Here is a 57671-nt window from a genome sequence, read left to right as displayed (position 1 = left end):
CATGTTCACACCGCTATTCGTGATCGCGCGCACCTCCGGCTGGGCCGCGCACATCATCGAACAAAGGATAGACAACAAAATCATCCGCCCTTCCGCGCACTACGTCGGCCCGGAAGACCTCGCCTTCGTGCCGCTCGCCAAACGCAAGTAAGCCGCCCGCAACCATACCGATTACAGGATGCCCATGTCAGCTCATATCTCCAACGTCCGTCCCAAACACGACAAAGTACTGGTCGATATCGTCGATTACGTCACCAAGTACCGGATCTCTTCCCGTCTCGCCTACGACACCGCACGCAATTGCCTGATCGACACGCTAGGTTGCGGCCTGGAAGCACTCGAATATCCAGCCTGCAAGAAACTGATGGGTCCCATCATTCCCGGCACCATCGTGCCGAATGGCGCTAAGGTGCCGGGTACGCAATTCCAGCTCGATCCGGTGCAGGCTGCATTCAACATCGGCATGATGATCCGCTGGCTGGATTTCAATGACACCTGGCTGGCAGCGGAATGGGGACATCCATCCGACAATCTCGGCGGCATTCTCGCCACTGCCGACTGGCTCTCACGTGAAGCTGTCGCCGCAGGCAAGAAGCCACTGACGATGAAGGCTGTGCTGAGCGGCATGATCAAGGCCCATGAAATCCAGGGCTGCATCGCACTGGAAAATTCCTTCAACAAGGTTGGCCTCGATCACGTGGTACTGGTCAAGGTTGCTTCCACCGCCGTGGTGGCCGAGATGCTGGGTCTGAGCCGGGATGAAATCCTGAATGCAGTGTCGCTGGCATGGGTCGATGGTCAATCGCTGCGCACTTACCGCCACGCACCGAATACCGGTTCGCGTAAATCCTGGGCTGCGGGTGATGCGACTTCACGCGCGGTACGCCTGGCCCTGATCGCGAAAACTGGTGAGATGGGTTACCCATCGGTATTGACGGCCAAAACCTGGGGCTTCTATGACGTATTGTTCAATGGCCAGCCCTTCAAGTTCCAGCGCAAGTACGCATCCTATGTGATGGAAAACGTGTTGTTTAAAATCTCGTTCCCGGCTGAATTCCATTCACAGACCGCCGTGGAAGCAGCGATGACCCTGCACACGGAACTGGGCAGGCTGGGCAAGAAAGTTGAAGACATCAAAAAAATCACGATACGTACGCACGAAGCCTGCATACGCATCATCGATAAAAGGGGGCCGCTGGATAATCCGGCAGATCGCGATCACTGCATCCAGTACATGGTCGCCGTCCCATTGATCTTCGGCCGTCTCACCGCCGCCGATTACGAAGACGACGTCGCCGCCGACAAGCGCATCGATGCCTTGCGCGACAAAATAGTCTGCGTCGAAGACACGTCCTTCACCGAGGATTACCACGATCCCAAGAAGCGTTCGATTGCGAACGCGCTGACGGTCGAATTCAAGGATGGCAAGAAGCTCAAGGAAATCGTGGTCGAGTACCCGGTCGGCCATGCGCGTCGGCGCAAGGAAGGCATACCGCTGCTGGAAGCCAAGTTCAAAATCAACCTGGCGCGCCAGTTCCCGGCCAAGCAACAGCAACGCATACTCGACGTGTCACTCGACCAAAAGAAACTGGAAGCCATGCCTGTCCATGAGTACGTGGATCTGTATGTAATTTAAGGGATGCAGCAAACTGTGTCGGCATAGCGACCGACACAGACATACAAGATAAAAACACAGACATAGCTTTACCTGGCCGGAGGAGACGTATGAGTTTCGATGCCGCAGCATATGACGCGTTTTACCGTTCATCTATTGATGACCCACATACATTCTGGGCCGAGCAAGCCCAACGCATAGACTGGCAAACGCCATTCAGCAAGACGCTGGATTACGATAAGCCACCGTTCGCCAAATGGTTTGTCGGTGGCACCACCAATCTCTGCTACAACGCGGTGGATCGCCATCTGGCCACGCGCGCAGAGCAACCCGCGCTGGTCGCTATCTCGACCGAAACCGATAGCGAGGTCACCTACACCTATGCGCAGTTGCACGCAGAGGTGAATCGCAGCGCGGCCATGATGCAGGCACTCGGCGTCAAGCAAGGTGACCGCGTCCTGATCTACATGCCTATGGTGGCGGAGGCCGCATTCGCGATGCTGGCCTGTGCCCGCATAGGTGCAATCCACTCGGTCGTGTTCGGCGGCTTTGCGTCGACCAGCCTGGCCACACGCATAGACGATGCGACACCCACGCTCATCATCTCGGCCGATGCCGGTTCCCGTGGCTGCAACATCACGCCCTACAAGATCCTGTTGGATGAAGCGATCGCACTGGCCGAGCACAAACCGGCTCATGTGCTGATGCTGGATCGCGGCCTGGCTGCTATGAAAACCGTAGAAGGACGCGACATCGATTACGCCAGCCTGCGCAAACAGCATATGGATGCGGCGGTGCCGGTGACCTGGCTGGAATCGAATTCACCGTCTTACATCCTCTACACCTCGGGCACGACCGGCAAGCCGAAAGGCGTGCTGCGCGATGTCGGCGGCTATGCAGTCGCACTCGCGACTTCGATGGATTTGATTTTTTGCGGCAAACCCGGCGAGACCTTTTTCTGCACCTCGGACATCGGCTGGGTGGTTGGTCACTCTTACATCATCTACGGCCCTTTGCTGGCAGGCATGACCACCATACTCTACGAAGGCTTGCCGATACGACCGGATGCCTCGGTCTGGTGGAGCATCGTCGAGAAATACAAAGTCACGCGCATGTCGTCGGCACCAACTGCAATCCGCGTCTTGAAGAAGCAACCGCTGGAGCTACTGCAGAAACATGACCTGTCTACACTCAAGGCTCTTTATCTGGCAGGTGAGCCACTGGATCAAACCACGTCCGACTGGATTTCAGGCGTACTCGGCGTGCCGGTCATCGATAACTACTGGCAAACCGAAACCGGCTGGCCCATTATCTCGGTGGCCAAAGGCGTGGGCGACAAGCCGACCCGCTCCGGCAGCCCTGGCCAGCCCATGTATGGCTACAAGGTCAAAGTCATCAATGAAGATAGCGGCGAAGAGTGCAAGGCCAATGAAAAGGGCGTGGTCATCATCGAAGGCCCGTTACCGCCGGGTTGCCTGCAAACCCTGTATGGCGACGACCAGCGCTTTGTCAGTACCTATTGGCGCAACTTCAAACGCGAGGCTTACTCGACGTTCGACTGGGGCATACGCGATGCGGATGGCTATTACTTCATCCTCGGCCGTACCGATGACGTCATCAACGTCGCCGGACACAGGTTGGGTACGCGCGAGATAGAAGAAAGCATCTCCAGCCATGCCAATGTGTCGGAAGTCGCGGTAGTCGGCGTCGAGAATCCGATCAAGGGCCAATGCGCGGTCGCCTTCGTGATCCTGAAGAATGCGGCGAGCGCAGCCAATCCGGAAGATGCACGCAAGCTGGAATGCGAAATCATGAAGGTGGTGGACAAACGGCTGGGGCCTATCGGTCGGCCCTCACATGTCTACTTCGTCAGCGCCCTGCCCAAAACCCGCTCCGGCAAACTCTTGCGCCGTTCGATACAGGCGATATGCGAAGGACGTGATCCCGGCGATTTGTCAGTGATCGAAGATCCGGGTGCCTTGCAACAGATACGCGGCGCGCTGGTCACGGCTTAAAAAGAAAACGCTGGCATACCTTCGCAGATATGCCAGCGTATCTATGCACCAGATCTGACTGATCAGAAACGCGGCGTGTACTTCAAAGTCAGCAAAGCGCTACGCGGCGTACCGTAGTAGTTATTCGCGGAACCGCTATTGTATGAAGGCACGTAGTAGGTCTTGTCGAACAGATTATTAATATTGAGCGCCAGTGATACTTCAGGCGTGACCTGATAGCCGATACGTGTATTCCAGACTGTAAAACCTGGTACATCGAAGCTGCGATCATAGCTAAGTGCATGGCTCTGCGTATTCACACCACCACCTACACTGAACTTGCTCAGATCGCCCGGCAATTTATAGTCAGCCCACAGTCTGAGCATATGCTTAGGCGTCCAGGTACTAAATACTTTGCCCTCGTTCTCCGGATCTACCAGATATTTGGTGGTGTTAAAGGTGTAACCAGCAAAGAGTTGCAAACCACGCAGTACTTCGCCACTGACTTCGGCTTCGAAACCCTGGCTACGTACTTTACCGGCAGCGCGTGAGCAATCATTGCCGTTACACAAACCCAAACCATTCGGGTCAGGCACTGCGCGATTTTTGTGGTCGTAACGGAATACCGCAAACGATGTATTCACACGTCCATCCGCCAATTCGCCTTTGACGCCAAATTCATAGTTGGTGCCGGTGATAGGCTTGATCGTGCCGCCGCCCAGTACAGGTGCTGATTGCACCTCAAACACATCCGAGTAGCTGGCATACGTCGACCATTGATTATTCAACGCGTAGACCAAACCACCATATGGTGTAAAGCGACCGGAAGCGCTGTTAGTGCTTTCATAGCGTGGCGACGTGCCACGTGCCGGTTCTGAATACATTTGCTCAAACCAGCTGACACGTCCACCGAGGATACCGGTCAGTCTATCCGTCACCTGTGCACGCCAGGTACCGTAGACACCTTTTTGTTTTACATCGTAACTGCTGACGGTATTGGTCGAACCTGGCAGCGCCAATATGCTGGCGAAGTCTTGCCATGGGCGATTGTTATCGATCGCAAAGATATTGCCGCCGGTCGTCCATTTCCGGGCAACAGCATCATCGGTATGGTATTTGGAATAGTTGGCGCCGAAGATGACTTCATGCTTCATGGCCATCGCTTCGAAGCGTCCGCGCACATAGGCATCCAGGCCGAATTGTTCGCCTTCCAGATTCATCGCGAAGTCACCGTAACGCACGGTATTGCCACCCGGCTGTATGCCGTTACCCAAAGCAGATATGCGCTGATGCACGGAAGTATTTTTCTCCCGCATGGTGGCCGCCGACGCTTTGAACGTCCAGTTGTCGTTAAAGCGATGATCGAGATCCGCGTACACACTGGTCTGGTCGTTGTAGGCACGATTCCAGCCAGATCCTGTGTAGGTTGAGCGCGGCAAGCCTATGTCGCTATTGTCCGCATAACGTGGCAAGCCGATAAAGGAAGGACGGGAACGTGTTTCCTTGTTGCTGACACCGATACCGACTGTCGTGTTCTGGCTGATATCGAAGTCCAGCGCAGCGTACAGGGTGCGCGTATTGGCCCATACATAGTCGATATATGAATCGCTGCGATCTTCATCCAGTACTACACGGCCACGCAATGTACCTTCCGCATTCAGCGGCCCACCGGCATCCAGTTGCAAGCCGTAGCGGTCCCAGGAACCAGCCTTGGCAGTCACTGTGACGGTCTTGTTCGCCTGACCGCGTTTGCGGACAAAGTTAATCGCGCCGCCAGGACTGCCCGTACCTTGTGTCAGGCCAGCGGCACCGCGCAGTACTTCGACCCGGTCATAAAAAACCAGTGATTCGCTGCTCCAGTTACCAATGGAGTAAGTATTACGCGGCATAGGGACGCCGTCGTATTGGTAGCTATCGATCTGGAAGCCGCGCGACATGATGACCGTGCCCGGACCCACGCCCTGGGTTGCGACCAGGCCGGTACTATTGCCCACTGCATCGGCCAATGTCGTCAGCGCCTGATCATCCATGCGCTGCCGTGTCAGGACGCTGACGGATTGCGGAATGTCTTTCAGTTTTTGATCGCCACGGTTGAGTGACACGACACTGGATGAGTATGACTGGCTGCCTTCCGTGGTCGCCGTCGCCGCTGCGGTCACATGCACGACTGGCAAGTTGGCTTCACCGACAGGCACGCTGGGACGACGGATGACGGCGCTGGGACCGTCTATCACCGCGATCAGATCGGTGCCGTACAACAGCAAAGGCAAGGCTTCCTGCACGTTATAGCTACCTTGCAAACCCTTGGTCTTCAGACCGTTGGTCAATTCAGTCGGGAACGACAGCAAGATGCCGGCTTCGCGGCCGAAGCGATTGAGTGCGGTTTCCAGAGCACCGGCAGGAATGTCGTAAGTCTTGCGCGCAGCAAAACTGGCAGGTGTACCTGGCGCAGCATCTGCGGCCTGCACCAGGCTCGGTACAGTAACGATGGTAACGAGGCTGGCGGCGAGGAAAAGGTGGCCGATGGCACTGGCGAGTGGCGCCAGTTTGCCTGGACTGAGCGTGCGCGCTTTCAGGTGCGCTTCAGGTCCGGTACAGAGTAGATGCTGCATTTTCGATTCCTGTGTTGGTTTAGAGATGTGACTTGCTTATCTCGTATGTCCAACCAAAATCGAAAACAGACCACTACGATAGAAAAAATTTTCAGAAGCACATGAGCCGGATAAATCTCAGTGGCTTTAGCCCATCTTTTCGGGTCGTATCGTGACCCAGTAACGCGTCAGATAATGCACCTCTACCGGCAAGGTGGAGCGCAGCGCCGTGAGCACCAGATCGGTATCGTTTAAAGGATAGGTGCCCGAAACACGCAAACCTGCAATCGCCGGATCGCAGCTCAGGCGTCCGCGACGGTAACGCGACAGCTCAGCCAGGAAATCCTGCAAACGCATACCGCTGGCGACTATCATGCCTTCGGTCCAGGCACCGTCATCGCCCTTCAGGTTGACAGGCTCGGAGATGCCATCATGCGTAAACTGCACACGCTGGCCTGCCTGTATGACACGCACCAGCCCGGCACCATCCTTCGGGCGTATTTCTACCGCACCTTCAAATACATCCAGCCTGCTGAACTCGCTTTGCTGACGTACGGCGAAACGCGTACCGACCGGACGCAGCTCACCTTGTGCAGTCTGCACTATGAATGGTCGGGCGATGACTTCCTTGTCTTTCGCAGTGGTCACCATGATTTCGCCACTGAGTACTAAGACGCGACGTTCCGTTTCGCTGTAACGAATATTGACCGCGCTATCGGTATTCAACGTCAGCTCAGTACCATCAGCCAGCACAATGGTGCGACGCTCGCCCAAAGCGGTGCGCTCATCGGCCGCCCAGGCGCGCCACGGCAAATGTTCTTCCGCCATATACGCAGCCGCACCGACAAAGAAGAATGCAGCCAGGGTTTTGACTGCTTCGCGGCGTTTGTTGGAACGTGGTGCAGTCAGCGTAGCGTGTGCCAGCGCCGTAGTCAGCGGTGACGCTACACCGCGCAATTTGTTATTCACGCTTTCTATGCGCTGCCACGCGCGCGCATGATCAGGATGCTGCGCCAGCCATTCCTGTAATGCTTCACGCGAGACATCTCCGGATTGCAGCGCGACCAGCCATTCGACGGCGCGTCGGGCTACTTGGGGCGGCACGTCGATAGTCATGCCTGGCGCAGGCTTGCTCATGCCTGCTCCAACGCGAAGTAGCACTGCACGCCAGCGCGTATCAGATAGCGTTTAACGGTGGTGATGGATATCTTCAGTTCCGCGGCGATCTCGGCATGACTCATATCATCCAGTTGCGCATACAGGAAAGCGCGTTTGACTGGAGTGGGCAAGCCATCGAGCATGCGATCGATTTCGACCAGGGTTTCCAGCAGGATGGCGCGCTCTTCCGGCGATGGCGCTAACGCTACCGGCATTTGTTCCAGCGCGTGCAGGTAGGCGCGCTCCAGCTCTTCACGTCGCCAGTGACTAAAGAGCACACGTTGCGCGACGGTGGTCAGGAATGCACGCGGTTCACGCGCTGCGATCAACTCTTCCCGCGCCAGCAAACGCACGAAAGTGTCATGCGCGAGGTCGGCGGCCTTGCTGGCATCGCCGAGTTTTTTGCGCAACCAGCCCTGCAGCCAACCGTGATGGTCGCTATATAAGATGCTGATTTCCTGATGCAGCGCGTTCTCGTTGGAAGACATGAGCGACCTTATTTTGCCGGACTCAGGGTGCCAGCCAGTTCAACTTCGACATGTTGGGCTTGCTGCGCTTTTTCACTCATGGCCCGCAAGTCTTCCGCATCGCGCACGAAGTGCATCGCGCGCGGCTGATTGACCAGCACGCATTGTTTGCCGGTGCGCTTGCAGTGATCCTGTATACGCCAGTAAGCGTTGTGGCTGACGCAACCGGTCTGGCAAATCACCAGGTCCGCTGCGACCAGACTTGCTTCCAGCGCAATTTCATCTTCCGTATCGGTGCCGTCGTGATGCAGAAAGTAGCCGCCTGCGCGCTCTACTTCCATCTGCGCCACTGAAGTACTTGAGTCATCCTTGCCTATGCACAGCACAGACTTCTGGCGCAAATCAGCTGGAATGACCGGGTGCGATGCATGTGCTTCCGGCCTTGCTGACTTGCCCAGCCACTGCCAGCCCAGACGCTCGCGCATCAAGCTTTGTATGTGTTCGGTCAGTGATTCCACCCGGCGCACCAGGCTGATGCGGGTAGGCAGACCCGGTATGGTGGCCTCCAGTGTCGCCATATCTTCACGCGCAAAAGCCAGCTCGGTATCGCGGGCGATCACTTCAGCACGCAAGCGCATGATTTCCGCATCCTTGCGCGCCATCTCTGTGCGCAGGGCTTCGATCTGATCGACCTGACGCGCCACCAGTTCGCTGCAACGGCTCTGGACACGACCATACTCGTTGAGCAACACGCTGTGCTCGCGCGCAATATTGTCAAAATTACTGCTGTGGGACTTACTCATTGCTTACCTCCAACCTGCTTAGTTATCGGCTTCGCAAATAGTGTTAGATCCGCATGCCGAACGGTATTCCGGGGTAATTATAAATGATAATTATTCTCATTGGAGGGGAAATTACAATTTTTCCGACTGATTAAAAGCGCCACCCTTTTGCATCCCGGTACGAGCAAACCCGCGACCAGCAAGCCTTGGCACTGCCTCACCCTGACGGCAGGCAATAAAAAAGCCGGAAGGGCTATCTGCTCTTCCGGCCTGCTGACTGCATTGCCTTAACTGCTTAGAAGGTACCGCGCAGGGTCATCATGACTTCACGTGGATTGCCGTATAAGGAACCGAAGTTTCTGCGATCTATCGCCGAGTAGTAATGCTTGTCGAACAGATTGTTGACGTTCAATGCCAGCGTCCAGCGTGGATCGATGCGATATGCAGCACGCGCACTCCATACCGTATAGCCACCCTGCACCACCGTTTTGTCACGACCTTGCGTATCGCTTTGCGTGGTCATGCCGAGCCCGGTGCTGATGGCATCACTGACACGATAGTCGGCCCAGGCACGGAACAGATGTTTCGGCACTTGCGGATTGAAAATCAAACCTTCGTTCTCCGCATCCTGCAGATACTTGGTCGTGTTGTAGGTATAACCAGCGGTCAGGTTCAGGCGCGAAGTAATCTTGCCGCCGACTTCTGCTTCGACACCCTGGCTGCGTACCTTGCCGGAAGCACGTGAGCAGTAATCACCATCACACAGCAGGCCGGAGTCTATGTCCTGCACTGCGCGATTTTTATGGATGTAGCGGAACAAGGCCAGCGAGGTATTTACACGCTGATCGAACAACTCACCTTTGATACCAAGCTCGTAGTTGCTACCGATAATAGGATCCAGCGTCTGTTGTGCAGCGTTACGTTGCGATTGCGGTACGAACACTTCGGTATAGCTACCGTAAGCAGTCCATTGTGGCGTGATCGCATAGGTCAGGCCCATGTAGGGCGTGAATTCACCCGAGCTTTTACTAAGCGTGGTGCCTGCGCCCCAGCGGCTCACCGAGTCGTACTTATTTTCATACCAGCTGACGCGACCGCCTATGATCAGGCTCAACGGATCTGTCAGTGACAGACGGGTGGTGCCGTAGAGTCCTTTGCTGGTGACGTCATACGCACCGGTCGACAGGTTCGACAGCGCAGCCAGGCTGGCCATGGTCGGCTTCGGTGTATATGGATTCGGGTTGAATACATTGATAGCACCAAGACCGGTGGCAATCGCATATTTGTCATCCGAGATGTAGTTCGAATAGTTGGCACCCATGATGACTTCATGGCGACGTCCCCAGGCCTGGAACTTGCCACTCAGCGCCGCATCCAGCCCCACATGTTCGCCACGGAAATCAGTAGCCACACCTATCCGGTTGGTACCTGTGCCGGTCGCACGGGAAACCGCACCCTCACCGTAGCTATACAAGGAGTCATTGCGCTCATTCATATAGACCGCGCCCACTTTCAGTCGCCAGTCGTCATTGAATCTGTGTGTCAGGTCTGCGAACACACGGGTCTGCTGATTGTTCAGTTCATTCCAGTCCGAACCGAGGAAGGTACCGCGCCGTAGGTTCAGCGAGCCGCCATCGGCATAACGAGGCAAACCGGCAAACGACGGCGTGGCTTTGGTTTTTTCGTAGCTGATGCCCAAACCCAGAGTGGTTTGCGAAGTCAGGTCGATATCGATCGCACCATACAGTGTCGTGTTCTTGCTGCCGACGAAATCGATAAAGGAATCCTGCGTATCGTAATCCAGCACTGCGCGACCACGGATGGTGCCGCTTTCATTTAGCGGGCCACCGACATCGAGTTGCGCGCCGTAGTGATTGTATGAACCTGCCTTCACGGTAGCACTGATGGTTTTTTCAGCCTGGCCGCGTTTGCGTATCAGGTTCACAGCCCCGCCCATGCTATCCGCGCCCTGCCACAGACCAGCCGCACCACGCAGTACTTCAGCACGTTCGTACAAAGCCATGTTTTCCGTCAGGCTGCTGGCTTGTGAATAGTATTGACGTGACAAAGGCACGCCATCGTATTGCAAGGAAGTGATAGGAAAGCCGCGGGCGAAGAAGTATTTGCCTGCCATCGGGCTGGCCGTGGTGACGACACCGGTTACGTTTTCCAGCACGTCATAAATGGAAGTCATGTTTTGATCATCCATGCGCTGACGCGTGACGACACTGACGGATTGCGGAATGTCCTTCAGCTTCTGATCGGTTTTGCCTATCGATACTGTACGCGCGGTGTAGGAAGTCGCATCTTCCGCCACTGCCGCTGAGACCGTTACCGCTGGCAGCGTCGATTCCATTTGCGCAGTACGCAATACGTAGATATTGCGGCTACGTTCGACCGCCTCCAGGCCTGAGCCTGCCAGCAAGCGGGCAAAACCTTCTGATACAGATACGCTGCCACTCAAGCCCGGCGAACGACGACCTTCGACCACGGCGGAATCGATCTGGATGGTGACACCGGCCTTGCCAGCAAAATCTGCCAGGGTTTCGCCGAGCGCCCCGGCTGGTATCGCGTAAGCCTTGCGTGCAGCAGCCGTGGCACTCTCCTGTGCATGTGCAGGTTCGGAGACCAGTGCTGCGCCCAGCGCCAGGCTCATGGCGAGCAAGGCGCAATAGATATTCCTGGCCATGGGTGTAACTGGCGGCAGTTGCCTCTGCGCAGCGCGCGAGGAATGGTGGGTGTGGTGCATCATTATTCGTCCTTTGATCGAGGTCTATGTCATTCGCTACGAGTCAATGACACGCGAAATCAACAAAGGGGACATATAAAACAAAAGTATTTAAAAAAAGATGCCGGCATAGAGCCGGCGAAGGAAATATCGACGTTCGAAATCGACAAGAGGAAAAATTCTTTACTTAAAATATCGGATCAAGCCTTTGCTGCCGGTGCAGGTGCGACTATCGTCACCCAATAGCGCGTACGGAACAGTACTTCCACCGGCAAGGCATCAGGCAGCGCATTCAGAATATTGTCAGTGTTGTCGAGCTGGAAGGAGCCGGTAATGCGCAAGTCAGCCACTGCCGGATCACAACGCAGCAAGCCGGGCCGGTAGCGATTCAACTCCGCAGCAAAATCTTCCAGACGCATCTTGCTCGCAAACAGCACGCCATTGGTCCAGTCCACCACATGCGGATCAATCGCCTCGACCATGTCAAAACCGCTGACACTAAAGCGCGTTTGCTGTCCGGCATTGAGTACGATCAGTTTGCCGTTTGCCGCCTGCGGTCTGATCTCGACCGCATGCTCGAGTACGCTGACTCGGGTGGTAGTCGCGCCTTCATCCTTACGCACGACGAAGCGTGTACCCAACGCGCGTATGTGCCCTTGCGTTGTTTGCACGATGAAAGGACGATAACCAGCATGGTCGGCATCACTGCCTGTGCTCACTTCAATTTCACCGGCATGCAGACGCAACAGGCGCTGCGTGCCATCGTAAGCAATATCTATACTGGTATTGGTACCCAGATGGACGCGCGTACCATCGGCCAGACTGATCTCGCGATGTTCGCCTTTCGCGGTCCGGTAATCTGCATTCATCGCTGCCCACGGCGTATAGCGATACGATGCATAACCAACCGGCGCGGCCAGCATGAAGAGCAGCAGCGTCTTGACGACGCGACGACGGTCCACCCGTACCTTGCGACCCAGTGCAGGCAAACCGACTGCGCCAGGCACGATGCCGAATTTCTGATTGATGCGTTGTGCCCGCTGCCACGCACGTTCGTGCTCCGGATCTGCCGCACGCCAGCGTTTGCAGGCAGCAACATCTTCATCGGTCTGGCCGTCATACAAGGCTGCCAGCCATTGCGCCGCTTCACGTGCGATCGCCCGGTCTATCGGACGGCGGTCATCAGTATTGAAGGTAGTCGCCGTCATTACAGGTCCAGCATGATGCATTCTTCGAACGCTTGCGCCATGTAGCGCTTGACCGTGCGCACGCTGACATCAAGGCGCACACTTATTTCCGCATAGCTAAGTTCTTCAAACTGCGCGAGCAGGAACGCCGTGCGCGCCTTGTGCGGCAAGGCGTCCAGCATGGCGTCGATTTCGTGCAGGGTTTCGAGGATGATGAGGCGGTCTTCAGGTGCCGGTGCGTACATGTCCGGTACCAGCGCCAATGCTTCCAGATAAGCACGTTCCAGCGACAGGCGACGATAGTGATTCAATATGACGCGCCCGGCGACCGTGGTCAGGTAGGCGCGCGGTTCGCGCAAATCCAGGTCGCTGCGTTTGTCTTGCGCGGTGAGTATGCGCAGGAAAGTGTCTTGTGCGATGTCGGCCGCATTGTGTGCGCAACCCAACTTTTTGCGCAGCCAACCGAACAGCCAACCATGGTGGTTGCTGTATAGCGTGTGGACTTGCTGCTGCAGGAGGGTGTCAGTGGCAGACATTGCGAGTAAGACATCAATGCAAATGAGAATTATTCTCATAATAGCCGAGAAGCCGCTACAATTGCAATGCGCGGATTTATACAAATGCGTGTGCGTTGCATAAATGAAACCGCAGCACATGCAGAAAAGCTGGACGTGGAGCCCTGTCCAGCTTTTCAACCCCACATACAGATCATCAGAACCATGTATTCTTGTTCCGGATGCGCTCCTTATCAGTTGATAACGACGTACCGAATCTCACTATTCAATACCTATCCGCTTCATGCCGACAGCCCCAACAGAAAACAAACCGCGCTCGCGTCTGGCCAAGGCACTCTACGGTTTAACCGGCGGCATCGCGTTGGCGCTGGGCATCATCGGCATCTTCCTGCCAGGCTTACCGACCACACCTTTCGTCCTGCTGGCCGCAGCCTGCTTTGCCAAAGCCTCGCCGCGTGTGCATCAGTGGATGCTGCAGCACCAGCTGATAGGCCCCATGCTGCGCAACTGGGAAGAACATCGCAGCCTGACAGTGCGTACCAAGTGCGTGGCGATAGGCTCGATGTCCCTCATGATTGCCGTGTCGATCTGGAGTTTTTCCGGACGCCCGTGGATACAGCTGAGTTTGCTGGTACTGGCTGCGATAGGTGCGGCGACGGTGTTACGTATACCAACCCGTCCACAAGCAAACAGTCCGCAAAAATAAAAAACGCATGATGGAACAAATTCATCATGCGTTTTTCTTATAAGCAGTCGATAAACAACTGCCGGATACAGAGATTTATTTTTGCATGTCGCGTATGCGCTCTATCAACAGATCGCCATACTTGGATGTAGAGACGGTACCGCCAAGATCAGCGGTACGACCGCTTGCGGTGCTCAGTACCGAATCAATCGCATCACGCAGGAAAGTCGCTTTCTCTTTCTGGCCTTTGTGCTCCAGCATCAACGCTGCCGCCAGCAAGAGTGCGGTCGGATTAGCCATGCCTTTACCGGCGATATCCGGTGCCGAGCCGTGCACTGCTTCAAAGATAGCTGCGCGTTCACCGATATTCGCACCCGGTGCCATACCCAAACCGCCGACCAGACCTGCGATCTGATCCGACAGGATATCGCCGAACAAATTGGTGGAAACGATGACATCGAACTGCCATGGATTCAGTACCAGTTGCATCGCGCAGGCATCAACAATGCGATCGTTGAATTCGATCTGGTCTGCGTAGTTGAGGCCAACCTGTTTCGCCGTTTCCAGGAACAGGCCGGTCAATGCTTTCAGTACGTTCGCCTTGTGCACGATGGTGACTTTACGGCGGTTGTTGCGCACCGCGTAGTCAAATGCGAACTTGGAAATACGACGGCTACCGGCACGGGTATTGATACCGGTCGCCATGGCCACTGCATGTGCGTCATCGCCGATAGGTACATAGTGCTCGTGACCGACGTACAGGCCTTCGAGGTTTTCACGTATCAATACCAGGTCGATTTTTTCGTAACGGCCGCCCGGCACGATGGTGCGGGCAGGACGTACGTTGGCGTAAAGCTGGAAGGTTTCACGCAGGCGCACGTTGACGGAGCGGAAGCCGCCGCCGACTGGTGTGCTCAACGGGCCTTTCAGGGCGAGGCCGGTGCGGCTGATGCTGTCCAGCGTAGCCTGCGGCAACAAATCGCCATGTTTTTCCAGCGCGTTCACGCCAGCTTGTTGGGTTTCCCATGCAAACGGATTGCCGAGCGTATCAAATACGCGCACAACCACATCAACGATTTCAGGGCCGATGCCATCACCGGGAATAAGTGTGACCGGAATTTGCTGCTGCGTGCTGCTGTTAGGCATGTTGTTGTCCTATCCATGATCAAGATAACTAGAGCGCGTAAGCTTTGTGTAAAAGCCGCGATCCACATTTTAACTCAAATGTCTTATGTCATATATAAGAGTTGGAATTTTTTGTGAAGACATGCGTTTTTGGCATGACTCTTTTGAAAGATTGCAGATCAGCAAACCAAACCCAGATCAAGACGACAGATTTCTGGCTAGGCTATAGTGGTGTCGCGCTGCGCCTCTTGCAGGCACGCAGATGTCGTACGGAACATGATCAATCACGCAACTATTTAGGGGTATTTACAGATGGAAATCAAAGTCACCAAAGGTGCAGGCAAACTGCAACACATCGTCGCAGCCGGTCCACACACACTCATCGCTGATGCGCCATCCGCATTTGGCGGCGATGATGCAGGCTTTGTGCCGCACGATTTGCTGGCAGCCGCACTCGGTGCCTGCACTGCAGTGACATTGAATATGTACGCTGGCCGCAAGGAAATCCCGCTGGAAAAAGTCGACGTAACCGTGGTCGCTGGTGAGCAGGATGGTGCTTATGTATTCAACCGCACCCTGCACTATCATGGCAACCTGAGCGCTGAACAAAAAGACAGCCTGAACAAGATCGCTGACAAGTGCCCGGTACACAAAGCGTTGTCGGGTGAAATCAAGATCATCACGCAAGCCAACTAAAGCCAATTCAAGTCAGGACCGTATATGGATACCGACCAAAGCGTACTGGAAACCGTCGTCATCCCGCGTACGCGCGATCTCGGCGATAACTTTGAAGTAAGGCGCGCCCTGCCTACTTCGCAGAAGCGCATGGTCGGTCCTTTCGTTTTCCTCGACCAGATGGGGCCGCACGTATTCACCGCCGGTCACGGCCTGGACGTGCGTCCGCATCCACACATCGGTCTCGCTACCGTGACCTATCTCTTTGATGGCGAGATCGAACACCGCGACAGCGTCGGCTCTATCCAAACCATACAACCCGGTGCAGTGAACTGGATGACCGCAGGCAGCGGCATCGTGCACTCGGAACGTACCGGCAAAGCCTTGCGCGCCAGTGGTTCATCCATCGAAGGATTGCAATGCTGGGTCGCACTGCCAAAGAAGTATGAAGAAACCGATCCCGGCTTCGTGCACGTAGCGGCCAACGATTTACCGATACTTGAAGGCGACGGTGCATCGGCCAAGATTATTGCTGGCAGCTTTTTCGGCAAAAGCTCGCCCGTCCCTACGCTATCGGATTTGTTTTATGTTGATGTCGCACTGGCACCCAAGGCGCGACTGGACGTACCGGCCGAGTATCCGGAACAAGCTATTTATGTAGTCGAAGGTCAGCTCGACCTCGGCCGTGATGGTGTCTACGGTCCCGGCCAGTTGCTGGTACTGCGCGCCAATACCGCCGTTACCTTGCGCAATGGCAGCAACGGCACTACCCGCCTGATGCTGCTCGGCGGTGAACCCATGGATGGTTCGCGTTACCTGGTGTGGAATTTTGTTTCGAGCTCGATAGAACGACTGGAGCAAGCGAAGGAGGACTGGCGCTTACAACGCTTCGCTGCGGTACCAGGCGAAACCGAATTCATCCCGCTACCGGACTTGCCGGGCAAACCTATCGGTTATCCGTAAACATCCGGCGCAGTAATCTTCAGGCGCTCTTACCGTCGTAGTGCTGTACCTTCAATACGGTCAGGTCTACACCTTCCAGGCAACGTGCATTGACTGCCGCCATCTCATTGCCGTCCTTATCTCTGGCCATGCCATATGTCTGGCAACCACAGGTCGGGCAGAAATGATGGTCTATCCGGTGTTTATTGAATTTGTAGACGGTGGACTTGCCATCACCGCTGGTGATCTTCATTTGTGCGCGTGGCACGAACCACAGCAGGAAACCTTTGCGACTGCAATGTGAGCAATTGCAATCCACCACTTGTTGCAGCTCGCCTTCTGCTTCAAATTTGAGCAAGCCGCAATGACACGATCCTTGATAGAGCATGCTGATCTCCGTAGTTATCTGGCCAGCCTACTGTACTTTATCCAATTGCTCGTACACCGCATGCGCGATGTTAGCCAGTTCGCCTTTGTCGATACCGGCGGATAAAGCATAACCGAATTTGCCATCTATCCAATAGAACACATTCACCGCACCTTCCTGCGCGAAACGGAAACCGGTGTCCTTGTTCTGTGCCTGGTCGGTCGACACATATAGCGTCAGGCGCTGCCCCAGGCCATCCTGATACATGAACTGCGCCACCGGGCCGCTTTCACCTGGCAACAAACGGCCACCGATTAATTCATAGCCGAGCTTGCCCAGCTTGGGTGGGCGCATGGGACTGCCGGTACGTTTCGACAGCCAGGCGACCAACTGGTCTTCCTGCTCGGCACTGACTTCAACCGGACGACGCGCATCCGGACTGTAGACACTATGCGCAACCGCAGCCTGACGCGCCAGCGTCGATACCTTGAGCGGCGCTACTCCGCCGTTAAACTGCGCCAGGGTGGGATTCGTTTGTGTCGCGCCGTGCAAGACCCAGCCACCCGCACCACCGGCGAGTGCAATCACCAGCGCTGCTGCATAGCGCCCATAGCGTTCGCTCCAGCTGCGCAAACCGGATTTCAGTCGCGGCGGTACCGGCTCATCCAATACTGGCCGGAACAAGGCACGCAACTCTTCATTCTGTGCGCGATACGCCTGCACCCGTGCCTGCTCTTCCGGCCGCTCTGCCAGATAAAGCACGACCTCGCGTTGCCGCGCTTCACTCAGGAAGCCGTCAACGTAGGCATGCAGATCTGCTTCCGTCACCGTGTGCTGGCTCATTTGACTACCTTTAATAGCGACACGACAGCTCGCCCTTCCATTTGTGCACGCAACTTCTGGCGTGCACGTGACAATCGTGACATCACGGTACCCAGCGGTAAGCCCAGGGTGGCCGCGACTTCTTCATAACTCATTTCTTCCAATGCAACCAGCAGCAGGATCTCGCGCTGCTCCGGTGGCAAACTGCGCAAAGCCGTATCCAGGTCACGCATTTCCAGGCCGTCACTCACCGCGTGATGCGACACCGGCACAGGCGTGTCGTCATCCAGCTCTTCGGTCGGCAGCGATGGCTTGCGCACCTGATCGACATGCAGGTTGTGCATGATGCCGAACAGCCACGCGCGCATATCGCTGCCGCGTTGCCATGTAGATAGTTTCTTCCAGCCACGTTCCATTGTGTCCTGTACCAGGTCGTCCGCCCCCGTGCGATCACCCAGCAGCGCACGGGCATAACGACGAAGTCGGGGGATAAAGGCGATCAGCCGGTCACGTTCATCTTGCATGGCAACTTACCGTAGCTCAGGTCTTAGTCCTTAACGACGTGCCAGATATCCTTGAAGTTATCGCCGGTACGATCACCGGCTTTCTTGTCGGATGCAAACAGATAGAGTGGCTTGCCTTTGTAAGCCAGCTGCGGACTGCCGTCATCACGTGTCACCACGGAATACGGTGCGCTGACTTTGACGTCTTTGGCGGAAACTGGTGGCCATGCAGTAGCGCAAGGGCCGTTACAAGCGCTCTTGCCGCTATCGGCAACATCCTTGTCAAAGGTGTAGACCGTCATGCCACTGGTGGTGACCAGGATGCCGTCCGCTTTCTTGACCGGAACACTTTGCGCATAGGCGCTACCTGACAATACGACTGCAGCAACGGCGGACAATACGATATGTGAGAGTTTCATTTTTGTTCCTTTTCGATGGATAGTGGCAAGTCGATCAAGGCAAGCCATACGCTCGCCCATCGGCTTGTATCGTTTACGTCTAGGCACACAACAATGCGCTGACATTGAGGTAAACGATGGTGCTGCCGCTTTATTCCATCGTATGGAAAATATTTATCCGCTCTGGCACATTGTTGCCGCTACCTTACACCTTCTGCCGGGCGGCGGATATATTCAGTGCGGGCGCTCAACCAGGTATTGCGCGACTTCCCATGCTTGCATGGCGGCATCAGGATTGCCGGTCAAATGGGCGGCATCAATGGCGCCATCCAGCAGCATATTGATCTGGGTAGCCAGTTTGTGGGCCTGCGCACCGTGTGTTTCCCGTAACAATGACTCTATATAGTCAATGATGAGGTTTTTGTGCAGCGCCGAGATTTGATGGATGGGATTTTTGCGCTCATGGAATTCGGCAGCGGCATTGATGAACATGCAGCCGTTGAAGTCCTTGCGCTTGAACCATTGGTCATGCCAGGTGAACAGCGCGAGTATCTTCTGCGCCTGCCCCTCCTGCTGGTCGACATAGCTCATCAGCGAAGTGCGAAAAAATACATCGCGCTGCGTCAGCACTTCCATGATCAGATCCTGCTTCGATGGAAAGTACTTATATAGCGTCATCTTCGCTATCCCTGCCTCGGCGATGATGCGATCTATGCCTACGCCTGTATAGCCGCCTTGCGCAAACAGTTTCATCGCCGTCTGCACCAGGACTTCCCGTTTATCCACCATTGCTTTTTTCCCACAAATCAAAAAAGAAGTATTGCAGTCACGTATCGGTATCGATACTATACAGATCTGTCTGTCTTTTCAAGTAACAGGAATTTATCTGACGCACATCAGATACCGACAGACCCGGATCAACCCAAACTTACTACGGACAAGCTATGAATTCATTTTTCTCCAAAATGCGCGGTGGTACCGCCTTGCCACCACGTGCGCCCATGCGTCATATTGCACTTTCGTGGCTCGGCGGCTTTCTTGCCATCGCTGCTGTCGCCATCGCCACCGACATCAGCCACGTACCGCTGGTGCTGGGCTCTTTCGGCGCGAGCTGTGTATTGATCTTTGGCTTCCCTGAAAGCCCGTTCTCGCAACCGCGCAATGCGATCGGCGGTCACTTCCTGTCATCCCTGATCGGCTTGTTGTTCCTGACCCTGTTCGGCGCACACTGGTGGAGCATGGCACTGGCAGCCGGTACTGCAATCGCTGTCATGCAGCTTACCCGCACCGTACATCCACCGGCTGGCTCCAACCCTGTGATTGTGATGCTGGCAGCACCAGCCCGGAGCTTCTTGCTGACACCTACCCTGATCGGTAGCATCATCGTGGTACTGGTCGCCCTGGTGTTCAACAATATCCCGAAAGAACGCTCGTATCCGAAATACTGGATGTAAGTTCTGTCCTTAAAGCACCTGCATCCCCTCCGCAAACACCTGAAAACAAGCATGGTTCATCTGGTGTTTGCAGCTGTTTCACTTGCCGGATAATTGTTCACTTATGGCCTTGAATAAGTGACCACATATTCGCTGCATCAGGCGCAACATCAAGCACAGCGCCACTTTCACTCCATTTCGCAATTTCTACGTAGTATCCACAAAATTCTTACGTGGTATCCACAATTCACATTTTTTTGCGCCACGCGAATACGTGATATCCACAACATGAATATCTCATATTATTGCTTTCAGCCCTAGCAAACGATGCGCGCTTCTTCGATAGTAGCGTCGTTGAATTAAATAAACACGAGCCGCGCACGAGTTTGGATGAGCTACAAACTTTTCCGACAGATCGATGCGGTTGCAAATGATCGAAATGAATCATCCGTTGTTTATTACAACGAGGGTACGTCCTGATCCTGAATTATGACGTGCATTTTCTACTTGAGAGTTGAGAGAAGGCAAAAATGAATCAAGCAACTACTATCGGTGCTGAAGGCACTGTTACTCGCTCAGCATCGTACCGTTGGATCCAATTGATCCTGGGTATCGTTGCCATGGCAATGATTGCGAACTTGCAATACGGCTGGACACTGTTCGTCGATCCTATCGCAGCAAAACACGGCTGGAGCCGCGCTGCAATTCAAGTCGCATTTACCATCTTCGTTCTGACCGAAACATGGTTGGTACCTATCGAAGGCTGGTTCGTAGATAAATTCGGTCCACGTCCAGTTGTTCTGGTCGGCGGTGTATTGTGCGGTGTGGGCTGGTTCATCAACTCGTTCGCTGACTCCCTCGCAACTCTGTACTTTGCAGCTGTTATCAGCGGTATCGGCGCTGGCGCTGTATACGGTACTTGCGTTGGTAACGCATTGAAATGGTTCCCGGACCGTCGCGGCCTGGCAGCTGGCTTGACCGCTGCTGGTTTCGGCGCTGGTTCTGCTGTAACCATCATCCCTATCTCGGCAATGATCGCTACCCGCGGCTACCAAGATGCGTTCCTGTACTTCGGTATCGGCCAAGGCATCATCGTGGTTCTGGTTGCTCTGTGCCTGTCGCGTGCTCCTGAGCACAAAAAAGGCGATGCAGTCGCAAACGTTCAACAAACCAAACGTGATTACAAACCAAGCGAAGTTCTGCGTGAACCAGTTTTCTGGATCATGTACGCAATGTTCGTGATGGTTGCAGCTGGTGGCCTGATGGCAACTGCGCAACTGGGTTCGATCGCTCGTGACTTCAAAGTGTTCGACGTACAAGTCAGCATGATGGGTCTGACACTGCCAGCACTGACATTCGCTCTGGCTATCGACCGCGTACTGAACGGCTTGACCCGTCCATTCTTCGGCTGGGTATCGGATCAAATCGGTCGTGAACCAACCATGTTCATCGCATTTGCTATCGAAGCAGTTGGTATCCTGGCTCTGTTCCACTACGGCCACAACCCATTCGCATTCGTTATCCTGACCGGTATCGTGTTCTTTGCATGGGGCGAAATCTACTCGCTGTTCCCATCGACTTGCGCAGATACATTCGGCAGCAAATACGCAGCATCGAACGCTGGCCTGCTGTACACAGCTAAAGGTACAGCTTCCCTGCTGGTTCCACTGTCGGCAGTATTGGCTTCGGCAACCGGCGGCTGGTACGCAGTGTTCGTCGTAGCTAGTGCACTGAACGCTGTTGCAGCTCTGATGGCATGGTTCGTATTGAAACCAATGCGTGCTAAACACATGAGCAAACCAGCAGAATAATAGTCACACGGTAACTAGGTGTAACTCTTAAGACCGGCCTACGCGCCGGTCTTTTTTTCGTCTGCAGTTTCCTGATTCTGTGCCTACCGACCGACGCTATCCCGCATCACAGCGCGCTTATGTGAGTTAGCGCTCTCACTTTGTGCATAACTTCGGGTAGCATAAGCAACAACACCCGAAGCTCCGTACACAAGGCCTCCTATATGAACTATCCCGAAATCCAGCAAAAGACTTTCCTGGCCTTATTGATTGCCTTCTCGGTAGCCTTCATCGGTATCCTGTTGCCCTTCTATGGCGCAGTATTCTGGGCCGCGGTACTGGCCATCCTGTTTTCGCCGTTCTACCGCAAACTGCTGATCAAAATGAACCAGCGCAGCAATATGGCAGCACTCGCCACACTGGGTATCTGCCTGGTGGTTGTGATCCTGCCGCTGGTGCTGATTTCGATTTCACTGGTACATGAAGCGACCAACCTGTACAGCAACATCCGCTCCGGCCAACTGAACTTCAGTGTCTACTTTGAAAAAGTGGTTGCCGCACTGCCGACCTGGGTCGTCAACCAGATGGATAAATTCGGCCTCACCAATGTCGCCACCTTGCAGGCCAAGCTGTCGCAAGCAGCGGTACAAGGTAGTGAATTCATCACCAAGCAGGCCATCAGCATCGGGCAAAACACCTTCAACTTCCTGATCAGCTTCACCATCATGTTGTACATGCTGTTCTTCCTGCTGCGTGACGGTGACAAGATCGCTGCCCGCATCCGCGCAGCAGCACCACTGAATCCGGATCACAAACGCACCCTCTTCAACAACCTGACCACCGCCATCCGCGCCACTGTCAAAGGCAATATCATCGTTGCTGCTGTGCAAGGCGCGCTCGGCGGCATCGCCTTCTGGTTCCTCGGTGTCCAGGGCGCTTTGCTGTGGGGAGTGCTGATGGCCTTTCTGTCGTTGCTGCCTGCGGTCGGTGCGGCGCTGATCTGGGTTCCGGTTGCGATCTACTTCCTGCTGACAGGTGCAATCTGGCAAGGCGTCAGTCTGATCGCCTTTGGCGTATTGGTGATTGGCCTGGTCGACAACATCCTGCGCCCCATCCTGGTCGGCAAGGACACTGCGCTGCCGGACTTTATCGTTTTGATCTCCACCGTCGGCGGCATGGCGCTGCTGGGCCTGAACGGCTTTGTGATCGGCCCGGTCATCGCCGCCCTGTTCATGACGCTGTGGGATATCTTCTCTTCCGGCAAGCAAAAACAGGAAGCAGAGAAATTACACAGACCTGATTAAGCTGAACTCATCCATAGAAAAGCCGACCATTTGAGTCGGCTTTTTTCATGGACTTGTCTCCTTGTCATTAACGCCTTGCGGCGCAATTTCTGCGACAATTCGCGCTATGAATTCGACATTAGCCCCAGCCGCAGAGCAATTCCACATCGCTTTTTATAAATTTGCCAGACTGGCAGATGCCGATGCGGTCGTCACGGTATGCCGTGAACTGACACGCGACCTGTTAGGCAGCATCCTGATCGCCGATGAAGGCATTAACGGTGTGCTGGCAGGTACAGCTGCCGCACTGGATAGCTTCGAGCACGCGCTCAAAACCGACCCGCGCCTGGATGACGCATTCAGCAATATCGTTTTCAAACGCAGTGCCTGCAAAACGGTACCGTTTGCCCGCATGAAAGTGCACCGTAAATCCGAGATCGTGTTCCTCGGTGTCGACAACGTCGATGCGATCGGTCGCACCGGGATCGATGTCAGCCCGCAAGAATGGCGCGAACTGATCGCGCAGGACGACGTGGTCGTGATCGATAACCGCAACAGCTTTGAATACAAACTCGGCAAGTTCAAGAATGCGGTCGACCCCGGCGTCGATAACTTCCGCGACTTCCCCAAATACATAGAAGAGCATGTGCCGGAATGGCAGGCCAGCGGCAAGCGCGTGGCAATGTACTGCACCGGCGGCATACGCTGCGAAAAAACCAGCGCGTGGATGCTGGACATGGGCGTGCCGGTCTATCAACTGGAAGGCGGCATCCTCAACTACTTCCTCGAGATGCCGGATGCGGAGAAGGACTGGGAAGGCGAATGCTTCGTCTTCGATAACCGCATTGCTCTCGATACCAAGATGCAGGAAACCGACACCACGCTGGAAGACGTATACGGCGGAGAGCCTGATTGGGAATGGCGCTTGCAACGCGCCAAACGCCTGGATGCAGACAGCGAGTGAAAGCGGCTCCAGCCCAGCAGCCACCCAGCAAGGATGGCGTCGGTCCCAGCAGCGTTGCGCTCCCGGCCGGAACCTGGCCGACCATCATGGACTTCCTGTGCGCACACTTCCCGGCGATTCCACATAGCGAATGGCTGGCGCGCATGCAGCGCGGTGATGTCATCGCTGCCGACGGACAGGAACTGACACCTGCCAGCCCATATCAGCCACACAGCAAAATTTATTACTACCGCAGCCTGCCGGCAGAGCCACGCATCCCCTTCGATGAGGTGGTGCTGTATCAGGATGAGTATCTGATCGCGGTCGACAAACCGCACTTCCTGCCGGTCACGCCCGCCGGACGCTATTTGCAGGAAACCTTGCTGGTACGCCTGAAGCGTTCCCTCGGCATAGACACGCTGGCTCCCATGCATCGCATCGACAGGGAGACTGCCGGGCTGGTGCTATTCACAATACAGCCACACACACGTAATCTGTATCAAACCCTGTTCCGTGAGCGCAGTGTCAGCAAGGAGTACCAGGCCATTGCGCCGCTGCGCAGCGATCTCGTGCTGCCAACTACCTATCGCAGTCGCCTGGTTGAAAGCGATGCCTTCATGAAGATGTGCGAAGTCGCCGGCGAGCCGAATGCCGAAACGGATATCTCCCTGCTGGAAACCCAGGGCGAGCACGGTCGTTACCTGCTGCAACCCGTCAGCGGCCAGAAGCACCAGCTGCGCGCCCACATGGCGGCACTCGGCATCCCCATCGTGAATGACCGCATCTACCCACATCTATATCCGGATGAAGGGGCGGCACAAGACTACAGCCAGCCACTGCAATTGCTGGCCAAATCGGTACGCTTCACCGACCCCATCTCAGGCAAACAACATCAGTTCGATAGCCAGCTGCAGCTGAGGTTTTAAACCCACAACCCCGCGCCAGGCCTTATGCTGCCTTGTTGCCAGCTGTTATCATGCGTCATCTTTTTCATGTCCGACGCCAAGCTCCGTCATCTGTACGCATATGTCTTCCTCCCTGTGCCGCCTGTGGCTACTTCTCTTACTCCTCTGTAGTTCCTACGTACTGGCTGAACCGATAGCGCTGGATCAGGAACGCATCGATATCTCGTCGCGGATAGAAAGTCTGATCGATCCCGACGGAAAACTGACGCTAACAGATGTCATGCAGCCGGACATGGCGCAGAAGTTTGAAACCAGACCCGAGGTATTACAAAAAATAGGCCGCAACAACACCGCCTGGCTGAAAGCAACACTGCAACCGGATTCGGCACAACCACAAGAGTGGTGGCTGGAGTTACAAATGCCTGCCGCCACCGAACAAATGGCTTACTACTATCCGAAAGATGTAGAGTTCTATACGGATGGTGAGCGAGTCGTGCCTCTGCGCGCGACCGACTATCGCAATCCGCTCTACAAGATCGTCATCAACGATGGCCAGCCACGTACGTTCTATATGAAAGTACACACCGGCCAGATCATGGCCAAGGACCTGGTGCTGTGGGAACCTTCGGCTTATGCGCGCGCGACCGCCAAGGAAGAATTCATCTGGGGTATACGCACCGGGATTTGCATCCTGCTGATCCTGACCGCACTCTGGTTCGAGCGTGCGATCCGTGACGGTGTCTATCTTTACTTCGCGCTCTACGTCATCTGCGTCGTCATCATGAATCTGCCCGCCACCAGCTCGGTGCGCGCCGCCTTCGGTGCCGACTATATGCAGCAGCTGAATTACATGCGCTTCTTCGGCCTGGTGGCGGGGATGGTGACTTCGGTCGAATTCCTGTTCCGCTTTGTCGGCATGCGTGAACTGCGTCCGCGCCTGAGCAAGATCTACCTGTGGACGCTACGCGGCTATGCCTTGCTGATAGTCGGCGTTGCAGTGACCAGTCGCTTCGAAACTGCGATCAACCTGCTCTCCTTCGCCATCACCTTCCTGACCGGGCCACTGGCGCTGCTGATCCTGGTCAAACATGTCTTGCGCAGCAATATAGAAGTACGCCTGCCCTTCTTCATTGCCTGCAGTACTTTTGTGGTGGCTATCATGTTGCAGTTCCTGGCAATACGCGGCTATGTGCGCAATGACTTCCTGAATTACTCCACTGCGACATCCTCGGTACTGGTTTTCCTGACGGTGTTCTATGCGATCACCAAACGCTATCAGCGCATGCGGGAAGCAAATGAAAATGCGCAAAGCCGCATCATCGAAATGGTGCGCAGCTCGGAACGCGAACTGGAGAAACAGGTGGCCGAACGCACCCAGGCTTTATTGGTAGCGATGGAAGAAGTAGAAAAGGCGTTGGCACAGGAACGTGCCGCGCATGAAGAACAGCAGCAATTCATCGCAATGGTGTCACATGAACTACGCACCCCACTCGCCGTGATCGATGCCGCTGCACAAAACATGACACGTGAAGGTGAACAGGGATCTGCCAAGGCACCGCTGCGTCTGGAAAAAATCCATCGTGCGACAGAAAGACTGTCCTCACTCTTCACGCATTACCTCAGCAGTGAACGATTGAAAATGTTTGGTCAGGGCGTACAAGCGACCGATACGACTTTGCACCTGTTACTCGAAGATGCGGTCAATATGGCCAAGCCATTTACCGACAACCATAAACTGTTGATCGATTCGGAACGCGTCAAAAAACCAGTCCGCGCGGACGCCGACATCCTGCGCCTGGTCATCAGCACCTTGCTGAACAATGCGGTCAAATACACACCGAGTGGTAGTACCGTGGTGCTGCGTGCAGAACCGGTAGCCTCAGGCTGGCATATTGACGTCACCGACAATGGCCCTGGCATCGCCGCCGATGAGCGCGAGAAAATCTTTAATCGCTATTACCGTGGCCGTGTCACCGGCAGCAAAACTGGCACCGGCCTCGGCCTGACGCTGGCGCGTCACCTGATCGAACGACATGGCGGCACGCTGGAACTACTGGATAGCGCCAACGGTGGCAGTACCTTCCGTATCTTCCTGCCTGCGGATGACAAGAGCGGAGGCACATACAAAAATGCCGCTACTGCTCCTGCTTAAGGAGGGTAGCGGCATCATGTCGTCATCGCGGGAATCAGGCGGGTTGTTTTCTTTCTTCCAAACCCAGCGCACCGCGCCCGGCGTGGCGCAAACTCAGTTGTTCTTTCTCATTCGCTTCACGCAAATGTTTGAACCAGCCCGGATGCGCCTGCTCGGATGACCAGACGTCCAGATGCAGTTGCGACAGGAAGACTGGATCAGCCAGCAAGCCATTCTTTTGCCCGTCCGGCAAAGTGGTCGGGCCATTCTTCACTGCGTCCTGTATCTGATCCTTGCGCCTGCGCTGCGCTTCCAGCGAACGATGCGCATGCATATAGCTGCTGGCGCACATCACTCCATTGAAGCGTGGATCGACCACTGCATCGACAAAGTTCATGCTGCGCGGTGCGGCTTTGACATAGGCAACCATATCCTGCAATTCCACTGGTGGCTGCGCTTCTTCCGGTATCAGGAACAGCTTCTTGCGACGGAAACGCAAACCGTTGGAAACCTTGCTGGAATAAATCGACACCGGAATCGCCACTGCCAGCGAACCGACTATAGGCAGCAACCAAGGCAGGAAGGTCGGATTCAGCCAGAAGATAATGCCGCCCCAGGTCAGGCCCAGCAGCGTATGAAAGCCATGCTTGCGTATCGCTTCACCGGGACTGGTCTCGGCATCTTCACGCGGCGGCGATTTCCAGCGCAGCGCCCAACCCATGAAGGCAGCGATCACAAAGTGCGTGTGAAACAGCATGCGCACCGGTGCCAGCAACATCGAGAAAAACATTTCGATCAACATGCTGCCGACCAAGCGCAGCCGCCCACCAAACTGCTGTGCACCCTGCATACAGATCAACAGCACACTCAGGATCTTGGGCAGGAATAGCAAAGTCGCTGTGGCACTGAACAAGGCCAACGCTTTTTCCGGATGCCATTGCGGCCAGTTCGGGAATAACTGCCACGGCTCGGTGAAGTAGATAGGCTCTGTCAGCGTGTGTTGCATCAGCAAACCGGTCGACAGTATCAGGAACAGGAACCACAACGGTGCAGAAAGATAAGCCATCACACCAGTGACGAATACCGCGCGATGTACGGAATGCATGCCCTTGGACAGAAACAGGCGGAAGTTCATCAGATTGCCCTGGCACCAGCGACGATCGCGCTTCAACTCATCCAGCAAGTTAGGCGGCATCTCTTCATAACTGCCATCCAGATCGTAGGCGATCCAGACTTTCCAGCCAGCACGGCGCATCAGTGCAGCTTCGATGAAATCATGTGACAGGATTTCACCTGCAAACGGACCTTTGCCCGGCAATAGCGACAAGGCGCAATGCTCAATGAAAGGCTGCATGCGGATGATGGCGTTGTGTCCCCAGTAATGCGATTCACCCAACTGCCAATAATGCAGGCCAGCGGTAAACAAGGGGCCGTACACGCGCGTCGAAAATTGCTGGATGCGCGCATATAAAGTATCGCGACCCGCCGCGCGTGGCGCAGTCTGGATAATGCCGGCATCCGGATTCGCTTCCATCGATTGCACCAGCTTGGTCAGGCAATCGCCACTCATCACACTATCGGCATCCAGCACCACCATATAGCGGTAGTTCTTGCCCCAGCGGCGGCAGAAGTCATCGATATTGCCGCTCTTGCGGCGTACCCGGCGCTGGCGACGACGATAGAAGATACGACCAAAGCCATTAATCGTCTTGCATAGCATGGCCCAGGCGGCGACTTCATCGGCGCAGGTGTCGCTATTGCTGCTATCGCTCAATACATAGAAATCGAATCTGTCCAGCTGTCCGGTTTTTTCTACCGACTCATAGGTCGCGCGCAAGCCGGCAAACACCCGCGCCACATCTTCATTACAGATAGGCATCACGATCGCGGTACGCGCAGCCGCGTCTATCGGTCCGTCCGTCACCGCCGTCCGGGAAATCAAGTGGGGATCCTTGCCACGAGCCAGCAGAATGAAACCGGTCATCGCAGTCCAGAAGCCAGCCGAAACCCAACAGAACAGCAGGGCAAACAAAGCCAGCATCGCTATTTCCAATGGCTGCTTGCCCTGATACGGCAAGACGCTACTCATGTAATAAGTAGCCAGCCCGGTCTGACCCAGCATCAGCAGGAGCAAAACCAGACGACGGGTGCCGCCTTTTGCACCATCGTTGGCAGGTGTCACCGTATCAGTGGCGGGCGGTGATTTTTTCGGTTGTCGCTTGAAGATACTCTGCACCCAGCGCGTCAGCGGATTCAAGGCGCCCCAGGGTTCCGGCACCATCGAAGCGCGGTTGATAGGCGGTGCAATGCTTAAAGGTACACCGGCCTCATCACTGAGCGCTGCGGCTGGTATTGTCTTACCTGACGCCTTATCCGCTGTCTTCGGTGCCAGCGCCAGCCAGGTACGTGCTAGCACCGAACCCAGCGCCGGGTTATCAGGATTTGCATGTTCACCTGCCAGCGCATTATGCAAATCACCCATCGCTACGCGCGTGGAAAATGTCGCACTCTGTTCCAGCTGCTCTTCCAGTGCACGCCGTTCCTGCTCCGGCAAGGCCAGGTGATCGAGGTAATGCCGACACTGGGTCGGAATACGGGGCGCGTCCATTAATCCGCCGGCAAGATATAACTCCACGTTTCCGACAGAGTTGTGTTGTTGGTGTGCAGGAAGCCGCGCAGTTCTATCGGTTTCTTGTCGTCTATACGCTTGACCCTGAGCGCAGCGCGCCAGCCGCCGGTCGCTTCATTGCGGTAGGTATGTGCTTCCAGGATTTCGCCATTGCTATCCGACGAGGCGCGGAATTCTATCTTGGCGTTAGCCTGCAGCTTCTTGAAGATAGGTCCTTCGAAATCAACGAACAGCGCAGTGCTGTCATCCGGTTTGCGCAAGTGGCCATGGCCACGTCGTGTCTGGCTTACCCAGGACAAAGGGGGACGCTGTTGCGAGCTCTTGTTCCAGTACAGGCGGTAATCCAGATTGATGGCAGTGCCCGGCTTAGGAATAACATCGGGTACCCAGTAAGCGACGATGTTGTCGTTGAACTCATCCGGAGTCGGTATCTGTACCAGCTCCACGCGACCCGCGCCCCACTTGCCGCTTGGTTCTACCCACGCACTCGGCCGTGCTTCGTAGCGCGACTCCAGGTCTTCATAACTGCTTTGCTTTTCATCACGCTGCATCAGACCAAAACCGGTCGGATTGCTCAAACTATACGAAGTCACCAGCAAGCGTTTCGGATTCACCAGCGGACGCCAGATCCATTCACCGGTACCCGACTGTATCGACAAACCATCCGAGTCATGCACCTCCGGACGGTAATCTTCGGTGGTCGAACGCTGGTTCTCGCCAAAGAAATACATGCTGGTCAACGGTGCAATGCCGAGCTTGGTCACATTCTCACGCAGGTAGAGCTGCGACTTCACATCTGTCACCGTTTGTTCGCCCGGTTTGATCGTGAAACGATATGCACCGGTTACACGGCGCGAGTCGAGCAAGGCGTAGATAGTCAACTGCTTGCTGTTTGCAGTCGGACGCTCTATCCAGAACTCCACGAACTTTGGAAATTCCTCACCGGAGTTCAGAGCGGTATCGACCGCCAGCCCGCGTGCGGACAAGCCATAGATCTGGCCTTTACCAACCGCACGCAAATAACTTGCGCCCAGGAAGACTGCTACTTCATCTTTATATTTTGGAGTGTTGATCGCGTAATGCACGCGGAAACCGGCATAGCCCAGATGTTTGAGGTCATGTGGTGTCAACTTGTTGGCACCGTAGTTGAAGCCTTTGGGATCGAATGGAATCGCACGCGCACGTTTACCGACGATTTCGTTGATGCGCACCGGGCTTTCGAATTGGCGACCCTGATGGAAGAAGGTCAGCTCGAACGGTAATTTGTCTGCATGCCAGTATGCACGCTCAGGTTTGAAGCGGATATCGCGGTATTGGTCGTAATTCAGATTCTCCAGGGCTTTCGAAATATTTTTCTGTGGTGCCTTGTAGGAGCTAGTCGATAACTGCTTGGCTTTCTTCGCGACGTCGTTGAATTCAAACGCAAACGCAGGAATACAGGGAATAAGTGCAAGAACCAGCAACGCGATGCGCTGACCGGCCCGCACGGGTGTAAATAAACTACAGAACATGATTTCCAATCTAAACAAACTGTCCGCTCCATGCTGGCTATCAGACCTCCGTCGCTACTGCAGATATGCAGGTTTGCACGGAGCAAAGATGTGTATCCCGATTAATTGCATCAAGTCGCCGTAGCATTTCGTTGCAATTAGTTGCTATACACATCCAATTTGAAAAGTGCTTACACTCCACGCGATGCGCTTCACGGAGCTAAGCAAGATTGACCTTTCGTCGCCGATGGGATGGACAAAAGACGATAACTGCTGCGAAATCACCCGGATTGTGCCCGGGCATCCCTGGTTGTTGCAGCGCCTTTTGAATCGCAACCCAGCAGTCATACCAGAACTCAGGCCGCAAATATCCGGTAACACACACAGGTATTTGCGGAATGAGTCCCAGTCTGACCTTGTCAAAACTGGAATGGTTCCGCGTCTAAATGTTTTTTTGCAGCATCATGCCTGCCACACGCCGTAGCCCGCTTCACGCAGCGCGATGCCCAGCTCTACCTCCATCTCGCATGCAGCCTCATACGGCATAGGGTTGTACACCGCATATAGCTCCGGTAACAGACGTAAACCGAACTTCTCGACGTATCGATTGCTCTGTATACCTGCCTTGTGTTTATCGAAGCGCAGGTCCGGGTCCAGCCCGGTCATGCCAACGTAGACACAGGGCTTACCCGGGATGTAATCCGGATTCGCCTTTTTAAAACGAGCTTCGTAGAGCACATCGGTCGATAATTCGACGACGTAGACATGGTGATGATGGCGGCGCGGCATGGAAATATGGCGGACTATGAACGGCAGATAGTTCAGCATAGCAGGCCGCGCGCATCACATCGCATCTGTCTTTACCCGGCAGCAATTCTTATGCCATCACGGGGGCGGCAACATCACAGCCCAACTATCGGTACAATCCGGGAAACTGCAGCAGAGAAATTAAAAAACTCGAATTGCCGATCACCGCAGAAAGCGACGCCAACAATGAAAACAACGCACCTGCAAGATGCCTGGTCATTGACCAAAGAAGCGGTACAAGCCTGGTTACAGGATTTTGCACCGAGTATGGGCGCCGCACTGGCGTATTACACGATCTTTTCCCTTGCACCAATGCTGATCATCGTGATCGCGATTGCAGGCTTCTTCTTCGGCCAAAACACGGCACAAGGAGAAATCATCTCGCAACTGCGCGGCCTGGTCGGCGATACCGGTGCAGCGGCCGTAGAAGGTATCTTGCGCTCCGTCAGCCAGCCGGGCCAGGGCATCATCGCCGCCACTCTGGGTACCTTGACGCTGATGATAGGTGCGACCGCGGTGTTCGGCGAATTGCAGAGCGCACTAAACCGTATCTGGAAAGTTTCAGCTGACAACAACAGCGGTGGCATCTGGAAATTCGTTTTCACCCGTCTGTTGTCTTTCGGCATGGTGATGGGTCTGGGCTTTATGCTGCTGGTATCAATGATACTCAGCGCGGCGCTGGCCGCGCTCGGCAAATGGTGGGGCAGCATGCTGGGCGACTGGACCATCGTGTTGCATCTATTGAACCTGGCCGTATCCTTCGGCGTCATCACCACGCTATTTGCGATGATTTATAAATTCATGCCACGTGCGACTATCGCCTGGCGCGATGTCTGGTTCGGCGCAGTCATTACTGCCTTGCTGTTCAGTGTCGGCAAAACCCTGATCGGTCTCTACCTCGGCAAAACCAATATGGCCTCCGGCTTTGGCGCTGCCGGTTCGCTGGTAGTCCTGCTCGCATGGATTTATTATTCGGCGCAAATTTTTTTGCTCGGTGCCGAATTCACCTGGGTACTGTCGCAAAGACATGAAGCCCGGCTGGCCGCAGCCAATGAAACAGATGCCGCATCCGGCGCACTCGTATCAGATTAAACCCGTTGTACCGAATTGACAGGTCGCACTATGCTGCGACCTGTAGCTCCATGCACACTGGCAAGCAACCATGAATCCTCCCTCCGCTCCGACCAATTACGCGCGCCATGCGCATATAGATGCCTTGCGCGGCATAGCCGTGTTCGGCATCCTGCTGGTCAATGTCTTTTCATTTATCTGGGGTTTCAACTCCCTGCGTTATGGCGTGCTGCCAGTTGATGCCAGCCTGTTCGATATCCTGTCGGTCGCTTTCGTCGCCTTCTTCGCCGAACAAAAGTTTTATCCGATATTCGCTTTCCTGTTCGGTGCCAGCTTTGTCCTCATCGCACGCTCGGCCAAGGAAAAGCTGGGGCGCTGGAGCGATGCCGAGCAGCTATACCGCCGCCGGATGAAGTGGTTGCTGGCTTGCGGCGTCGTGCATGGCGTACTGATCTGGTTCGGCGACATCCTAACCGTGTATGCGATCGCCGGATTCTGGGTACTGTCCGGTCTGGCGAATGCGAAACTGCGCCGGGTGCGCAAGCATCTGTACGTCTGGCTCGGTATATTTGCTGCCCTTCTGCTGCTGAATGTCTTCTTCGGCACGCAACTTTTCAGCAGTGATGATCTGATCGCGCAAAGTAAAAATGAGGCCTATGCAGTGGAGGCCGCGCGCACCACCTATACCTACGGCGGCTACCTCAGCATCGCAGTGCAGCGTGTACGTGATTACATCTCGGTAACCACCCAATCCGTTTTCATCCTGCCGCATATCGCCGTGCTGTTCCTGCTCGGCCTGATATCGGTGAGACGCGGCTGGCTGACGCAACCGTGGCGTCACACTATTTTCTGGCGGCGCGTGCGCCTGGCCGGATTTGCAATAGGCATACCATTCAACCTGATCTGGGCCACGCTGATCCTGGCAGAGGCGATCGATCCTTTGCATCCGTCACCCTACTCTTATATTGCATATGCATGGCTGCCGGTCGGCGGCAGCTGCCTGGCTGCGGCTTATGTCGCATGTCTGATGCTGGCTGGTTCCGGCACCCAGCGTTGGCTGGCCGACTGGATGGCACCGGTAGGTCGCATGGCGCTCAGCAATTACCTGATGCAATCGCTGCTGTGTTCGGTATTGATACAGGGATTTGGTTTCGGTCTGGGAGCCAGCTGGTCGCCGGCCGGATGGATGCTGATCGCCTTCGCCATCATGTTGCTGCAATTGCTATTAAGTCGCTGGTGGCTCAGTACGCATACGCAAGGTCCGCTGGAAGCACTGTCACGACGCTATATCAATCGCAAGCAGACCGCGGCTTAAGCCACGTCGTTCAGATGGCAGGCAGAAAAGTGCTGCGGCGCGATCTCTTTCAGCGCGGGTTGTTCGACGCTGCAACGCGGCATCGCATGCGGGCAACGCGGATGGAAGTGACAACCTGAAGGCGGATGTAGCGGCGACGGGATCTCGCCTTTAACTGCAACAAAATCGATTTTCTTTACTTCCAGTTTGGGTGCGGAAGCCAGCAAGGCGCTGGTATACGGATGGTTTGCTTGTGCAAACAATTCAGCAGTCAGTGACGATTCCACGATGCGACCAAGGTACATGATGACGACACGATCCGAGATATGTCGCACTACGCCCAGGTCGTGGCTGATGAAGAGATAAGTCAGCTTCAGCTCATTCCGCAATTCTATAAACAGGTTCAGCACTTGCGCCTGTATCGATACATCCAGCGCCGCCACTGCTTCATCACATACCAGTAACTCCGGCTTCACCGCGAGTGCACGTGCGATACCTATACGCGCACGCTGCCCGCCAGAGAATTGATGCGGAAAGCGACGCACCAGTGCCGGGTCCAGCCCAACCTTTTGCAACAGGTTGGCGACATAGTCCTTCTGTTCTGCCCGCGTCACCATGCCATGCGCCAGCGGTGCTTCACCCACGATGTCCTGTATGCGCATGCGCGGATTCAGTGATGCATACGGATCCTGGAAAATCATTTGCATGGCCAATTGCTTGCGACGCAACTCACCGCCGGACAGCTGTGCCATGTCCTCACCTTGCCACCAGCGAGTACCGGAAGACAGGCTATGCAAACCGACTGTCATACGTCCCAGCGTGGATTTGCCGCAACCTGACTCACCAACCAGTCCGACTACTTCACCGGACTGTATGCTCAGGTTCGTATGATCTACGGCATGCACAACTTCTGCTGCGCGTTGCGCACCGAATACTTTAGCTATACGCGCCGCCGTATCCGGCGGTTTGACGAAACGCTTGCTGACATCACGCAGCTCCAGCAAAGCTTTATCCATGCGTCACCTCCACTGCCTGCGACACCGGATGGAAGCAACGCAAAGTATGCGTGCCATGTGTGGATAAAGGCGGCGTTTGCGCACACTGTTCAGTCGCACGATCACAGCGCGTGCGGAAGGCGCAACCGGACGGCAGGTTGAGCAGGGATGGCGTCATGCCCGGGATCTGGCGCAGAGCTTGACCAGCTACATTGCGCGATGGCGACGAGGCAATCAAGCCATGCGTATATGGATGGCGCGTTTGTTCCAGTACTTGTTGCACAGTCCCGCTTTCGACCACCTTGCCTGCGTACATCACGCACAAGGCATCGGCCAGTCCGGCGATCACCGACAAGTCATGGGTGATCCAGATCAGTGCGGTGCCGGATTCACGACACAGCTTTTGCATCTCGTACAGGATCTGTCCCTGTATCGTGACGTCCAGTGCGGTGGTCGGCTCATCGCAGATAATCAGGTCAGGCTTATTCAGCAGCGCGATGGCAATCGCCACCCGTTGCCGCATGCCGCCGGAGAATTGATGCGGATACGCCAGCAAGCGCTCATCCGGCGACGCGATACCAACCCGCGCCAGAGCATCACGTGCCATTGCGCGCGCAGTCGCCTTGCTGACATCCTGATGCGCCAGCACCGCTTCCATCATTTGCGTATCGATACGCAAGACCGGATTCAGCGTCATCATCGGATCCTGGAAAATCATCGCGACGCGGTTGCCGCGTACACGACGCATCGCTTCCGGCGATAGCTCCAGCAGGTTTTGTTCGCGCAGCATGATCTTGCCGCCAACTATCTTGCCCGGTGGGTCGATCAGGCCCATGATCGAATACGCGGTCATAGACTTGCCCGAGCCAGACTCACCCACCAGGCCCATGATCTGGCCCGGCGCGACCGAGAAGGACACATCCTCCACCGCTTTCACCACGCCTTCGCGTGCAGAGAAGTGCATCTGCAGATTTTGTACAGTGAGGGTCGGTATCGTCATTGTGTTTGCAGACGTGGATTCAGCACGTCGCGCAATTGGTCGGCAACCAGGTTGATGGCGACTACAGTCAGTAACAAGGCGATGCCCGGGAACAGGCTAATCCAGTATTTACCGGACATCATGTAATCAAAGCCATTCGCAATCAGCAAACCCAGCGACGGTTCAGTTACGGGCAAGCCTATGCCGAGGAAGGACAAGGTCGCCTCCAGTGAAATCGCCGACGCCACCTGTAAGGCAGCGATCACGATGAGCGGTGGCAGGCAGTTCGGTAACAGGTGATGAAAGACGATGCGCAACGGCGATAAACCGAGGCCGCTGGCGGCTTCTATATATTCTTTCTTGCGTTCGACTAGTGCCGCGCTGCGCGCAGTGCGTGCGTAATACGCCCATTGCACCGCGACCAGCGCGATGATGATTTTGCCTACGCCCGGCCCCATCAATGCCAGCAGGATCAGCGCCACCAGAATAGGCGGGAACGATAACTGGATATCGGCGATGCGCATGATCAGGCTTTCCACCCGGCCGCCGAAGTAACCGGCGAACAAGCCCAGCGTCAAACCTATCAGCAAGGCAATCACGGTACTCACGACGCCGACGATGATGGAAATACGTACGCCATACAGTATCGCCGACAGCATATCCCGCCCCTGCTCATCGGTACCCAGTACGTACGTCAGGCTGTGGTCGAAGTTTTGCGTACCCGGTTCGAGTCGCGAATCCATGATATCTATCTGCGCCAGGTCGTACGGATTTTGCGGTGCGATGACAGGTGCAAAGATCGCCGCCAGCACGATCAGCAGCAAGGCGATGAACCCCAGCGTCGCGACTTTGCTGGCAAAGAAATTGCGCGCAAAACGCCGGAATGGCGTTTCAATGCGGGTAACTGTGATCGTAGCGTCCATCATCAGCCCTTCGCATCCGACAAGCGTACACGCGGATCCAGCAGCGAATACACGACATCGACTATCAGGTTAATCAGGATAAACAGCGCCACAATCAGCATCAGGTAAGCAACGATGACGGGTCTATCCAGCACGCGTATCGAATCGATGATCAACTTGCCCATACCGGGCCAGGCAAAGACCGATTCGGTGACAATCGCAAACGCAATGATGGAACCGAACTGCAAGGCAATCACGGTGACGATGGGTATGAGGATGTTCTTCAGTACATGCACGCCTATGATGCGGCTATTGCGCAGCCCCTTGGCGCGTGCAAACTTTACATAGTCCTGCAATAAGGCTTCCTGCGCACCGGCTCGCGTCAGGCGTATCACCAGTGCAATATTGAAGAGCGCGAGATTGAAGGCAGGCAAGAGCAAATGCTTCAAACCATCCCAGCTCAGGAAGCTGACCGGTATGCCGAGTAAAAGGGTCGTTTCACCGCGCCCGCTGGCCGGCAACCAGCCCAGCTGCACTGCAAACACCATGATCAGCATCAGCCCGACCCAGAAGGTCGGTAGCGAAAATCCCAATATCGATACTGCCATGATGCTTTTACCGGTCCAGCTGTTAGGACGCAGGCCAGCCCACAAACCCAGCGGTATGCCGAGCACGATGGACATCAGGATCGCGCACACTGCCAGTTCCATCGTCGCTGGCAAGCGCTCCAATATCAGACCCAGCGCGGAAGTACCGAACGCAAAAGAGCGACCGAGGTCGCCGCTGGCGGCATTCTGGATAAAGATGAAATATTGCAGCCACAAGGGCTTGTCCAGGCCGAAGGCCGCGATGGTGCGGGCGCGTTCGACCTGATCCGCATCCGGGCTGAGCAAGATGTCGATAGGATTGCCGATCGCATAGACGCCAACAAATACCAGCAAGGACATGACGACCAGCACCAGTATGCTTTGTCCGAGGCGACGCAGGATGAAATCAAACATGGTTCAGGTTCCGCCCGCGAGTTGACGAGCGCAAGCAGACAGCACGCTGGATTTATTCTGGGTGGAACTGATGTGCAAAAGTGAATTCATCGGTACGCGCAGTGTACTTCAAGCCCTTGCGCATTGCCCAGGTCGCATATTGATGATGCAAAGGCACGACCGCATAATCCTTCATCGCGACGGCTGCCGCTTCCTGTGCGTAGCTGGCGCGCTTGGCCTGGTCGACCGAGCCGAGCGAAGAAGCAATCAGCTTGTCCAGTGCCGGATTGCTGTACTTGCCCCAGTTCCAGGTGCCCCAGCCGGTGTCCGGATTCGAGGCGCCGACCAGCGTACGCAAACCGAAGTCCCCGGCCAGTGTGCCCCAGCCCAGCAGCGCGACACTGAACTCACCAGCCCGTGCCTTGCTGAAGTATACCGACAGCGGCAAAGTGACGACCTTGGTTTGTATGCCTATGCGATTGAGGAATTGCGCGACGGTTTGCACCACTTGTGCGTCATTGATGTAGCGGTCGTTCGGACCGTGCAGCGTCAGCGCGAAGCCATTCGGATAACCGGCTTCGGCCAGCAATTTCTTCGCACCTTCCGGATCGTAGGTTTCCACTTTCAACGCATCGTTGTAACCGAGCAAACCGGGCGCGACGATATTCGATGCCGGTACTGCCAGGCCTTCCATCGTACGATCTACCAGCGCCTTGCGATTGATGGACTTGGAAATCGCCTGGCGTACACGGACGTCACGCAAAGGATTGCTAGGCAAGGGTTTGCCTGCCTTGTCTGTCACAAATGGTGAGCTGCGTTCGGATTGATCGATTTCCCAGAAGATGGTGCGCCATGAAATCTTTTGTTCCAGCTTGAATTTGGCGTTGCCTTTCAGCTTGCTCAGATCGGCGGTCGGCACACCTTCGATTGCATCGACGTCGCCGGACAGCAGAGCGGCCAGTCGCGGTGCGGAGTTGGTAATGATGCGGAAGCTGACTTTATCCCAGTCCGATTTGCCGCCCCAGTAACTATCATTGCGCGCGACCTCGATACGGTCACCGCGTTTGAAACTGACGAATTTATACGGGCCGGTGCCTATCAATGCTTTGCCGCTGTTGAAATCTTCGGTGCTGGCTTTCTCTGCCGCTTTCTTCGAGACGATGAAGATGGCGCTTACATCGAGTGCCAGCGGACCATAAGGTGTCGCAGTGCTGAGGCGCACGGTATAAGGATCGACGATTTTCTTCGCAACGATTTGTTTGGTGTAAGCCGTGTAAGGGCCGGGGCTATTCGTCAGCTTGGCCGGACGATCCAGAGAGAACACCACGTCTTCGGCGGTGAATTTGGAGCCGTCATGAAACTTCACATCGTGCCGCAGCTTGAATTCCCAGGTGGTCGCGTCGACGGCGCGCCACGACGTCGCTAGGCCCGGCACCAGTTTTCCGTTGGCATCTACATTCACCAATGCATCAAATATGTGCGAAGAGAAAGCAACGTTAGGTGCGATGTTCAGATAGTGCGGATCGAGGGAGGAGACATCGGCGGACAAGGCGATCTTCAGATCAGCCGCCCACAGTGGCTGTATGGCCAGCGCGCCCAGCAAGGCGAGTGCGGATAAATGTTTTCGTTTGGAGCCGGGCATAGGATTCCTTTATAAGCCAGATGTCTCACGCAAGGATGCACGAGCTACGCGCGACCTACGCTACAGCGCGATGTTAGTCACCCGCGCCGCGCTTGTAAATCATCCATTTTGGCTTTGGATATATCAAAAAGATATATTGTCGCGTGAAACGCGGATGCTTGCCGGCTATGTCATGCAAGGCATGCGATGGAGAAACAGTGGAACCTGTATGATGAATCGGCGCTCTAAACGGAGCACCTTTGCAGCATAAGTTGCAGAAGACGTTACAGAACAAGTACTACCCACGCCCGGAGGCTGCCATGCAGACCAGATTACTTACCCTCGCCTTTACCGCATGCATGATGCTCAGCGCACCGGCATTTTCCGAAACGACCCGCGTCGATTTGCTCGGCTACCCATCCACCGCTGCAGCGGCAATACGCACCATCGTGATTACACCTGATACCAAATGGGTGAATGTCGAAGGCGGTGAAATCATCAACTTCGTGGTCGGTGACAAATCCTTTGCCTGGCATTTCTATGTCGGCTTCACCGTCACATCCTTCGACCTGCAACTGGTTGCGCCGCCCGGACTGTTGAACCGGCGCATCGTCGCTTATGTCTCGCCCGACCCTATGTATATAGGACGGGATTAAGCAGTCGCCTGTGGCAAATCGCCTTTGGCGATGACGGCGTTACGTACCTGAATTTCGGAACGGACACGCGCCTTGCGTTTCTTCCACCAGATCACCACACCGGTGATACTCAGCATAGAAACCAGCAAGCCCATGAGCGAAATCAGGATGCGTCCCGGCAAACCGAGGATGCGTCCTGAATGCAACGGGAACTGCATTTGCAGGAAAATATCTGCTGCCGTACCCTGCCACGGCAAACGATTACCGAGGTAAGAACCATTCTTGCCATCGAAGTACAGCGCCGCTGGCCCTACCCCGCCACCACCGTGGTCATCGCCAGGATGGAAGAAGCTGGCGCCATAGATCCCGAAGGTATTTGAGTAAAACACACTGCCGATAGGCTCTTTCCAGCCACGCTGATTCGCTTCGGCGGTCGCTTTCTGTATCGCATCCGGGAAGCTGAGGACAGGCAATATAGGATGCTTCGGATTAACCGGGGTACGTACATCGAAGGGACCAGGCGTCACTTTCGACACCAGCGACATCACCGGATAAAACACTTCGCGATACAGATTCAGCGAGAACGCAGTGAACGCCAGGATGAAGAGCAAGCCCCAGGTCCACAGGCTGAATGCGCGGTGCAAATCGAAATTGAGTTTGTACGAACCGCCACTCCAGCGCACACGCCATGACGGTTGCCAGCGTTGCCACCAGGTTTTGCGATTGTCGTTGCCACCGGCTTGCACTGCTGCCAGTTTCTTTTCACGTCGTACCGGTAAAGTCAGATAGAAGCCAAAGAAGCAATCGACCACCCAGATGATGGCGATAATGCCCATGAACCAGACACCCCACTCATCTATGCCCCACATTTCCGGGATGTGCAGGCTGTAGTGCAGTTTGTAGAGGAAAGGCAGCAGGTTTTCACGTGACAACGATACCGCGCCCCACTCGCGCTGGCCGACTATGCGTCCGGCGACCGGGTCGACAAATACCTGGTTATAACCCAGCTCATACAAACGACCGCTAGCCGGATTAACCTTGGCACTCACACCAAACAAGGCCGAGTGACCTTCCTCAAACTGCAAAGGCATGAAGGTCACGGTGGCACGTGGATCAGCTTGCTCGACCACCTTGACCAGATCCATCGATTGCTTATAAGGACCGCGGCTGTCCACTTTGAACAGCGAGTCATTGAGCCATTCATCCAGCTCGTGGTCCCAGGAAATCACCGCACCGGTCAAGCCGGAGATCAGCAGGAACAGTGCAATCGTCAGGCCACACCAGCGATGCAATAAGACAAATAATCCACGCAACATGATGGTCAGTATCTATATAAGTGTAGGTAGTCACCCACGCTGGAGAGCGCTGCGGGCAACGCAGATCGCGTAATTATAATGCGTATCATTCCTATTTATAAGGAATATTCTCACCCAGGTTTGTATCCGTATCTCTTGATTTCATCATTGCCTGCAATGAAGGAATTAATAGTGAGTACATACTCACATTGATTTTCGCCTCTATTCTTCGGGACTAACTATTCTTCGCCACCCTTGAAAAAAGCCCTTGACCTTCCCATCATGGTAAGGTCGACACTGCTTACATCTACAGTCACCAGTGAGTCCATCATGACGACCGCCCAGTCACAAACAGCTGCAAACAATCTCCGTCGCATCACCCTTGATGTGGCGGGCATGACCTGCGCGTCCTGTGCATCCCGCGTGGAAAAAGCCATCAATGCCATACCCGGCGTGCAACAAACCAGTGTCAATCTCGCCACCGATTCAGTCGCGGTTGAGGCGACCTCGCAAGTCCAGGCCGACATGATCCGGCAGGCAATTGAAAAAGCGGGCTACGAAGTACCGCAGGAAGAAGTCACGCTCGACATCACAGGCATGACCTGCGCCTCTTGCGCTGGCCGTGTCGAAAAAGCCTTGCGCAAGGTTGATGGCGTACTCGACGCCAGCATCAACCTCGCCACCGACCGCGCACAAGTCAAAGTCAATCGCGGCACCAGCAACTCAGCCCTGATCGCGGCAGTAGAAAAAGCTGGCTATGGCGCAGCGCTGCCGCTGACCAAATCACCAACCACACAACAGGCAAGCGAACAGAAATCGGCCCCAGACTGGCTGCCGGTCATGTACTCCGCCCTGATCGCCATCCCGCTGGTACTGCCGATGTTCCTGCAACCCTTCGGTATCGAATGGATGTTGCCGGGCTGGCTGCAATGGGCATTGGCAACCCCGGTGCAGTTCTGGCTCGGTGCGCGCTTCTATAAAGCAGGCTGGCACGCAGTCAAGGCAGGCACCGGCAATATGGACTTGCTGGTCGCGCTGGGCACCAGCGCTGCTTACGGTCTGAGCATCTATTTACTGCTGACCGCGATGCCCGACCATATGCCGCATCTCTACTTTGAAGCGTCAGTCGTCGTCATCACCCTGATCCTGCTCGGCAAATGGCTGGAAGCACGTGCCAAGAAACAAACCGCCTCCGCCATCCGCGCGCTGCAAAAACTGCGTCCCGAATCTGCCCGCGTACGCCGCGATGGTGTGGATACCGATGTGGCTATCGATTCGGTCAAGGTCGGCGACATCGTGGTGGTACGCCCCGGTGAACGCATCGCGGTAGACGGCACCATCATCGAAGGCAATAGCCAGGTCGATGAATCGCTGATTACAGGTGAAAGCCTGCCGGTGGTCAAACAGGTCGGCGCCAAAGTAACCGGTGCTTCCATCAATGCGGATGGCTTGCTGCTGGTGCGTACCGACGCCGTCGGTGCCGAGACCACTTTGTCACGCATCATCCGCATGGTAGAGAACGCCCAATCGGCGAAAGCACCTATCCAGCGTCTGGTCGACAAAGTCAGTGCGATCTTCGTCCCTATCGTTTTGCTGATCGCACTCGCCACCCTGATCGGCTGGTGGCTGGCCGGTGCCGGTATGGAAACCGCCATCATCAATGCGGTCAGCGTGCTCGTCATCGCCTGTCCATGTGCGCTCGGCCTGGCGACTCCGACCGCCATCATGGCTGGCACCGGCGTCGCCGCGAAAGCCGGCATCCTGATCAAGGATGCGGAAGCGCTGGAAACAGTCCATCGCGTCAATACCGTCGTGTTCGATAAAACCGGCACCCTGACCCTGGGCAAACCGCAAGTCGCGGCGATGCAAGGCAATGGCATACCAGCCAAGACCTTGTTGCAATTGGCCGCCACCATCCAGAACGGCAGCGAGCATCCGTTGGCACATGCAGTCATCGAATCCGCACGCAAAGACAATATAGAACTGCTGCCGGTCAGCGAAGTACAAGCCTTGCCCGGCCGCGGTGTCGCCGCCGTCATCAATGGTCGTCGCCTGCAACTCGGCAGCTCGCGCATGATAGAAGAGCTGGGCCTGAATGGCGGCGCGCTCACTGAACGCGCGCAGGAACTGGAAAACACCGGCCATACAATTTCATGGCTGGCACTGGCAGATGAGCCCAGGGAATTGCTGGGCCTGATCGCCTTTGCCGATGAAATCAAGGACAGCGCACCACGCGCAATTTCCAGCCTGAATGCACTCGGCATAGATACCGTGTTGCTGAGCGGTGATAACTACGGCAGCGCGAATGCAGTCGGTAGCGCACTCGGCATCAAGCAGGTAATCGCACAAGTGCTCCCGGCCGACAAAACCGCCAAGATCACCGAGTTGCAACAGGGTGACCATATCGTCGCGATGGTGGGCGATGGCATCAATGATGCGCCTGCGCTGGCAGCGGCTCACGTCGGCATTGCGATGGCGACCGGTACCGACGTTGCGATGCATGCGGCGGGTATCACACTGATGCGTGGCGATCCGTCACTGGTCGCAGATGCGATCGATATCTCGCGCCGCACTTATAGCAAGATCCGCCAGAACCTGTTCTGGGCGTTTATCTACAACCTGGTCGGCATTCCACTGGCAGCATTCGGCTTGCTCAATCCTATGCTCGCTGGTGCGGCGATGGCCTTCAGCTCGGTCAGCGTGATCAGCAATGCACTGCTGCTGCGCCGCTGGCATCCGAGCGCCGGGCATGACAGTAAGTAAGCAACACCCAGAACGAAAGGACATAGTATGAATATCGGCGAAGCAGCACATGCATCCGGCATCACTGCCAAGATGATCCGGCACTATGAAAGCATCCAGCTGATCAAACCAAGTGCGCGTAGCGACGCTGGCTACCGCACTTATAACGAAAACGATTTGCACACGCTGCGCTTCATCAAGCGTGCACGCAAACTGGGTTTCGCACTGGACCAGATCCGCGACTTGCTGTCACTGTGGAATGACGCACATCGTGCCAGCGCCGATGTAAAGGCCATCGCGCTGGCCCATGTGGAAGACCTGAATAAGCGCGTGGCGGAATTAACTGAAATGCGCGACACCCTGCAACACCTGGCGCAAACCTGCAATGGCGATGCGCGTGCAGATTGCCCTATCCTGCAAGGACTGGCGCAGGCTGATGGCGAGGAAAGCAGCGGCTGTTGTTCGCATTGATTGCGTCTGCCCTGTAGCGCACAACATACATACGCGTTCAGTTTTGCGGATTAGAATGTGCCGTCCCAGTATCTCTACCGATAGCGGCCATGTATTCATCTACTTTTATCTTCGCCACCAAACAGTTCGATGATGAGTTCCACAGACTCGATCGCATCATCGCGGACGCCGCCAAGACCATGCCCGGCTATCTGGGTGAAGAAAGCTGGGAAAATGCCAGCAACGGACTGACGTCCAATGTTTACTACTGGGATACGCTGGACTCACTGCAAGCCCTGATCCAGCACCCGGTACATTTACAGGCGAAAGCAGCACAGGCCAATTGGCTGGACGGATATCGGGTCATCATTTCCGAAGTCCTGCGTACATATGGCGACGATGTACTGACCCAGCTGCCGGAATTGACGAGCAAGGATTAAATCCCCAGACGATAAAAAAGAGCGAGTGGCATAGCCAACTCGCTCTTTGTTTTTTGCGCTGCTTTTTAAACAGTAGCGCTGGCAGTCACCGGATAACCTGCATCGCTGATCGCTTCAGAGATATCTTCCAGCGCAGCATCCGACTGCACACGCACTTTGCGCTGCGCCAGATCGACTTCTACTTTCGCTGACGCATCTACTTCCAATACTGTTTTGGTCACTTTGCTTACGCAATGACCGCAGCTCATTTCTTCAACTTGCAATTCATACATGACCAGACTCCTTAAGTGGGACAACTGACTACACTGTAGACCTTCCCACCGTAGGAAGGTCAAGCCTTATTCATCGATATCGTCATTCGACATCACGACATAAATCAGCACCAGCAACAGTGTCGTAAAGAAACGGCTGGCATCCGGCACACCGTTCCACTCCTTCGACATCCACATGCCAAACCACTCGCCACCTACCGACATAAAGCCGACTTGCCAGGTCAGGAAACCCAGCGTCAAACCGGCAATCGCGTATTTCTTGGCACGGCGGAAAGCGACATTATCGCCCTTCAGCGCTTGCCATAATTTGAACCCTCCTATCCAGCACAGGAGTGCAGTCGCGGTTTCCAGCGCGATGATGAAGATGTAACCGGCGTGCTGTATGAACGGCGATTCGATCGCACGGTAAGTAATACTGTTACCGGGGAAAGTGGTATCCATGAGAAACACACGGTGCACAAACGCAAAGTTGGTTTGGTAGTCAGTGATATTGCCAAAGCTGACAAGTGATGCGAACAGGGCCATGGCCAGCACCATAGCGATTTTGGACAAACGGATCATCATGATCTTTACTCCTTTTGATGGGTTAGTTGGAATCCGTTCTTGCCCGCACACTGACGGCAGACGCACGTGTTGCAGCCTTGCAGCAAAACTGCAAAGCACGCGGTAATCAGTAGGCGGGAAAGATACGGTGCACGAAATGCATCGCGGGAACTACAGGAATCCAGTTGGGTATCGGGACTGGCGTTACCTGAAGCTGGCTGACTCAGCTTGGAAATGAGTCAGCGAACTGGATGAGCCCAACTTTGATGGAAATGATTCTACTTGAGATCTGCCAGTTTTCCCATAGCGGTATTGTTATAAGCCATTAAGCAATACCGCATGTGTAAGGTCAGATCACATCTACTGCGGGAGCGGTGGACTTCAACTCTTCTACGTGACGTTGTTTGCGTTCGCTATAGCGATCTGTCAGGTAATCGCTACGTTCGCGCAGCAGCAACGTGAACTTGTATAGCTCTTCCATCACATCAAACAGGCGATCGTAGTATGGCGAAGGCTTCATGCGCCCTGCCGCGTCGAATTCGTCGTAAGCTTTAGCTACCGATGACTGGTTAGGTATCGTAAACATGCGCATCCAGCGTCCCAGTACCCTCATCGTATTCACGGTATTAAAGGATTGCGAACCACCGCTGACTTGCATCACCGCCAGCGTACGTCCCTGGCTGGGACGCATCGCGCCATGCTCCAGCGGTATCCAGTCGATCTGGTTTTTCATCACGGCGGTAATCGTGCCATGCCGCTCCGGACTGCACCACACCTGCCCTTCGGACCACATACTCAATGCGCGTAACTCCGCCACCTTAGGATGCGATTCAGCCACGCTGCCTGCAATCGGCAAATCGCGCGGATCAAAGATGCGCACTTCCGCGCCGAAATGCAGCAGGATGCGCGCTGCTTCTTCGGTCAGGAAGCGACTGAAAGAACGCTCACGCAATGAGCCATACAACAGCAATATGCGCGGTGCATGCGTGTAGTGTGAAGGCATCGCCAGCTTCTCCGACGTTGGGATGTCGATCTGGTTCAGCGCAAACGCGGGCAGGCTTTTATCATCAAATGTGTTCATGATGGATGTGCTTTATAAAGTCCATTGCAGACGCAATGCCAGTGCAATCAGGGTCATCAGCAAAATTGGCAAGGTCAATATGACGCCAACACGGAAGTAGTAGCCCCATGTGATGCGGATGTCTTTGCGCGCCAACACATGTAACCAGAGTAAAGTAGCCAGGCTGCCGATGGGCGTGATCTTGGGACCGAGATCGCTGCCTATGACATTCGCGTAAATCATCGCGCTACGCACTACGCCTTGTGCAGTACTGGCATCTATCGACAGTGCGCCGACCAGCACCGTCGGCATATTGTTCATCACCGAAGAAAGCAAAGCCGTCAGCAAACCAGTGCCCAGTGCAGCACCCCACACACCGTATTCAGCAAAATGATTCAGCACCATTGCCAGGTAATCGGTCATGCCTGCATTACGCAAGCCGTACACCACCAGATACATGCCGAGTGAAAACAGCACGATCTGCCATGGTGCATCCTGCAGCACCTTGCGCGTCGAAATCAGGTGGCCGCGCGCAGCCACTATCAGCAGGATGATGGCGGCTGAACTCGCCACCGCGCTGATAGGAACACCCATAGGTTCCAGGCCGAAAAAGCCCGTCAGCAACAAACCCAGTACCCAGAATCCGGCGCGGAAAGTGGCAGGGTCCCGTATCACCTGACGAGGAAGTTGCAAGCTGTCGACATCGTAGCTGGCGGGAATGTCGCGTCGGTAGAAGAGCAGGAGCATGCCCAGCGTCGCAGCAATCGCCACCATGTTCACCGGCAGCATGATGGATGCGTATTCGGCAAAACCTATCTTGAAGTAATCCGCGGAGACGATATTCACCAGGTTGGATACCACCAGTGGCAAGCTGGCGGTGTCTGCGATAAAGCCCGCTGCCATCACGAAGGCCAGCGTCGCGGCGGGGCTGAACCGCAATGCCGTCAGCATCGCGATCACGATGGGTGTCAGTATCAATGCAGCGCCATCGTTGGCGAACAAGGCGGCGACCAGTGCGCCCAGCAAAACCAGATAGGCAAACAATAGCCGTCCGCTGCCGCGCCCCCAGCGCGCTACATGCAACGCGGCCCATGCAAAGAAGCCCGCCTCATCCAGCAACAGACTGATGATAATGATGGCGATGAAGCTGATGGTGGCATTCCAGACTATGCCCCACACGATGGCGATATCTGTGGGCAGCACTACACCGTTGAGCAATGCCAGCGCAGCACCTATGCTGGCGCTCCACCCTATCTTTAAACCGCGCGGCTGCCAGATCACCAAAACGATGGTGGCGATAAATATGAGGAAAGCGGTCAGCATCACATCCCGCACTTGCGCAAGAAGAGCAGACTAGACACTGCTTGCGCCTATCTTTTTCAGTTCGTGATGAATCGCGTTTTTTTCCAGCATGGCGATCGGCAGGCTGACGAATGTATTCACCCGTCCCATGATTTGTTTGAAAACCTTGTGGAAGACTGCACGTTTTTCTTCATCGCTGCCTTGCGCAGCGGCAGGATCTTCAAAACCCCAATGTGCAGAGATCGGCTGTCCCGGCCAGATCGGGCAGACTTCCCCGGCGGCGTTGTCGCACACGGTAATGATGAAATCCATTTTCGGCGCGCCATCCGCCGCATATTCATCCCAGCTCTTGCTACGCAAATTTTCGCTTGGATAGCCGGTCGTCTTTACCAGTTCGACGGCAAATGGGTTGACCGTGCCGCCCGGCTGGCTACCCGCACTAAAAACCCGAAAGCGGCCATGCCCCATGGTCGACAGCAAGGCTTCCGCCATGATGCTGCGCGCTGAGTTGCCGGTACAAAGGAAAAGTACATTAAAAGTCTTGTCTAACATTTGATGAACCTGCAGTGAGTGAAAAACTGTTGGAATCAGCGCGTTGCTGTTTTCGTGTCATCGCATACCGGAGTACATACCGGCGTGCACGGATTTCCGCCGCAGCAGTTCTCGGTCAGGAAGGCGATCAGGCCATTCATGGCGTCGTAGTTGGCTGCGTAATGTATGTAGCGACCGTCCTGGGTGCCGGTCAGCAAACCTGCATGGCTCAGTTCTTTCAGGTGGAAAGACAGTGAGGACGGTGGGATTTCCAGCGCCTCGCTGATTTTACTGGCGGCCAGGCCTTCAGGTCCGGCCTGCACCAGCAGACGGAACACGGCAAGGCGGGAATCATGCGCGAGCGCGGCAAGGGAAGTGATAGCGTTTTTGGTTTCCATGATTCGATAATAGTCGAATTATGGAATTGATGCAAAATATTTGGACGCCTGTTAATCAATTGAACAGGAAAGGTGCAGATGCACAGCGACAAGACCACGCATGCCCTCCTGCGGTGCACCCGCATTTCGCTTACCTACATGCGGCTCTTTGCGGCACGCACGATGAGCAAGACAGCAGGTGCAAACATGAACATCCCGGGCAAAGATTATGCGCAAAGATTGCTCCAAGTATGCTGCTTGCACGCACCTCGCTGTAGCTAAAAGTGATGTCGCACATCTTTGCCGTTCCGGCGTCCATACACAGTGTTTTTCCATGCAGAAAAACGCCGGGCACAGAATATGCACACGATTAAATTACCGCATGGAAACTATTTTGTTACTTTTCGAAAACGGCGTGTCAGTTGACCACACCCCATGTCATAGCGAGGAAAAAAAGCAAACGTAAAATATGGTTTCCATGCGTCAAGCCAGGGATTTGTTGCTTTCTATTCAGATAGAATAGTTCTAACTAATTAAGCAATAAAAACCAATAAAAGCAGCTTAATTGCTTCCCTTGCGCTCTTGAAATTAGCTTCTCTTGATAGAAAATTTTTCTTGAAGTCACGCCTCATGCCCACACGGATACACACAACATCTTCTGGTCGAAGTCTTTGCATGGATAACGTGTGAGCACCTCAGAACCCCTCATGATGGGATCGCTGCTGGATCACCTGGTAGAGATCACCGGCCACCGCGACCACGATCTGCTCGACATTTCGGTCATGACCGCCTTGTTGAACATGGTCGGCGTAGCCGAGGCGCGCGTGATGGAATTATTCCAGTCACGTGGCGAACTGTTCGTGCGTCCACGTGTGTGGATTTCCGGCGGCGCCGTCAAAACCGTGGATGAAGAGCAATCCTCGTCCGATCAGCCCGGCGAACCTATCGTGTCTTTTCCCGGCCTGGTCGCCTGCATCGCGCAACGCAAGGCCCGCCTCGAAGAAACCCGCGAAAACGGCCAGCACGTGTTGTGGATCCCGATCTGGCAAAACGACAAAGTCTCGACCTGCCTGGAAATTGCGCATACACAGCCGTTTACAGCGCAGATGCTGCAAGTGATGGAAGGCATACTCAGCGTCTACCGCAACTATCAAAGCCTGCTCGACTATAGCGAACGCGATTCGCTGACCGGCCTGCTCAATCGCAAGACCTTCGACGAGAAGTTCGCGCGCATGGTAAATGCCAAACCATCCGAATCGGTGACACGTGATGACAACGAGCGCCGTCATCATGCAGAATCAAAATCGCAATGGCTGGCCGTCATCGATATCGACCATTTCAAACGAGTCAACGACCAGTTCGGTCATCTGTACGGCGACGAAGTGTTGATCCTGGTGGCGAACGTACTGCGCACCTCCTTCCGCGCACAGGATCGCGTCTTCCGTTTCGGCGGCGAGGAATTTGTCGTGCTGTTACGCTCGGCGACGCTGGCCGATGCGCAAATGGTGTTTGAACGCTTCCGTTCCAACATCGAACAAAACTCCTTCCCGCAAGTCGGGCAAATTACCGTCAGCATCGGCTTCGCCAGCATCTCGCAGGAAACTCCGGTCGTCATCCTTGGTCGCGCCGACCAGGCGTTGTACTACGCCAAGGACCACGGCCGCAACCAGGTCTGCTATTACGACGAATTGCTGGATCAGGGCTTGCTGCAGGTCGGCAAAAAGGCGGAATCGGTAGAGTTCTTCTTCGACGATCCGGCCGAAGGTTAAGCCTATGGTGCGTCGGCTGACCTGACCTGCGCATCCTCCATCTTCATTCTTCTCCGTATTTTTTGCGTTTTCTCTTAGCAATCTTCCGGCTACGTCGGAGTCTTGCGCGCGCGTGCATCAAATACACCACACTATTCGCAAGAAAACTCTCAACAAGCGCATTGGTCCCTTCATCGATATTGCAAATCATTCTCGTTTGCATTAATATCGCGTTAAATTTACGTTAAGAAAACGTTAAAGACCAGCCAGCCAAACACCGAAGTAGGACGTCCCCCGCTCCATTTCCCCTGTGTACTAGCCAGCCATCGACACCCTTGTTGGGGATCCCCTTTTTTTGGAGCAAGCATGGCAGCAATGCAATCACCGGATGGCGCACGTCCATTTGACCCGTCAACGACCACCACTTCCCGCGCCGAAAGTGCACTGGAGCGCCATGTTCGCCGGAGCTGGCCTTTGGCGGCAGCATTGATGCTTGTCTCGGCCTCTTCAATTGCACAAACCTCGGATCAGCACCTGGCAGAAGTCGTGGTCAGTGCTTCGGGTTTCGAACAAACCATTAAGGAAGCGCCTGCCAGCATCACCATCATCACACGTGAACAACTGGAATCCAACCGCGTCAACAACATCGCGGAAGCCTTGCGCGGCGTTGAAGGCGTAGACGTAGGCGACGCACCTGGCAAAACCGGTGGCTTGAATATCAGCATGCGCGGCATGAACAGCCGCTACACACTGATCCTGATTGATGGCCGCAGGCAAAATGCCGCGGGCACAGTCACCCCTAACGGCTTCGGCGAAACATCCACATCCTTCCTGCCACCACCGGCAGCCATCGAACGTATCGAAGTCATCCGCGGACCGATGTCCACACTGTACGGCTCCGATGCGATGGGCGGCGTGATCAACATCATTACGCGCAAAGTCGGCAAAGTCTGGTCTGGTACGGTCACCGCGGAAGCTACCTTTCAAGGCGAATCGCAATTCGGCGATTCCCAGGCTGGTAGTGTCTATCTGAGTGGCCCATTGGTAGAGAATCTGTTGGGTCTGCAAGTGCGGGCGCGCAGATTCCATCGCGATGACTCCAATATCCAATGGCCGGGCAAACTGCCTAACAGCCTGACCCTGGGTAATGATCCGGTTAAATCGACGGTCGACAACGCTGGTGTAAAACTGACTTTCACACCGAACAAAAACAACGATATCTCGCTTGATGTAGACCGAGCCCGTCAAACCTACGACAACAGCCGTGGTCAACTTGGTACGTTGGATCGACCTGGCACTTATCGCGGCTATTTGCCTCAGCAAAAATTCAATCGTGATCAAGTCACTCTGGCGCACACACTACGCATGGCTAATAGCGTATTGGAATCCAGTATCAGCCAGACCAAAACTGAAACCATAGGTCGAACCATTCCAAATAATGCGCCGGGCGGCAAACCGGCCGGCTCACCCCGTACACTCGAGTCAACCAGCACTATCTTTGATACCAAGCTGGTGACTTCGCTGGACAACCACATGCTGACCGTCGGTGCGCAATGGTGGGAAGCCAAGATGACGGATGCGATTGCCACACGTGCTTTTGATCAAAAGCAAGTTGGTATTTTTGCTGAAGATGAATGGCGCATACGCAAAGATCTGGCATTGACTGTCGGTGTCCGCCATGACAACCACAGCACATTTGGCGGCGCCACTACACCACGTGTGTACCTGGTCTGGAATACAACAGATCAATGGACCTTGAAAGGCGGCGTCAGCAAAGCATATCGCACACCTAACCTGGAACAATTAGTTGATGGCATTTCCGGCATCGGTGGTCAGGGCACTACGCCGTTGTATGGCAATCCTGCGCTTACGCCAGAAAGCAGTGTCAGCGCTGAGTTCGGCACCTACTTCGACAATAACCAAGGCTTTCGTGCCAATGCGACCGTATTCCAGACAGATTTCAAGAATGCGATTAGCAACCTCAGCGGCTACATTCCACCCAGTGGCGGCGCCGCAGGAAGTTTTCCAGTTAACGTAGACAGCGCAACAGTAAAAGGTCTGGAACTGGGAACCAGTCTGGAATTTGCTCGCGTATGGAGAGTAGCGGCCAACTATACCTATACCAATAGTGAACAAAAAAGTGGCGTCAACATTGGGCGACCTTTGGAAAATACACCTAAGCACGCAGCTAACGTGAAACTGGATTGGCGCTTCTCGGAACAACTGAATCTGTGGGCGCAAGCTGAGTACAAGAGCAAACGTTACCGTGGTGAAGATAGCGGAAGATTTACCAATACCAAAGCCTTATTGGGTGATTACAAGTCATACGCATTGTTGAACCTGGGCGGCACATACAAGGTAAACAAAGCGCTCTCCTTCAATATGGCTCTCAATAACGTATTTAATAAAAACTTTGTTGATTACCGTCCGGTCACGACCACAAGCGGCACTCCAGCAGCTCCGGTTGCCAGCTTCGCCAACCAATACATCAGCACGATGGAACCACGTCGTCTGTGGATCGCCGCGAACTACACGTTCTGATGCCTGACTAAAATATTTCTCTCTGCAGTACCCTCTCGCGCACGACGGCCTCCTGGCTGTAGTGCGCTTTTTTCTTCCTGCTCGTACGTCGCCAGGCAAACCCTCATTTTTTCCTGACAAAAACGCGCTTTGCCGATTACTGGGATAATCCTTCCGTTACTCAGGGCAACTTTTCCGCCCTACTTTACGGACTTATCCATCATGAATCCCGGCATGCTGTACGCACTCTGCGCCTATCTGGCCTGGGGCTCGTTTCCGATTTATTTCAAATCCCTGCACGACATTGCGCCGCTCGAAATCCTGCTGCATCGCATGGTGTGGGCGCTCGGTTTCCTGCTGATCGTGCTCGCCGTGCGCAGGCAGTGGACGTGGTTGAGCACGGTCTTGCGCCAACCCAAAGTACTGGCAGGGTTTACCGCCAGCGCCTTGCTGCTTTCGACCAACTGGTTTGTGTATATCTGGGCGGTGAATCATGACCGCATCATCGATGCCAGCCTCGGTTATTTCATGACGCCGCTGGTGAATGTCTTGCTCGGTTTCCTGGTGCTGGGTGAGCGACTGCGTCGCATGCAGTGGGCAGCCGTATTGATTGCTGCTGTCGGGGTAGCCTGGCTGACCTGGGAAAACGGACATTTGCCGTGGATAGGCCTGACACTGGGCCTGACTTTTGGTACCTACGGTTTATTGCGCAAGACCGCTACGCTGGGTGCGCTGGAAGGCTTGTCGCTGGAAACTTTGTTGCTGTTCCCGCTAGCCATCCTGGCGTTAAGCGTGATGGCGTGGAATGGGCAAAATAGTTTTATCCACGCACCCGCTACTTCGCAGTGGTTGCTGGTGGCTGCAGGTCCGATCACCGCCATCCCTTTGCTGATGTTTGCCAGCGCCGCACGACGCATTCCGCTTTCCACCCTCGGACTGCTGCAATACATCACGCCTACCTTGCAATTACTGGTCGGCGTCTGGCTATATCACGAACCATTCAATAGCGCGCGCCTGATCGGCTTTGCCGCAATCTGGATCGCACTGGGCTTGTATTCAGCAGATGGCGTGTGGCAAAGCTACCGACCGGCAAGCAGCGATACACAAAAGTAAGCGCACATAAAAAAAGGCAACACAGCTGTGTTGCCTTTTCTCTGTCTCCGTCTACCACGCTTAAATCTCTACTTTGGTACCCAATTCAATCACGCGGTTGGATGGGATTTGATAGTAATCCGCTGCACCGCGTGCATGGCGCGACATCGCGACGAAGATGTGTTCACGCCACAGCGCCATACCGCGCACCGGATTCGCCACCACGGTCTGGCGTGCGATGAAGAATGAAGTCTCCATCATTTCAAACTCCAGTCCCTGATCCTTGGCCAGCTCCAGCGCCGCAGGAATATCCGGCACGTTCTTGAAGCCGTAAGTCACATCCATCTGATAGCAATCATCGCCCAGCAAATGGATGCGTACCTGATCGGTAGTCGGCACATACGGCACTTCCATCATGCGTACAGTCAGGAACACGACGCGCTCATGCAGCACCTTGTTATGCGACAGGTTGTGCAACATTGCGTGCGGCACGCCATCTGATTCACCACGCAGGAAGATCGCGGTGCCAGGCACACGGGTCGGTGGCGAAATGAACAGCGAAGCGAGGAAGTCTTCGAGTGGAATCGCATGTTTTTGCAAATTATCGAATACCAGTTCGCGACCGCGTTTCCAGGTCAGCATCAGGGTAAACAAAATCGTACCGAGCAAGAGCGGGAACCAGCCACCGTGGAACAGCTTGAGCATATTTGCCGAGAACAGACTCAGGTCTATCACCAGGAAGAAACCGGTCGAAGCCAGGCACAGCAAAAGGTTGTATTTCCAGCGATAACGGATCACAAAGAAGGTCAGTATCGTGGTCACCAGCATGGTAGCTGTCACGGCAATACCATATGCTGCTGCCAGGTCGGACGACGAACCGAAACCGACCACGGCCATCACCACCACCGTCATTTGCAACCAGTTCACCGCAGGAATATAAATCTGACCGATCTGGCTGGCCGACGTGAATTCGATCTTCATGCGCGGCAGGAAGCCCAGGGCGATCGCTTGCTTGGTCATGGAGAATGTTCCGGAAATCGTCGCCTGCGATGCAATGATGGCTGCCATCGTCGACAGGGCCACCAGCGGATAAATACTCCATGCACCGAGTTGCTGATAAAACGGATTGGTTACGGCATCCGGATGCATCAGCAGCAACGCGCCTTGTCCAAGGTAGTTCAAAGCCAGCGCCGGGAACGCCACCATGAACCACGCCATTCGTATAGGCTTGGCGCCGAAGTGCCCCATATCGGCATACAGCGCTTCCGCGCCGGTGAATGCGAGCACTACAGCGCCGAGCGCGATGAAAGCGAGGAAACGATTACCGTCGAGGAAGTGCAATGCATGCCAAGGATTGAGTGCATACAGGATTTGCGGCGCATCAATGATGTTGATCACACCCATCACTGCCAGTGTGGCAAACCAGATCACCATGATGGGACCAAACCATTTGCCGATACCAGCCGTGCCGCGTGCCTGCAACGAATACAAACCAACCAGTACGGCCACCGTCAGCGGCACCACATAAGGATCAAAGGTTTCGGTCGCGACGCTCAGGCCTTCAATCGCTGAGAGTACGGAAATCGCGGGAGTAATCACGCTATCGCCGTAGAACAGCGTGGCACCGAACAAACCCATGACCAGCAGCGGGAAGTACCAGCGTGAATTGCGCGTGACGGAAGAAAGTGCCAGCGCCATCAGGGCCATGATGCCGCCTTCGCCGCGATTATTCGCGCGCAGCACTAGTGTGACGTATTTAAGGGAAACGATAACGATGAGGCCCCAGACAATCAGCGAGACGACGCCGAGCAGGTTTTCCGGGGTGAGAGCCAGGCCGTGTTCCTTGGAGAACACTTCTTTCATCGTATATAAAGGACTGGTACCAATGTCGCCGTACACTATGCCGACAGCGGCCAGAGTCAATGCAGCGAGGCTGCTTTTTTTATCTGGTGAAGCCAAAGAGTGCTCTCTTTAGAAGGATGGTGCGTCGCACAATAGGATAAGCGACTCCATAATGCAAGAAAATATAACCATATGCATAGACAGTGTTGCACTAAAGTTGAATCTCGCCCAGCCCTAGTTTACAAACCGCCAAATTTTCGGTTTTAAAACCCCTTAAAGCCTTTTGTCACCGATATATCCATCGATATCGGCTATCAGGCTTACCCTCGCGCGCCGCATCGGTTATCCTTGCACCCACCTCTTAGACAAGCAACCTCATCTAGAAATAACAATGGCAAATTACGTCTACACCATGAACCGCGTGGGCAAGATCGTCCCACCAAAACGTCAGATCCTGAAAGATATCTCGCTGTCCTTCTTCCCCGGCGCAAAAATCGGCGTACTGGGCCTGAACGGCTCCGGTAAATCGACGCTGCTGAAAATCATGGCTGGCATCGATACCGATATCATCGGTGAAGCACGCCCGGCACCTAACCTCAACATCGGTTACCTGCCACAGGAACCACAACTTGATCCGGAACAAACCGTGCGCCAGGCAGTAGAAGGCGGACTCGGTGAAGTGTTCGAAGCCAAGGCCAAGCTGGAAGAAGTATATGCTGCCTATGCCGATCCGGATGCTGACTTCGACGCCCTCGCTACCGAGCAGGCACGCCTGGAAGCCATCATCTCCACCTCCGCTGGCGACAATCCGGAACAACAACTGGAAATGGCCGCCGACGCATTGCGCCTGCCACCATGGGACGCCAAAATCGGTGTCCTGTCCGGCGGTGAAAAACGGCGCGTTGCTCTGTGCCGTTTGCTGCTGTCCAAACCCGACATGCTGCTGCTCGACGAACCAACCAACCATCTGGACGCTGAATCAGTGGACTGGCTCGAACAATTCCTGCAACGCTTC

The 57671-nt window shown here is 55.0% G+C and carries 51 protein-coding genes (2 of these 51 running past the window's edge); 22 read left to right on the top strand and 29 right to left on the bottom strand.

What is annotated here, in order from left to right; all coding sequences use genetic code 11:
* The 3 genes from prpC to IXC47_RS09990 form a co-directional block, all read left to right on the top strand.
* Nucleotides 1–151 carry the final stretch of a bifunctional 2-methylcitrate synthase/citrate synthase gene (gene prpC / locus IXC47_RS10000; protein ID WP_124572634.1) on the top strand. The gene continues 1013 nt to the left of window position 1, outside the view, so 151 of the gene's 1164 nt are visible here — the last part of the coding sequence; its start codon lies beyond the left edge, outside the window; it ends in the stop codon at nucleotides 149–151.
* A 33-nt stretch (nucleotides 152–184) separates the two neighbouring features.
* Nucleotides 185–1636 carry a bifunctional 2-methylcitrate dehydratase/aconitate hydratase gene (locus IXC47_RS09995; RefSeq protein ID WP_195875539.1) on the top strand — a complete coding sequence of 484 codons (1452 nt, stop codon included), beginning with the start codon at nucleotides 185–187 and terminating at the stop codon, nucleotides 1634–1636.
* Between the two features lie 89 nt (nucleotides 1637–1725).
* Nucleotides 1726–3630 carry a propionate--CoA ligase gene (locus IXC47_RS09990; protein WP_195875538.1) on the top strand — a complete coding sequence of 635 codons (1905 nt, stop codon included), beginning with the start codon at nucleotides 1726–1728 and terminating at the stop codon, nucleotides 3628–3630.
* 62 nt (nucleotides 3631–3692) lie between these two features.
* Here IXC47_RS09990 and IXC47_RS09985 read toward each other — a convergent pair whose 3' ends face one another.
* The 7 genes from IXC47_RS09985 to IXC47_RS09955 form a co-directional block, all read right to left on the bottom strand.
* Nucleotides 3693–6221 carry a TonB-dependent siderophore receptor gene (locus tag IXC47_RS09985; protein ID WP_175624594.1) on the bottom strand — a complete coding sequence of 843 codons (2529 nt, stop codon included), beginning with the start codon at nucleotides 6219–6221 and terminating at the stop codon, nucleotides 3693–3695.
* Between the two features lie 126 nt (nucleotides 6222–6347).
* Nucleotides 6348–7337, bottom strand: a complete 990-nt coding sequence (locus IXC47_RS09980) for a FecR domain-containing protein (RefSeq protein ID WP_175624593.1) — start codon at nucleotides 7335–7337, stop codon at nucleotides 6348–6350.
* Nucleotides 7334–7846: a sigma-70 family RNA polymerase sigma factor gene (locus tag IXC47_RS09975; RefSeq protein WP_195875537.1), complete on the bottom strand. Its 513-nt coding sequence runs from the start codon at nucleotides 7844–7846 to the stop codon at nucleotides 7334–7336. The genes IXC47_RS09980 and IXC47_RS09975 overlap by 4 nt, the downstream gene beginning before the upstream one ends.
* 8 nt (nucleotides 7847–7854) lie before the next feature.
* A complete protein-coding gene (locus tag IXC47_RS09970; RefSeq protein ID WP_175624591.1) occupies nucleotides 7855–8628 on the bottom strand; it encodes a DUF2325 domain-containing protein in 774 nt (257 codons plus the stop codon).
* Nucleotides 8629–8902: 274 nt separating this feature from the next.
* On the bottom strand, nucleotides 8903–11296 hold the full coding sequence (locus IXC47_RS09965) for a TonB-dependent siderophore receptor (protein ID WP_195875536.1): 2394 nt from the start codon (nucleotides 11294–11296) through the stop codon (nucleotides 8903–8905).
* A 239-nt stretch (nucleotides 11297–11535) separates the two neighbouring features.
* Nucleotides 11536–12543 (bottom strand): FecR domain-containing protein, encoded by a 1008-nt coding sequence (locus IXC47_RS09960; protein ID WP_230089485.1) that lies wholly within the window; start codon nucleotides 12541–12543, stop codon nucleotides 11536–11538.
* Nucleotides 12543–13058: a sigma-70 family RNA polymerase sigma factor gene (locus tag IXC47_RS09955; protein ID WP_175624588.1), complete on the bottom strand. Its 516-nt coding sequence runs from the start codon at nucleotides 13056–13058 to the stop codon at nucleotides 12543–12545. The genes IXC47_RS09960 and IXC47_RS09955 overlap by 1 nt, the downstream gene beginning before the upstream one ends.
* Before the next feature lie 262 nt (nucleotides 13059–13320).
* On the opposite strand from IXC47_RS09955, the gene IXC47_RS09950 reads away from it, so the two are divergent.
* Entirely contained in the window at nucleotides 13321–13743 is a 423-nt protein-coding gene (locus IXC47_RS09950; RefSeq protein WP_195875535.1) for a YbaN family protein, read from the top strand.
* Between the two features lie 75 nt (nucleotides 13744–13818).
* Here the strand turns inward: IXC47_RS09950 and IXC47_RS09945 are convergent, their stop codons facing one another.
* The gene (locus tag IXC47_RS09945; protein ID WP_195875534.1) at nucleotides 13819–14868 is read right to left on the bottom strand and encodes an isocitrate/isopropylmalate dehydrogenase family protein; all 1050 of its coding nucleotides are present in this window, start codon (nucleotides 14866–14868) and stop codon (nucleotides 13819–13821) included.
* A 291-nt stretch (nucleotides 14869–15159) separates the two neighbouring features.
* Here IXC47_RS09945 and IXC47_RS09940 point away from each other — a divergent pair, with 291 nt between their 5' ends.
* Both IXC47_RS09940 and IXC47_RS09935 read left to right on the top strand, forming a co-directional pair.
* The gene (locus IXC47_RS09940; protein WP_175624585.1) at nucleotides 15160–15543 is read left to right on the top strand and encodes an OsmC family protein; all 384 of its coding nucleotides are present in this window, start codon (nucleotides 15160–15162) and stop codon (nucleotides 15541–15543) included.
* Between the two features lie 24 nt (nucleotides 15544–15567).
* A complete protein-coding gene (locus IXC47_RS09935; RefSeq protein WP_195875533.1) occupies nucleotides 15568–16485 on the top strand; it encodes a pirin family protein in 918 nt (305 codons plus the stop codon).
* Between the two features lie 19 nt (nucleotides 16486–16504).
* On the opposite strand, the gene IXC47_RS09930 is transcribed toward IXC47_RS09935, so the two are convergent.
* From IXC47_RS09930 to IXC47_RS09910, 5 genes are all read right to left on the bottom strand, one after another.
* Nucleotides 16505–16852, bottom strand: a complete 348-nt coding sequence (locus IXC47_RS09930) for a GFA family protein (RefSeq protein ID WP_175624583.1) — start codon at nucleotides 16850–16852, stop codon at nucleotides 16505–16507.
* Between the two features lie 27 nt (nucleotides 16853–16879).
* Nucleotides 16880–17674: an anti-sigma factor family protein gene (locus IXC47_RS09925; RefSeq protein WP_195875532.1), complete on the bottom strand. Its 795-nt coding sequence runs from the start codon at nucleotides 17672–17674 to the stop codon at nucleotides 16880–16882.
* Nucleotides 17671–18177, bottom strand: a complete 507-nt coding sequence (locus IXC47_RS09920) for an RNA polymerase sigma factor (protein WP_195875531.1) — start codon at nucleotides 18175–18177, stop codon at nucleotides 17671–17673. The genes IXC47_RS09925 and IXC47_RS09920 overlap by 4 nt, the downstream gene beginning before the upstream one ends.
* Before the next feature lie 23 nt (nucleotides 18178–18200).
* Entirely contained in the window at nucleotides 18201–18575 is a 375-nt protein-coding gene (locus IXC47_RS09915; protein WP_175624580.1) for a COG4315 family predicted lipoprotein, read from the bottom strand.
* Between the two features lie 213 nt (nucleotides 18576–18788).
* Entirely contained in the window at nucleotides 18789–19343 is a 555-nt protein-coding gene (locus IXC47_RS09910) for a TetR/AcrR family transcriptional regulator (RefSeq protein ID WP_195875530.1), read from the bottom strand.
* A 155-nt stretch (nucleotides 19344–19498) separates the two neighbouring features.
* Here IXC47_RS09910 and IXC47_RS09905 point away from each other — a divergent pair, with 155 nt between their 5' ends.
* The 6 genes from IXC47_RS09905 (at nucleotide 19499) to IXC47_RS09880 (ending at nucleotide 27060) form a co-directional block, all read left to right on the top strand.
* Entirely contained in the window at nucleotides 19499–20008 is a 510-nt protein-coding gene (locus IXC47_RS09905; RefSeq protein ID WP_195875529.1) for an HPP family protein, read from the top strand.
* A gap of 509 nt (nucleotides 20009–20517) precedes the next feature.
* Nucleotides 20518–21798 carry an oxalate/formate MFS antiporter gene (oxlT, locus tag IXC47_RS09900; RefSeq protein ID WP_175624577.1) on the top strand — a complete coding sequence of 427 codons (1281 nt, stop codon included), beginning with the start codon at nucleotides 20518–20520 and terminating at the stop codon, nucleotides 21796–21798.
* A gap of 203 nt (nucleotides 21799–22001) precedes the next feature.
* Nucleotides 22002–23081, top strand: a complete 1080-nt coding sequence (locus tag IXC47_RS09895; protein ID WP_175624576.1) for an AI-2E family transporter — start codon at nucleotides 22002–22004, stop codon at nucleotides 23079–23081.
* Between the two features lie 106 nt (nucleotides 23082–23187).
* Nucleotides 23188–24024 (top strand): oxygen-dependent tRNA uridine(34) hydroxylase TrhO, encoded by an 837-nt coding sequence (gene trhO / locus IXC47_RS09890; protein ID WP_195875528.1) that lies wholly within the window; start codon nucleotides 23188–23190, stop codon nucleotides 24022–24024.
* A complete protein-coding gene (locus IXC47_RS09885) occupies nucleotides 23979–24929 on the top strand; it encodes a pseudouridine synthase (protein ID WP_195875527.1) in 951 nt (316 codons plus the stop codon). Before trhO ends, IXC47_RS09885 begins: the two co-directional genes overlap by 46 nt.
* Nucleotides 24930–25029: 100 nt before the next feature.
* Nucleotides 25030–27060 carry a sensor histidine kinase gene (locus tag IXC47_RS09880; protein WP_195875526.1) on the top strand — a complete coding sequence of 677 codons (2031 nt, stop codon included), beginning with the start codon at nucleotides 25030–25032 and terminating at the stop codon, nucleotides 27058–27060.
* A 34-nt stretch (nucleotides 27061–27094) separates the two neighbouring features.
* Here the strand turns inward: IXC47_RS09880 and mdoH are convergent, their stop codons facing one another.
* The 3 genes from mdoH to IXC47_RS09865 form a co-directional block, all read right to left on the bottom strand.
* The gene (gene mdoH, locus IXC47_RS09875) at nucleotides 27095–29647 is read right to left on the bottom strand and encodes a glucans biosynthesis glucosyltransferase MdoH (protein ID WP_195875525.1); all 2553 of its coding nucleotides are present in this window, start codon (nucleotides 29645–29647) and stop codon (nucleotides 27095–27097) included.
* Entirely contained in the window at nucleotides 29647–31179 is a 1533-nt protein-coding gene (locus IXC47_RS09870) for a glucan biosynthesis protein G (RefSeq protein ID WP_230089484.1), read from the bottom strand. Before IXC47_RS09870 ends, mdoH begins: the two co-directional genes overlap by 1 nt.
* 441 nt (nucleotides 31180–31620) lie before the next feature.
* Nucleotides 31621–31947: a hypothetical protein gene (locus IXC47_RS09865; protein WP_175625189.1), complete on the bottom strand. Its 327-nt coding sequence runs from the start codon at nucleotides 31945–31947 to the stop codon at nucleotides 31621–31623.
* 204 nt (nucleotides 31948–32151) lie between these two features.
* Here IXC47_RS09865 and IXC47_RS09860 point away from each other — a divergent pair, with 204 nt between their 5' ends.
* Both IXC47_RS09860 and IXC47_RS09855 read left to right on the top strand, forming a co-directional pair.
* Nucleotides 32152–33057 (top strand): YihY/virulence factor BrkB family protein, encoded by a 906-nt coding sequence (locus tag IXC47_RS09860; RefSeq protein ID WP_175624571.1) that lies wholly within the window; start codon nucleotides 32152–32154, stop codon nucleotides 33055–33057.
* Nucleotides 33058–33127: 70 nt separating this feature from the next.
* Nucleotides 33128–34351, top strand: a complete 1224-nt coding sequence (locus IXC47_RS09855; protein WP_195875524.1) for a DUF418 domain-containing protein — start codon at nucleotides 33128–33130, stop codon at nucleotides 34349–34351.
* On the opposite strand, the gene IXC47_RS09850 is transcribed toward IXC47_RS09855, so the two are convergent.
* From IXC47_RS09850 to IXC47_RS09830, 5 genes are read right to left on the bottom strand one after another with little or no spacing between them, the layout of a single operon-like run.
* Nucleotides 34348–35346 carry an ABC transporter ATP-binding protein gene (locus IXC47_RS09850; protein WP_195875523.1) on the bottom strand — a complete coding sequence of 333 codons (999 nt, stop codon included), beginning with the start codon at nucleotides 35344–35346 and terminating at the stop codon, nucleotides 34348–34350. The two genes, IXC47_RS09855 and IXC47_RS09850, sit on opposite strands and share 4 nt — an antisense overlap.
* Nucleotides 35339–36325 carry an ABC transporter ATP-binding protein gene (locus tag IXC47_RS09845; RefSeq protein WP_195875522.1) on the bottom strand — a complete coding sequence of 329 codons (987 nt, stop codon included), beginning with the start codon at nucleotides 36323–36325 and terminating at the stop codon, nucleotides 35339–35341. Before IXC47_RS09845 ends, IXC47_RS09850 begins: the two co-directional genes overlap by 8 nt.
* Nucleotides 36322–37230 carry an ABC transporter permease gene (locus IXC47_RS09840; protein WP_407651100.1) on the bottom strand — a complete coding sequence of 303 codons (909 nt, stop codon included), beginning with the start codon at nucleotides 37228–37230 and terminating at the stop codon, nucleotides 36322–36324. Before IXC47_RS09840 ends, IXC47_RS09845 begins: the two co-directional genes overlap by 4 nt.
* Nucleotides 37230–38207 carry an ABC transporter permease gene (locus IXC47_RS09835; RefSeq protein WP_195875521.1) on the bottom strand — a complete coding sequence of 326 codons (978 nt, stop codon included), beginning with the start codon at nucleotides 38205–38207 and terminating at the stop codon, nucleotides 37230–37232. The genes IXC47_RS09840 and IXC47_RS09835 overlap by 1 nt, the downstream gene beginning before the upstream one ends.
* Before the next feature lie 52 nt (nucleotides 38208–38259).
* A complete protein-coding gene (locus IXC47_RS09830) occupies nucleotides 38260–39828 on the bottom strand; it encodes an ABC transporter substrate-binding protein (RefSeq protein ID WP_195875520.1) in 1569 nt (522 codons plus the stop codon).
* A gap of 299 nt (nucleotides 39829–40127) precedes the next feature.
* On the opposite strand from IXC47_RS09830, the gene IXC47_RS09825 reads away from it, so the two are divergent.
* Nucleotides 40128–40463, top strand: coding sequence for a CzcE family metal-binding protein (locus tag IXC47_RS09825; protein ID WP_175624565.1), 336 nt, complete (start codon nucleotides 40128–40130; stop codon nucleotides 40461–40463).
* Here the strand turns inward: IXC47_RS09825 and IXC47_RS09820 are convergent.
* Nucleotides 40460–41755: a PepSY-associated TM helix domain-containing protein gene (locus IXC47_RS09820; protein ID WP_407651103.1), complete on the bottom strand. Its 1296-nt coding sequence runs from the start codon at nucleotides 41753–41755 to the stop codon at nucleotides 40460–40462. The two genes, IXC47_RS09825 and IXC47_RS09820, sit on opposite strands and share 4 nt — an antisense overlap.
* 312 nt (nucleotides 41756–42067) lie before the next feature.
* Here IXC47_RS09820 and IXC47_RS09815 point away from each other — a divergent pair, with 312 nt between their 5' ends.
* The 3 genes from IXC47_RS09815 (at nucleotide 42068) to IXC47_RS09805 (ending at nucleotide 45369) form a co-directional block, all read left to right on the top strand.
* Nucleotides 42068–44500 carry a heavy metal translocating P-type ATPase gene (locus tag IXC47_RS09815; RefSeq protein ID WP_175624563.1) on the top strand — a complete coding sequence of 811 codons (2433 nt, stop codon included), beginning with the start codon at nucleotides 42068–42070 and terminating at the stop codon, nucleotides 44498–44500.
* Between the two features lie 27 nt (nucleotides 44501–44527).
* The gene (cueR, locus tag IXC47_RS09810; RefSeq protein ID WP_175624562.1) at nucleotides 44528–44950 is read left to right on the top strand and encodes a Cu(I)-responsive transcriptional regulator; all 423 of its coding nucleotides are present in this window, start codon (nucleotides 44528–44530) and stop codon (nucleotides 44948–44950) included.
* A gap of 89 nt (nucleotides 44951–45039) precedes the next feature.
* The gene (locus IXC47_RS09805; protein ID WP_195875518.1) at nucleotides 45040–45369 is read left to right on the top strand and encodes an antibiotic biosynthesis monooxygenase family protein; all 330 of its coding nucleotides are present in this window, start codon (nucleotides 45040–45042) and stop codon (nucleotides 45367–45369) included.
* A gap of 65 nt (nucleotides 45370–45434) precedes the next feature.
* Here IXC47_RS09805 and IXC47_RS09800 read toward each other — a convergent pair whose 3' ends face one another.
* The 6 genes from IXC47_RS09800 to IXC47_RS09775 form a co-directional block, all read right to left on the bottom strand.
* On the bottom strand, nucleotides 45435–45641 hold the full coding sequence (locus tag IXC47_RS09800; RefSeq protein WP_175624560.1) for a heavy-metal-associated domain-containing protein: 207 nt from the start codon (nucleotides 45639–45641) through the stop codon (nucleotides 45435–45437).
* 66 nt (nucleotides 45642–45707) lie between these two features.
* Nucleotides 45708–46205, bottom strand: coding sequence for a DUF2165 family protein (locus IXC47_RS09795; protein WP_195875517.1), 498 nt, complete (start codon nucleotides 46203–46205; stop codon nucleotides 45708–45710).
* A gap of 328 nt (nucleotides 46206–46533) precedes the next feature.
* Complete coding sequence (gene arsH / locus IXC47_RS09790) at nucleotides 46534–47265, bottom strand: arsenical resistance protein ArsH (RefSeq protein WP_195875516.1); 732 nt, start codon at nucleotides 47263–47265, stop codon at nucleotides 46534–46536.
* Between the two features lie 12 nt (nucleotides 47266–47277).
* Nucleotides 47278–48567 (bottom strand): arsenic transporter, encoded by a 1290-nt coding sequence (locus tag IXC47_RS09785; RefSeq protein WP_195875556.1) that lies wholly within the window; start codon nucleotides 48565–48567, stop codon nucleotides 47278–47280.
* A gap of 30 nt (nucleotides 48568–48597) precedes the next feature.
* Nucleotides 48598–49098 (bottom strand): arsenate reductase ArsC, encoded by a 501-nt coding sequence (locus IXC47_RS09780; protein WP_175624557.1) that lies wholly within the window; start codon nucleotides 49096–49098, stop codon nucleotides 48598–48600.
* Nucleotides 49099–49133: 35 nt separating this feature from the next.
* A complete protein-coding gene (locus IXC47_RS09775; RefSeq protein ID WP_175624556.1) occupies nucleotides 49134–49475 on the bottom strand; it encodes an ArsR/SmtB family transcription factor in 342 nt (113 codons plus the stop codon).
* Nucleotides 49476–50161: 686 nt separating this feature from the next.
* Here IXC47_RS09775 and IXC47_RS09770 point away from each other — a divergent pair.
* The 3 genes from IXC47_RS09770 (at nucleotide 50162) to rarD (ending at nucleotide 54835) form a co-directional block, all read left to right on the top strand.
* Nucleotides 50162–51223 (top strand): GGDEF domain-containing protein, encoded by a 1062-nt coding sequence (locus tag IXC47_RS09770; protein WP_175624555.1) that lies wholly within the window; start codon nucleotides 50162–50164, stop codon nucleotides 51221–51223.
* Nucleotides 51224–51568: 345 nt separating this feature from the next.
* Nucleotides 51569–53743, top strand: coding sequence for a TonB-dependent receptor domain-containing protein (locus tag IXC47_RS09765; RefSeq protein ID WP_195875515.1), 2175 nt, complete (start codon nucleotides 51569–51571; stop codon nucleotides 53741–53743).
* A 201-nt stretch (nucleotides 53744–53944) separates the two neighbouring features.
* Nucleotides 53945–54835: an EamA family transporter RarD gene (gene rarD / locus IXC47_RS09760; protein WP_195875514.1), complete on the top strand. Its 891-nt coding sequence runs from the start codon at nucleotides 53945–53947 to the stop codon at nucleotides 54833–54835.
* Between the two features lie 60 nt (nucleotides 54836–54895).
* Here the strand turns inward: rarD and IXC47_RS09755 are convergent, their stop codons facing one another.
* Nucleotides 54896–56773 carry a potassium transporter Kup gene (locus IXC47_RS09755; RefSeq protein WP_195875513.1) on the bottom strand — a complete coding sequence of 626 codons (1878 nt, stop codon included), beginning with the start codon at nucleotides 56771–56773 and terminating at the stop codon, nucleotides 54896–54898.
* 274 nt (nucleotides 56774–57047) lie between these two features.
* Here IXC47_RS09755 and ettA point away from each other — a divergent pair, with 274 nt between their 5' ends.
* Nucleotides 57048–57671 carry the start of an energy-dependent translational throttle protein EttA gene (ettA, locus tag IXC47_RS09750; protein ID WP_195875512.1) on the top strand. 1044 nt of this gene lie beyond the right edge of the window, so the window shows 624 of its 1668 coding nt (coding positions 1–624); it begins with the start codon at nucleotides 57048–57050; its stop codon lies beyond the right edge, outside the window.

The organism is Herminiimonas contaminans, assembly GCF_015645465.1.
GTDB classification, from domain to species: Bacteria; Pseudomonadota; Gammaproteobacteria; order Burkholderiales; family Burkholderiaceae_D; genus Oxalicibacterium; species Oxalicibacterium contaminans.
Note: the sequence above shows the minus strand (reverse complement) of the source record. Positions and strands in the feature narration are given on the sequence as shown.

Bases quoted from the DNA above. Each gene is read 5' to 3' on its own strand.
- IXC47_RS09995 (WP_195875539.1), top strand. From the start codon at position 185: ATGTCAGCTCATATCTCCAACGTCCGTCCCAAACACGACAAAGTACTG.
- IXC47_RS09990 (WP_195875538.1), top strand. From the start codon at position 1,726: ATGAGTTTCGATGCCGCAGCATATGACGCGTTTTACCGTTCATCTATT.
- IXC47_RS09985 (WP_175624594.1), bottom strand. From the start codon at position 6,221: ATGCAGCATCTACTCTGTACCGGACCTGAAGCGCACCTGAAAGCGCGC.
- IXC47_RS09980 (WP_175624593.1), bottom strand. From the start codon at position 7,337: ATGAGCAAGCCTGCGCCAGGCATGACTATCGACGTGCCGCCCCAAGTA.
- IXC47_RS09975 (WP_195875537.1), bottom strand. From the start codon at position 7,846: ATGTCTTCCAACGAGAACGCGCTGCATCAGGAAATCAGCATCTTATAT.
- IXC47_RS09970 (WP_175624591.1), bottom strand. From the start codon at position 8,628: ATGAGTAAGTCCCACAGCAGTAATTTTGACAATATTGCGCGCGAGCAC.
- IXC47_RS09965 (WP_195875536.1), bottom strand. From the start codon at position 11,296: ATGGCCAGGAATATCTATTGCGCCTTGCTCGCCATGAGCCTGGCGCTG.
- IXC47_RS09960 (WP_230089485.1), bottom strand. From the start codon at position 12,543: ATGACGGCGACTACCTTCAATACTGATGACCGCCGTCCGATAGACCGG.
- IXC47_RS09955 (WP_175624588.1), bottom strand. From the start codon at position 13,058: ATGTCTGCCACTGACACCCTCCTGCAGCAGCAAGTCCACACGCTATAC.
- IXC47_RS09950 (WP_195875535.1), top strand. From the start codon at position 13,321: ATGCCGACAGCCCCAACAGAAAACAAACCGCGCTCGCGTCTGGCCAAG.
- IXC47_RS09945 (WP_195875534.1), bottom strand. From the start codon at position 14,868: ATGCCTAACAGCAGCACGCAGCAGCAAATTCCGGTCACACTTATTCCC.
- IXC47_RS09940 (WP_175624585.1), top strand. From the start codon at position 15,160: ATGGAAATCAAAGTCACCAAAGGTGCAGGCAAACTGCAACACATCGTC.
- IXC47_RS09935 (WP_195875533.1), top strand. From the start codon at position 15,568: ATGGATACCGACCAAAGCGTACTGGAAACCGTCGTCATCCCGCGTACG.
- IXC47_RS09930 (WP_175624583.1), bottom strand. From the start codon at position 16,852: ATGCTCTATCAAGGATCGTGTCATTGCGGCTTGCTCAAATTTGAAGCA.
- IXC47_RS09925 (WP_195875532.1), bottom strand. From the start codon at position 17,674: ATGAGCCAGCACACGGTGACGGAAGCAGATCTGCATGCCTACGTTGAC.
- IXC47_RS09920 (WP_195875531.1), bottom strand. From the start codon at position 18,177: ATGCAAGATGAACGTGACCGGCTGATCGCCTTTATCCCCCGACTTCGT.
- IXC47_RS09915 (WP_175624580.1), bottom strand. From the start codon at position 18,575: ATGAAACTCTCACATATCGTATTGTCCGCCGTTGCTGCAGTCGTATTG.
- IXC47_RS09910 (WP_195875530.1), bottom strand. From the start codon at position 19,343: ATGGTGGATAAACGGGAAGTCCTGGTGCAGACGGCGATGAAACTGTTT.
- IXC47_RS09905 (WP_195875529.1), top strand. From the start codon at position 19,499: ATGAATTCATTTTTCTCCAAAATGCGCGGTGGTACCGCCTTGCCACCA.
- oxlT (WP_175624577.1), top strand. From the start codon at position 20,518: ATGAATCAAGCAACTACTATCGGTGCTGAAGGCACTGTTACTCGCTCA.
- IXC47_RS09895 (WP_175624576.1), top strand. From the start codon at position 22,002: ATGAACTATCCCGAAATCCAGCAAAAGACTTTCCTGGCCTTATTGATT.
- trhO (WP_195875528.1), top strand. From the start codon at position 23,188: ATGAATTCGACATTAGCCCCAGCCGCAGAGCAATTCCACATCGCTTTT.
- IXC47_RS09885 (WP_195875527.1), top strand. From the start codon at position 23,979: ATGGCGCTTGCAACGCGCCAAACGCCTGGATGCAGACAGCGAGTGAAA.
- IXC47_RS09880 (WP_195875526.1), top strand. From the start codon at position 25,030: ATGTCTTCCTCCCTGTGCCGCCTGTGGCTACTTCTCTTACTCCTCTGT.
- mdoH (WP_195875525.1), bottom strand. From the start codon at position 29,647: ATGGACGCGCCCCGTATTCCGACCCAGTGTCGGCATTACCTCGATCAC.
- IXC47_RS09870 (WP_230089484.1), bottom strand. From the start codon at position 31,179: ATGTTCTGTAGTTTATTTACACCCGTGCGGGCCGGTCAGCGCATCGCG.
- IXC47_RS09865 (WP_175625189.1), bottom strand. From the start codon at position 31,947: ATGCCGCGCCGCCATCATCACCATGTCTACGTCGTCGAATTATCGACC.
- IXC47_RS09860 (WP_175624571.1), top strand. From the start codon at position 32,152: ATGAAAACAACGCACCTGCAAGATGCCTGGTCATTGACCAAAGAAGCG.
- IXC47_RS09855 (WP_195875524.1), top strand. From the start codon at position 33,128: ATGAATCCTCCCTCCGCTCCGACCAATTACGCGCGCCATGCGCATATA.
- IXC47_RS09850 (WP_195875523.1), bottom strand. From the start codon at position 35,346: ATGGATAAAGCTTTGCTGGAGCTGCGTGATGTCAGCAAGCGTTTCGTC.
- IXC47_RS09845 (WP_195875522.1), bottom strand. From the start codon at position 36,325: ATGACGATACCGACCCTCACTGTACAAAATCTGCAGATGCACTTCTCT.
- IXC47_RS09840 (WP_407651100.1), bottom strand. From the start codon at position 37,230: ATGATGGACGCTACGATCACAGTTACCCGCATTGAAACGCCATTCCGG.
- IXC47_RS09835 (WP_195875521.1), bottom strand. From the start codon at position 38,207: ATGTTTGATTTCATCCTGCGTCGCCTCGGACAAAGCATACTGGTGCTG.
- IXC47_RS09830 (WP_195875520.1), bottom strand. From the start codon at position 39,828: ATGCCCGGCTCCAAACGAAAACATTTATCCGCACTCGCCTTGCTGGGC.
- IXC47_RS09825 (WP_175624565.1), top strand. From the start codon at position 40,128: ATGCAGACCAGATTACTTACCCTCGCCTTTACCGCATGCATGATGCTC.
- IXC47_RS09815 (WP_175624563.1), top strand. From the start codon at position 42,068: ATGACGACCGCCCAGTCACAAACAGCTGCAAACAATCTCCGTCGCATC.
- cueR (WP_175624562.1), top strand. From the start codon at position 44,528: ATGAATATCGGCGAAGCAGCACATGCATCCGGCATCACTGCCAAGATG.
- IXC47_RS09805 (WP_195875518.1), top strand. From the start codon at position 45,040: ATGTATTCATCTACTTTTATCTTCGCCACCAAACAGTTCGATGATGAG.
- IXC47_RS09800 (WP_175624560.1), bottom strand. From the start codon at position 45,641: ATGTATGAATTGCAAGTTGAAGAAATGAGCTGCGGTCATTGCGTAAGC.
- IXC47_RS09795 (WP_195875517.1), bottom strand. From the start codon at position 46,205: ATGATGATCCGTTTGTCCAAAATCGCTATGGTGCTGGCCATGGCCCTG.
- arsH (WP_195875516.1), bottom strand. From the start codon at position 47,265: ATGAACACATTTGATGATAAAAGCCTGCCCGCGTTTGCGCTGAACCAG.
- IXC47_RS09785 (WP_195875556.1), bottom strand. From the start codon at position 48,567: ATGCTGACCGCTTTCCTCATATTTATCGCCACCATCGTTTTGGTGATC.
- IXC47_RS09780 (WP_175624557.1), bottom strand. From the start codon at position 49,098: ATGTTAGACAAGACTTTTAATGTACTTTTCCTTTGTACCGGCAACTCA.
- IXC47_RS09775 (WP_175624556.1), bottom strand. From the start codon at position 49,475: ATGGAAACCAAAAACGCTATCACTTCCCTTGCCGCGCTCGCGCATGAT.
- IXC47_RS09770 (WP_175624555.1), top strand. From the start codon at position 50,162: ATGATGGGATCGCTGCTGGATCACCTGGTAGAGATCACCGGCCACCGC.
- IXC47_RS09765 (WP_195875515.1), top strand. From the start codon at position 51,569: ATGGCAGCAATGCAATCACCGGATGGCGCACGTCCATTTGACCCGTCA.
- rarD (WP_195875514.1), top strand. From the start codon at position 53,945: ATGAATCCCGGCATGCTGTACGCACTCTGCGCCTATCTGGCCTGGGGC.